This window comes from Streptomyces sp. NPDC050534 (assembly GCF_044457745.1).
Lineage (GTDB): Bacteria > Actinomycetota > Actinomycetes > Streptomycetales > Streptomycetaceae > Streptomyces.
On the sequence record NZ_JBITHF010000003.1, the window covers coordinates 227978 to 285030 of the forward strand.

General features: G+C 71.2%; 49 protein-coding genes and 1 pseudogene (1 of these 50 cut by a window edge). 21 read left to right on the top strand and 29 right to left on the bottom strand.

The features are described from left to right. The first annotated feature begins 67 nt into the window (after positions 1–67). Complete coding sequence (locus ACIBN2_RS12010) at positions 68–421, top strand: STAS domain-containing protein (RefSeq protein WP_399134189.1); 354 nt, start codon at positions 68–70, stop codon at positions 419–421. Continuing rightward, positions 418–1377 carry an anti-sigma factor RsbA family regulatory protein gene (locus tag ACIBN2_RS12015; RefSeq protein WP_399134190.1) on the top strand — a complete coding sequence of 320 codons (960 nt, stop codon included), beginning with the start codon at positions 418–420 and terminating at the stop codon, positions 1375–1377. Before ACIBN2_RS12010 ends, ACIBN2_RS12015 begins: the two co-directional genes overlap by 4 nt. Positions 1378–1414: 37 nt before the next feature. Here ACIBN2_RS12015 and ACIBN2_RS12020 read toward each other — a convergent pair whose 3' ends face one another. Together ACIBN2_RS12020 and ACIBN2_RS12025 are read right to left on the bottom strand one after the other, a co-directional pair. Next, entirely contained in the window at positions 1415–2836 is a 1422-nt protein-coding gene (locus tag ACIBN2_RS12020) for a GAF domain-containing protein (RefSeq protein ID WP_399134191.1), read from the bottom strand. A 19-nt stretch (positions 2837–2855) separates the two neighbouring features. Next, positions 2856–3896, bottom strand: coding sequence for a rod shape-determining protein (locus tag ACIBN2_RS12025; RefSeq protein ID WP_399134192.1), 1041 nt, complete (start codon positions 3894–3896; stop codon positions 2856–2858). Positions 3897–4171: 275 nt separating this feature from the next. On the opposite strand from ACIBN2_RS12025, the pseudogene ACIBN2_RS12030 reads away from it, so the two are divergent. Both ACIBN2_RS12030 and ACIBN2_RS12035 read left to right on the top strand, forming a co-directional pair. Then, positions 4172–4549, top strand: a pseudogene (locus ACIBN2_RS12030) (peptidase S8); the annotation flags it as partial. Further along, entirely contained in the window at positions 4537–4725 is a 189-nt protein-coding gene (locus tag ACIBN2_RS12035) for a hypothetical protein (protein WP_399134645.1), read from the top strand. The pseudogene ACIBN2_RS12030 and the gene ACIBN2_RS12035, both read left to right, overlap by 13 nt. Here ACIBN2_RS12035 and ACIBN2_RS12040 read toward each other — a convergent pair. The 3 genes from ACIBN2_RS12040 to ACIBN2_RS12050 all read right to left on the bottom strand — a co-directional run bounded on the left by ACIBN2_RS12040 (position 4700) and on the right by ACIBN2_RS12050 (position 8623). Next, positions 4700–6070: a carboxyl transferase domain-containing protein gene (locus ACIBN2_RS12040; RefSeq protein WP_399134193.1), complete on the bottom strand. Its 1371-nt coding sequence runs from the start codon at positions 6068–6070 to the stop codon at positions 4700–4702. The two genes, ACIBN2_RS12035 and ACIBN2_RS12040, sit on opposite strands and share 26 nt — an antisense overlap. Continuing rightward, on the bottom strand, positions 6063–7508 hold the full coding sequence (locus ACIBN2_RS12045) for an acyl-CoA synthetase (protein ID WP_399134195.1): 1446 nt from the start codon (positions 7506–7508) through the stop codon (positions 6063–6065). The genes ACIBN2_RS12040 and ACIBN2_RS12045 overlap by 8 nt, the downstream gene beginning before the upstream one ends. 71 nt (positions 7509–7579) lie before the next feature. Beyond that, a complete protein-coding gene (locus tag ACIBN2_RS12050; protein WP_399134631.1) occupies positions 7580–8623 on the bottom strand; it encodes a MerR family transcriptional regulator in 1044 nt (347 codons plus the stop codon). Between the two features lie 167 nt (positions 8624–8790). Here ACIBN2_RS12050 and ACIBN2_RS12055 point away from each other — a divergent pair, with 167 nt between their 5' ends. Next, the gene (locus ACIBN2_RS12055; RefSeq protein WP_399134196.1) at positions 8791–9660 is read left to right on the top strand and encodes a RimK family alpha-L-glutamate ligase; all 870 of its coding nucleotides are present in this window, start codon (positions 8791–8793) and stop codon (positions 9658–9660) included. Positions 9661–9670: 10 nt separating this feature from the next. Here the strand turns inward: ACIBN2_RS12055 and ACIBN2_RS12060 are convergent, their stop codons facing one another. From ACIBN2_RS12060 to ACIBN2_RS12105, 10 genes are all read right to left on the bottom strand, one after another. Beyond that, positions 9671–10270, bottom strand: a complete 600-nt coding sequence (locus tag ACIBN2_RS12060; protein WP_399134197.1) for a hypothetical protein — start codon at positions 10268–10270, stop codon at positions 9671–9673. Next, a complete protein-coding gene (locus ACIBN2_RS12065; RefSeq protein WP_399134198.1) occupies positions 10236–11060 on the bottom strand; it encodes an FkbM family methyltransferase in 825 nt (274 codons plus the stop codon). Before ACIBN2_RS12065 ends, ACIBN2_RS12060 begins: the two co-directional genes overlap by 35 nt. Continuing rightward, complete coding sequence (locus ACIBN2_RS12070) at positions 11060–11284, bottom strand: Trm112 family protein (RefSeq protein ID WP_399134199.1); 225 nt, start codon at positions 11282–11284, stop codon at positions 11060–11062. The genes ACIBN2_RS12065 and ACIBN2_RS12070 overlap by 1 nt, the downstream gene beginning before the upstream one ends. Then, positions 11281–12219 carry a hypothetical protein gene (locus ACIBN2_RS12075; protein ID WP_399134200.1) on the bottom strand — a complete coding sequence of 313 codons (939 nt, stop codon included), beginning with the start codon at positions 12217–12219 and terminating at the stop codon, positions 11281–11283. Before ACIBN2_RS12075 ends, ACIBN2_RS12070 begins: the two co-directional genes overlap by 4 nt. Before the next feature lie 12 nt (positions 12220–12231). Then, positions 12232–12966, bottom strand: coding sequence for a class I SAM-dependent methyltransferase (locus ACIBN2_RS12080; protein WP_399134201.1), 735 nt, complete (start codon positions 12964–12966; stop codon positions 12232–12234). After that, positions 12963–14351 (bottom strand): condensation protein, encoded by a 1389-nt coding sequence (locus ACIBN2_RS12085; RefSeq protein WP_399134202.1) that lies wholly within the window; start codon positions 14349–14351, stop codon positions 12963–12965. The genes ACIBN2_RS12080 and ACIBN2_RS12085 overlap by 4 nt, the downstream gene beginning before the upstream one ends. Beyond that, the gene (locus ACIBN2_RS12090) at positions 14348–18910 is read right to left on the bottom strand and encodes an alpha-(1->3)-arabinofuranosyltransferase family protein (protein WP_399134203.1); all 4563 of its coding nucleotides are present in this window, start codon (positions 18908–18910) and stop codon (positions 14348–14350) included. Before ACIBN2_RS12090 ends, ACIBN2_RS12085 begins: the two co-directional genes overlap by 4 nt. Further along, positions 18907–19710, bottom strand: coding sequence for a class I SAM-dependent methyltransferase (locus ACIBN2_RS12095; protein WP_399134204.1), 804 nt, complete (start codon positions 19708–19710; stop codon positions 18907–18909). Before ACIBN2_RS12095 ends, ACIBN2_RS12090 begins: the two co-directional genes overlap by 4 nt. A gap of 53 nt (positions 19711–19763) precedes the next feature. After that, positions 19764–20915: a glycosyltransferase family 4 protein gene (locus tag ACIBN2_RS12100; protein ID WP_399134205.1), complete on the bottom strand. Its 1152-nt coding sequence runs from the start codon at positions 20913–20915 to the stop codon at positions 19764–19766. A 193-nt stretch (positions 20916–21108) separates the two neighbouring features. Then, on the bottom strand, positions 21109–22095 hold the full coding sequence (locus tag ACIBN2_RS12105) for a DUF3068 domain-containing protein (protein ID WP_399134206.1): 987 nt from the start codon (positions 22093–22095) through the stop codon (positions 21109–21111). 162 nt (positions 22096–22257) lie between these two features. On the opposite strand from ACIBN2_RS12105, the gene ACIBN2_RS12110 reads away from it, so the two are divergent. Together ACIBN2_RS12110 and ACIBN2_RS12115 are read left to right on the top strand one after the other, a co-directional pair. Continuing rightward, positions 22258–22410: a hypothetical protein gene (locus ACIBN2_RS12110; RefSeq protein ID WP_399134207.1), complete on the top strand. Its 153-nt coding sequence runs from the start codon at positions 22258–22260 to the stop codon at positions 22408–22410. A gap of 2 nt (positions 22411–22412) precedes the next feature. After that, positions 22413–23654 (top strand): helix-turn-helix domain-containing protein, encoded by a 1242-nt coding sequence (locus ACIBN2_RS12115; protein WP_399134208.1) that lies wholly within the window; start codon positions 22413–22415, stop codon positions 23652–23654. 19 nt (positions 23655–23673) lie between these two features. Here ACIBN2_RS12115 and ACIBN2_RS12120 read toward each other — a convergent pair whose 3' ends face one another. Continuing rightward, entirely contained in the window at positions 23674–24750 is a 1077-nt protein-coding gene (locus tag ACIBN2_RS12120) for an NAD-dependent epimerase/dehydratase family protein (RefSeq protein ID WP_399134209.1), read from the bottom strand. A gap of 217 nt (positions 24751–24967) precedes the next feature. Here ACIBN2_RS12120 and ACIBN2_RS12125 point away from each other — a divergent pair, with 217 nt between their 5' ends. After that, positions 24968–25132 (top strand): hypothetical protein, encoded by a 165-nt coding sequence (locus ACIBN2_RS12125; protein WP_399134210.1) that lies wholly within the window; start codon positions 24968–24970, stop codon positions 25130–25132. Here ACIBN2_RS12125 and ACIBN2_RS12130 read toward each other — a convergent pair whose 3' ends face one another. Together ACIBN2_RS12130 and ACIBN2_RS12135 are read right to left on the bottom strand one after the other, a co-directional pair. Continuing rightward, complete coding sequence (locus ACIBN2_RS12130) at positions 25133–25813, bottom strand: DUF6082 family protein (RefSeq protein WP_399134211.1); 681 nt, start codon at positions 25811–25813, stop codon at positions 25133–25135. Positions 25814–26106: 293 nt separating this feature from the next. Beyond that, entirely contained in the window at positions 26107–28137 is a 2031-nt protein-coding gene (locus ACIBN2_RS12135; protein WP_399134212.1) for a TerD family protein, read from the bottom strand. Positions 28138–28382: 245 nt separating this feature from the next. Here ACIBN2_RS12135 and ACIBN2_RS12140 point away from each other — a divergent pair, with 245 nt between their 5' ends. Together ACIBN2_RS12140 and ACIBN2_RS12145 are read left to right on the top strand one after the other, a co-directional pair. Then, positions 28383–29156, top strand: a complete 774-nt coding sequence (locus ACIBN2_RS12140) for an IclR family transcriptional regulator (protein ID WP_399134213.1) — start codon at positions 28383–28385, stop codon at positions 29154–29156. Further along, a complete protein-coding gene (locus tag ACIBN2_RS12145; protein ID WP_399134214.1) occupies positions 29153–30001 on the top strand; it encodes an SMP-30/gluconolactonase/LRE family protein in 849 nt (282 codons plus the stop codon). The genes ACIBN2_RS12140 and ACIBN2_RS12145 overlap by 4 nt, the downstream gene beginning before the upstream one ends. A gap of 8 nt (positions 30002–30009) precedes the next feature. On the opposite strand, the gene ACIBN2_RS12150 is transcribed toward ACIBN2_RS12145, so the two are convergent. Then, on the bottom strand, positions 30010–31278 hold the full coding sequence (locus ACIBN2_RS12150; RefSeq protein ID WP_399134632.1) for a DUF6545 domain-containing protein: 1269 nt from the start codon (positions 31276–31278) through the stop codon (positions 30010–30012). Next, positions 31266–31859, bottom strand: a complete 594-nt coding sequence (locus ACIBN2_RS12155) for a toxin-antitoxin system, toxin component family protein (protein ID WP_399134215.1) — start codon at positions 31857–31859, stop codon at positions 31266–31268. Before ACIBN2_RS12155 ends, ACIBN2_RS12150 begins: the two co-directional genes overlap by 13 nt. 264 nt (positions 31860–32123) lie before the next feature. Between ACIBN2_RS12155 and ACIBN2_RS12160 the strand changes: the two genes are divergently transcribed. From ACIBN2_RS12160 to ACIBN2_RS12175, 4 genes are all read left to right on the top strand, one after another. Continuing rightward, on the top strand, positions 32124–33473 hold the full coding sequence (locus tag ACIBN2_RS12160) for an extracellular solute-binding protein (RefSeq protein ID WP_399134216.1): 1350 nt from the start codon (positions 32124–32126) through the stop codon (positions 33471–33473). Beyond that, positions 33470–34408, top strand: coding sequence for a carbohydrate ABC transporter permease (locus ACIBN2_RS12165; RefSeq protein WP_399134217.1), 939 nt, complete (start codon positions 33470–33472; stop codon positions 34406–34408). Before ACIBN2_RS12160 ends, ACIBN2_RS12165 begins: the two co-directional genes overlap by 4 nt. Then, the gene (locus tag ACIBN2_RS12170; protein WP_399134218.1) at positions 34405–35280 is read left to right on the top strand and encodes a carbohydrate ABC transporter permease; all 876 of its coding nucleotides are present in this window, start codon (positions 34405–34407) and stop codon (positions 35278–35280) included. The genes ACIBN2_RS12165 and ACIBN2_RS12170 overlap by 4 nt, the downstream gene beginning before the upstream one ends. A 92-nt stretch (positions 35281–35372) precedes the next feature. After that, on the top strand, positions 35373–36887 hold the full coding sequence (locus ACIBN2_RS12175; protein WP_399134219.1) for an alpha-N-arabinofuranosidase: 1515 nt from the start codon (positions 35373–35375) through the stop codon (positions 36885–36887). Positions 36888–36893: 6 nt separating this feature from the next. Here ACIBN2_RS12175 and ACIBN2_RS12180 read toward each other — a convergent pair whose 3' ends face one another. Next, complete coding sequence (locus tag ACIBN2_RS12180; RefSeq protein ID WP_399134221.1) at positions 36894–39836, bottom strand: beta-galactosidase; 2943 nt, start codon at positions 39834–39836, stop codon at positions 36894–36896. A 75-nt stretch (positions 39837–39911) separates the two neighbouring features. Between ACIBN2_RS12180 and ACIBN2_RS12185 the strand changes: the two genes are divergently transcribed. From ACIBN2_RS12185 to ACIBN2_RS12195, 3 genes are all read left to right on the top strand, one after another. Next, the gene (locus ACIBN2_RS12185; protein ID WP_399134222.1) at positions 39912–40370 is read left to right on the top strand and encodes an RrF2 family transcriptional regulator; all 459 of its coding nucleotides are present in this window, start codon (positions 39912–39914) and stop codon (positions 40368–40370) included. Between the two features lie 154 nt (positions 40371–40524). Then, positions 40525–41433 (top strand): sulfite exporter TauE/SafE family protein, encoded by a 909-nt coding sequence (locus ACIBN2_RS12190; RefSeq protein WP_399134223.1) that lies wholly within the window; start codon positions 40525–40527, stop codon positions 41431–41433. Between the two features lie 201 nt (positions 41434–41634). After that, the gene (locus ACIBN2_RS12195) at positions 41635–42285 is read left to right on the top strand and encodes a DUF4360 domain-containing protein (RefSeq protein ID WP_399134224.1); all 651 of its coding nucleotides are present in this window, start codon (positions 41635–41637) and stop codon (positions 42283–42285) included. 56 nt (positions 42286–42341) lie between these two features. On the opposite strand, the gene ACIBN2_RS12200 is transcribed toward ACIBN2_RS12195, so the two are convergent. Further along, the gene (locus ACIBN2_RS12200) at positions 42342–43115 is read right to left on the bottom strand and encodes an intradiol ring-cleavage dioxygenase (RefSeq protein WP_399134225.1); all 774 of its coding nucleotides are present in this window, start codon (positions 43113–43115) and stop codon (positions 42342–42344) included. 196 nt (positions 43116–43311) lie between these two features. Here ACIBN2_RS12200 and ACIBN2_RS12205 point away from each other — a divergent pair, with 196 nt between their 5' ends. Beyond that, entirely contained in the window at positions 43312–44280 is a 969-nt protein-coding gene (locus ACIBN2_RS12205) for an ArsR/SmtB family transcription factor (protein WP_399134226.1), read from the top strand. Positions 44281–44301: 21 nt separating this feature from the next. Here the strand turns inward: ACIBN2_RS12205 and ACIBN2_RS12210 are convergent, their stop codons facing one another. After that, entirely contained in the window at positions 44302–44916 is a 615-nt protein-coding gene (locus ACIBN2_RS12210; protein WP_399134227.1) for a DUF4328 domain-containing protein, read from the bottom strand. A 164-nt stretch (positions 44917–45080) separates the two neighbouring features. On the opposite strand from ACIBN2_RS12210, the gene ACIBN2_RS12215 reads away from it, so the two are divergent. The 3 genes from ACIBN2_RS12215 to ACIBN2_RS12225 all read left to right on the top strand — a co-directional run bounded on the left by ACIBN2_RS12215 (position 45081) and on the right by ACIBN2_RS12225 (position 49061). Beyond that, positions 45081–46052, top strand: coding sequence for an arabinan endo-1,5-alpha-L-arabinosidase (locus ACIBN2_RS12215; protein WP_399134229.1), 972 nt, complete (start codon positions 45081–45083; stop codon positions 46050–46052). Positions 46053–46163: 111 nt separating this feature from the next. Further along, entirely contained in the window at positions 46164–47339 is a 1176-nt protein-coding gene (locus tag ACIBN2_RS12220; RefSeq protein ID WP_399134230.1) for a 4-hydroxybenzoate 3-monooxygenase, read from the top strand. An 81-nt stretch (positions 47340–47420) separates the two neighbouring features. Then, positions 47421–49061 carry a methyltransferase gene (locus ACIBN2_RS12225; RefSeq protein ID WP_399134231.1) on the top strand — a complete coding sequence of 547 codons (1641 nt, stop codon included), beginning with the start codon at positions 47421–47423 and terminating at the stop codon, positions 49059–49061. A 6-nt stretch (positions 49062–49067) separates the two neighbouring features. Here ACIBN2_RS12225 and ACIBN2_RS12230 read toward each other — a convergent pair whose 3' ends face one another. The 6 genes from ACIBN2_RS12230 to ACIBN2_RS12255 form a co-directional block, all read right to left on the bottom strand. Next, on the bottom strand, positions 49068–50708 hold the full coding sequence (locus tag ACIBN2_RS12230; RefSeq protein ID WP_399134232.1) for a pyridoxal phosphate-dependent aminotransferase: 1641 nt from the start codon (positions 50706–50708) through the stop codon (positions 49068–49070). A 187-nt stretch (positions 50709–50895) separates the two neighbouring features. Further along, positions 50896–52050, bottom strand: a complete 1155-nt coding sequence (locus ACIBN2_RS12235; RefSeq protein WP_399134233.1) for an aldose epimerase family protein — start codon at positions 52048–52050, stop codon at positions 50896–50898. A gap of 60 nt (positions 52051–52110) precedes the next feature. Then, complete coding sequence (gene mmsB, locus ACIBN2_RS12240) at positions 52111–53355, bottom strand: multiple monosaccharide ABC transporter permease (protein WP_399134234.1); 1245 nt, start codon at positions 53353–53355, stop codon at positions 52111–52113. Beyond that, positions 53352–54902 carry a multiple monosaccharide ABC transporter ATP-binding protein gene (gene mmsA / locus ACIBN2_RS12245; protein ID WP_399134235.1) on the bottom strand — a complete coding sequence of 517 codons (1551 nt, stop codon included), beginning with the start codon at positions 54900–54902 and terminating at the stop codon, positions 53352–53354. Before mmsA ends, mmsB begins: the two co-directional genes overlap by 4 nt. A 45-nt stretch (positions 54903–54947) precedes the next feature. Beyond that, entirely contained in the window at positions 54948–56054 is a 1107-nt protein-coding gene (gene chvE, locus ACIBN2_RS12250) for a multiple monosaccharide ABC transporter substrate-binding protein (protein WP_399134236.1), read from the bottom strand. A gap of 121 nt (positions 56055–56175) precedes the next feature. Further along, positions 56176–57053, bottom strand: the 3' portion of a protein-coding gene (locus ACIBN2_RS12255; RefSeq protein ID WP_399134237.1) for a hypothetical protein. 103 nt of this gene lie beyond the right edge of the window; only the last 878 of its 981 coding nucleotides appear in the window; the start codon falls outside the window, past its right edge; its stop codon occupies positions 56176–56178.

The window sequence follows — 57053 nt, forward strand, 5'->3', positions numbered from 1 at the left end:
CGCGCCCCCGGGTACATGGGCCGTACATGGACCGACGTCCGGGAAGCCGGCTGGACAGGGGGACGCCGTGGACATCCGGCACCAGGCAGTGGTCGGCGCCGCCCGGCCGGAGCGCGGGCTGAGCGTGGCCCCGCTGCGCGAACGGACCGGGCTGAAACTGTCCGGGGAAGTGAGCCTCGCGACGCGCGCCGACTGGGAGCGCGCGCTGGAGCGGGCCCTGCGTGAGGGTGGCCGGATGTACCGTCTGGAGCTGTCCGCCGTGACCTTCGTCGACGTGGCGGGCGCGGGAGCGCTGGCGGCGGCGGCCCAGACGCTTCAGGACGGCAGGAGACTCGTGCTGCACGAACCACCGCACACCCTGTGCCGGCTGCTGGACCTGTTCTGGCCGGATCTGCGAACGATCGAGGTGATGACGTCATGAGCGCGACCGAGACCGGCGCCGGGCCGCTCACCGACGTCGACCCGTTCGCGCACCCGGCCCTCTTCTACGCCGACGAGCACGAGTACCTCGCGGGCACGCTCCCTTTCGTAAGGGACGCGCTCGCCGTCGGCGGGCCCGTCGCGGTGGCCGTGCCCACGGAGAACCTCGAACTGATCCGGGACGGCCTGGGCGCGGACGCCGGCGCCGTACGGTTCGTGGACATGCGGGAGGCCGGTCGCAACCCCGGCCGGATCATCCCCGGTGTGCTGCGCGCCTTCGCCGACGCCCAGCCGCCCGGCACCCGCGTCAGCATCGTCGGCGAGCCGATCTGGGCCGGCCGAGGGCCCGCCGAGTACCCCGCCTGCGTCCAGCACGAGGCGCTGATCAACGACGCCTTCCGCGGCCGCACCGCCACCATCCTGTGCCCGTACGACACCCGGCGGCTGGCCCCGCGCGTCATCGCCGACGCGCACGCCACGCACCCCACCGTGGTGCGGGCCGGGTCCGGGCGCGAGGAGGCCAGCGGAGCCTACGCCCCCGAGGACGTCGTGGCCCGCTACAACCAGCCGCTGCCGCCCGCCGCGGACATGCCGGCCTTCTGCTTCGAGGAGGGCTCCCTCAGCGAGGCCCGGCACTTCGCTGTCGGCGAGGGCGGGCGGCTCGGGCTGACGTCCCCCCGGCTGGAGGACCTGGCGCTGGTCGTCGCCGAACTGGCCACCAACAGCGTGGTGCACGGCGGCGGTTCGGGCACGCTCGCGGTGTGGGCCGAGGACGGGCACCTGGTGTGCGAGGTGCGCGACAAGGGCCACCTCGCCGATCCGCTGGCCGGCCGCCGGCCCGCCTCGCGCGAGCAGCGCGGCGGCCGCGGGCTGCTCATGGTCAACCTCGTCGCGGACCTCGTCCGCGTGCACACCGGGCCCGGCGGCACCACGATCCGCTGCTGGTTCGCCCGCTGACTACCCGCGTCCGCCGTTCAGGGCCGTTCACGGCCGGTCACAGCGGGGCCTGCCACGTCACCGTCGTGCCCGTGCCCCCGTCCTCCACGTCTCCGCCCTCCACGTCTCCGTCGTCGCGCGCAGTCAGCCGTACGGCGTCGCGGCCGTCCGGCAGTCCGGCCGTCACGTCCACGGTGACCTCGATACGGGAGACGCCGGAGCGGCGGGAGGCGGTGGCGAGGGCGCGGCGCAGGACGGTGAGGAGGCGGGCCGCGACCTGGTCCGGGACCCGGCTGTCGACGGGGCCGGTGAACCGCGTGGACGGCTGGAAGCCGAGCAGGGCCGCCGCGCCGGCCGTCTCCCGGAGCACCTTGCCGCGGAAGGTGGCCGGCGCGTCGGCGGGCGGCTGCTGAAGGGCGAAGATCGCCGTACGGACCTCCTGGACGGTCGACCGGAGTTCGTCGACGGCCCGGGCGAGGGTCCGCCGGACGTCGCCGCCGGGGCCCTTGCGCTGGGTGGACTCCAGCATCATGCCGGTGGCGAACAGCCGCTGGACGACGAGGTCGTGCAGGTCGCGGGCGATGCGGTCGCGGTCCTCGTAGACGGCGAGACGCTCGCGGCTGTGCTGTGCGTCGGCGAGGACGAGGGCGACGGCGGCCTGGCAGGCGAACTGGCAGGCCAGCAGCCGCTCGACGGCGGAGTACGGCCGGTCGCCGCGGCGGCGGGGCAGGGCGAGGGTGCCGATGAGCCGCCCGTCCGCCTGGAGCGGCAGCATCATGCTGGGCCCGAACCGGTGCCGCACATGCGTGGTCATACGGGGGTCGGTCGCCGAGTCGTCGATGAACACCGGTTCTCCGCCCAGGAGTTGTTCGAGCACCGGGCTGCCGGGCTGGATGGTGGCGCCCACGATGTCGCCGGGGTCCTCGTACGTCGACGCGGTCACGATCTCCATGCCGCCCTCGGCGGTGCGCTGAAGGATCACGCCGGCCGCCGCGTCGGCGAGGATCCGGGCGCGTTCGGCGACGGTCATCAGCGCGTCGGCGGCGCTCTCGCCGGTGAGCAGGGCGGTGGTGACGGCCGCGGCGCCCTCGATCCATCGCTCGCGCTGCCGGGCGGCCTCGTAGAGGCGGGCGTTGCCGATCGCGATGCCGGCCTGGGTGGCGAGGACGTGCAGCAGTTGCTCGTCCTCGGCCGTGAAGGGCGCGGCGTGCCGCTTACCGGCGAGGTGCAGGTCGCCGAAGTGCTCGTCCTGGACGCGGATCGGCACGCGCAGGGTTTCGGGGCAGCGTGGCACGGCCCCAGGGGTGCAGATGCCGGTGAGCCCGTCCCGGCCGGGGTCGACGGTGTCGAGCGCCGCGTGGCGGGCGCCGGTCAGTTCGGCCGCGCTGTCCACGATGTGCTGGAGGGTGGTGCGCAGTTCGAGGTCGGTACCGACGCTGAGGACGGCTTCGAGCAGGGGCGGGAGGCGGGTGCCGGCCATGACGTGCCGCTTCCGGAGCTCACTTGGCGGCGATCGGCTGGAGCGTCAGCGGCTCGATCTTGCCCTCCACCATGTAGCCCAGACCCTGGACGGCACAGATGTCGGGCCGTTCGGCGATGTGCACGGGCAGCTTGGTGGCCTGGCGGAGCATCTGGTCCAGGCCCGGCAGCAGCGCACTGCCGCCCACCATCGTGATCCCGCTGTCGACGAGGTCGGCGACCAGGTCGGGCGGGCAGCCGCGCAGCACCCGGCCGATGCCGTCGAGCACGGCGGTCAGCGGGGTCTCGATCGCGTCGCGCACGGCGGCGGTGTCGACCCGCACACTGCGGGCGAGCCCGGTGGCGACGTCCCGCCCGTGGATCTCGGTGGACTCCGGCCCCTGGCGGGTGAGCCCGTTGCCGGACAGCGCGATCTGCAGCGGCCGTACGGACTGGCTCGGCAGCATCAACTCGTGCTCGTGGCGCAGGTGCTGGACGATCGCGTGGTCGACGGCCTCGCCGCCGACGGGAATGCGCTCGGCGGTCACGATCGAGCCGAGCGAGAGCACGGCGACCTGGGTGGCCGCCGCTCCGCACACCATGATCATGGTGGCCTCGGGCTGCTCCACGGGCAGTCCGCACCCCACCGCGGCCGCGATGAGCGTGTCCACGAGCTCGACGCGGCGCGCGCCGAGCCCGACGAGTGTCTCGACCGCGGCCCGCCGGGCCAGCGGGTCGGCGTCGTGCGGGGTGCAGGCCGCGGCCCGCAGGAAGGGCTTGCGGCGCAGGGTGCGGCGCATCTTGTCGCCGAGCAGCTGCCGCAGCATGCGCTGCGCCATCTCGATGTCGACGACGGTGCCGCCGGAGACCGGGCGGACGACGCGGATGTAGTCCGGGGTGCGGCCCTTCATCTTCTCGGCGAACTCGCCCACGGCGATGAGGGCGCCGGTACGGGTGTTCACGGCGGCGGCGGACGGCTGGTCGACGACGAGGCCGGAACCCTTGACGTAGACGCGGGTCCGGGCCGCCCCCAGGTCGACGGCGAAATGGCAGCGGCGCAGCTGCTCCAGACTGGCGGTCATACGAGGTCCTCCCGAGAGCACAGACCGTGGAGACCGCCGGGCGGCGGGTCTCATAGGCATCGTGCGGCTGCGGGGGTGGGGTGCGCCTTTTATGGGGGGCCGGGCGGGGGTGCCGCTGAATGGGGGTTTTGCGGCTTATGTACCGATGTAAATCCCAGATAAGCCTGCCTGGGCGGCTATAAGGAGCGGGCTGCCTCCAGGAGGGGCGGCGGTGAGCTCCGCGACCGTGGAACCGATCAGCACGCCCGCGGGTGCGGTTCCGTCGGGGAGCCCAGGGCGCGCAGCAGGCAGTCCGAGATCTCGGGCACGGGAAGAAGACGGTGTCCGTCGAACGCCCCCCGGTGCGCGACCGGCGCGGTGCGGACGCAGAGCGTGAACGGCGAGATCACCGTCGTGCCGGACGAGGCACGTCCCGATCTGCGGGCCCACACCGTTGACCAACGGCTGTTCGACGTAGGTGAGTTGATGTGTCAGGGGCTCACCGACAGCAAGACCGGCGAGCTGCCGCTGATCTCGCGGACAAGGGCCGCGGGTTCTGGCGGGCGTTCACGCGGCAGGACGGGGTCAAGGGGCTGTGGCTCGACGGGCGCGTCACCGCCGACATGGCCGAGAGTGACGCGCAGATCGGGACGCAGGCCGCGTGGGACGCCGGACGCTCCAGGTGTCGTACGACGACGGTGCGTCGTGGCGGGCGGTGCCGCTCACCGGCGGCCGCGGCACGCTGACCGTGCCGCGCGACGCCTCGTACATCTCCGTGCGGGCCGCGGCCACCGACGACCGCGGCGGCTCGGTGACGCAGGAGATCATCCGGGCGGTGGGGGTGCGGTAGCCCCCACGACGCCCCGGACGACGCCCAGCTCCACCAAGTCCTGTGGACGGATGCGGAGTTGGTCGGCGGTCGATTCGGCCCGGGTGGGCGGTCGCTTCAGGATGGCGGCCGCCATCTCCGGGGCGATGACGGAGAAGTAACTGTCCGGGGTGGCCCAGGTGCTGCCCTGCGCGGCCAGCGCCAGCGCGCCGCCCGAGCCGCCCTCGCCGATGACGAGCGTGGTGACCGGCGTACGGGCGGCCGCCACCGCGGCGAACGCCTCCGCGATCGCGGCGCCCGCGCCCTGCCGCTCCGCCTCCGCGTCGTTGGCCGCGCCCGGCGTGTCCACCAGGGTCAGCACCGGGATGCCGAGCCGGTCCGCGAGGCGGATCAGCCGGGCGGCGGTGCGGTATCCGGCGGGACGCGTCGCGGCCCCGGTCTGGGCGGCGTAGGCGACGGTACGGCCCTCGTGCGCGCCGAAACCGCAGAGCATGCCGTCCGGGTCGGTGCCGCCGCAGCGGTCGCCGCCGATGGCGGCGCGATGGGTGAAGTAGGCGTCCAGGTACGCCTGCGCGCGCGGGCGTCGGGGAGAGCGGGCGCGCCGGACCGCCTCCCAGCCGCTCCCGGGAAGGTCGCCGGTGCCGAGCGCCGTGGGCACGGGTGCCGCGGGCACGGGTGCCTCGCTCGCCGGTGAGGTCAGCAGGCGCAGCCACATGCCCAGCGTCTCCCGCAGTTCCGCCACGGGGACCACCGCGTCCGCCGACCCCGCCGCTACCTGCGCCTCGGCCGTGTACGCCGCCGGGTCCGCGTCCGGCGGCCGCACCCGGGAGCCCGCGAAGCCGACCTGGGCGCCGGGCAGCGCGAGGACCACGTCGGCGCCCGCGCCCAGGGTGGCCCAGCCGCCGCCGGTCGTCGGGTCCCGCAGCACGGCGATCTGCGCGAGCCCTGCCTCCCTGGTGAGCGCCGACTGCCGCGCCACCCGCTGGAGCTGGGTCAGCGCGAGCATGCCCTCCTGCATCCGGCTGCCGCCCGTGGCGACCAACGGGACGACCGGCAGCCGCTGTTCACGGGCGTGGGTGTACGCCGCCTCCAGCCGGTCGCCGGTGCGTTCGCCGAGCGAGCCGCCGAGGAAGCCGAACTCGAACGCGATGAGCACCGCCCGCGTGCCCGCGACGCTCGCGGTGCCGCATACCACGGACTCCTGCTCGCCGGTGCGTTCGGCGGCGCGGGCGCGCGAGGCGTCGTAGCCCTCCCAGGCGAGCGGCCCGTCGGGTCCGGAGTCCCTTGCCGGGTACGGGAGTTCGGCGAAGGTGGAGTCGTCCGCGACGAGCGCCAGGAACGCCCGGGCGGAGAGGCGCTCAGCCACGGGTCAGCGCCCGCTTCATGATCTTCCCCATGTCGTTGCGGGGCAGCGCCGCCAGGTGATGGACGACGCGCGGGCGCTTGTGCGGGGCGAGACGGCCGGCCACGTGGTCCGCCAGCTCCTCGGCACTCGGCGGGGCCTGGGGATCGGTCGGCACCACCCACGCCACGATCCGCTCACCGAGGTCCGCGTCCGGCTCCCCGGTGACGGCCGCCTCCCGCACCCCCGGATGCTCCAGCAGCGCGTTCTCGATCTCACCCGCCCCGATCTTGTAACCCCCGCTCTTGATCAGGTCGGTGGCCTTGCGGCCGACGATGCGGACGTAGCCGTCGGGATCACGTACCGCCATGTCGCCGGTGCGGAACCAGCCGTCCGCGGTGAAGGCCGCCTTCGTCGCGTCGGGCCGGTTCAGGTACCCGGTGAACAGGTTCGGGCCGCGCACCTGGATCTCGCCCACCGTCTCCGCGTCGTACGAGGTGATCGGCGACCCGTCCTCCTCCACGAGCCGCAGGTCGACGCCCGGCAGCGGTACGCCGACCGTTCCGGCACGAGCCTCGCCGTCCGCGCGCACGCTGGTGTTCATCAGGGTCTCGGTCATGCCGTACCGCTCGACGACCCGCCGTCCCGTCGCGGCTGTGATGCGCTCGTGGTCGTGCACCGGGAGGGCGGCGGAGCCGGAGACGAGCAGTCGGGCCCGGCCGAGCGCCTTGGCCAACTCCGGTTCCTGGGGCAGGGACTGGGCGATCCGGTGGTACATCGTGGGCACCCCGAACAGCATGGTCGCGCCGCCGTTCAGCTCGCGCGTCACGCCCTCGGTGGAGAACCGGCCCAGGTGCCGGACGGAGCCGCCGCGCCGGAGCGGGCCCAGGATGCCCAGCACCAGGCCGTGCACATGGAACAGCGGCAGCCCGTGCACGAGCACGTCGTCACCGGTCCACTGCCAGGCGTCGGCGAGCGCGTCCAGCGTCGTGGCGATCGCCCGGCGGGGGATGACGGCACCCTTGGGCGGGCCGGTGGTGCCGGAGGTGTAGACGATCAGGGCGGGGTCCTCGTCGGCGGCGGACGGGGCGGGGGCGGGGCTCGCGGTGCCGTGCACGTCCACCTCGATGCGCGGCAAGTCCCTTACGCCGTAGGGGAGTTCATCCGTCCCGGAAGCCAGCACCGCGGCCGGCGCGCTGTCGGACAGGATGTGCCCGAGCTCCTTCTCGCCCGACTTCGGGTTGAGGGGAACCGCGGCCACCCCGGCCCGCAGCGCCGCCACCACGGCCACGGCGGTCTCCAGCGTCGGGGTGGCCCAGACGGCGACCCGGCCCCCGAACGGGAGCCGGGCGGCCAGGGCGCCGGTCGCGGCGGCGAGCTCCGCGTACGTCAGGGTCCGGTCGCCGAACGTGAGGGCGACCTCCTCACTCGGGCTCTCCAGGGCGGCAAAGAGAGGGGACACGCGAAGCACTCCATCCATACGGGGCGGCAACGACACCTCCGTTCCTACACCAGCCGCCCCGCCGCCGACGATCAGGCGTCCGCCCGCACCACGTCCGCCACCACGCAGCTCACGTTGTCCGGACCGCCGGCCTCGTTCGCCGCGTCCACCAGAGCCTGTACGGCCACGTCCGGGGTCCCGGCGGCGAGCAGCTGCCGTATGCGGGCGTCGGGGAGCACGGCCGGCAGTCCGTCGGAGCACAGGAGGTAGCGGTCGCCGGGCGAAGCGTCCTGGAGGCGCAGGTCCGGGGCGGCGGTTCCCAGAGCCTTGAGGAGGAGCGAGCGCTGGGGGTGGGCCGTGGCCTCCTCCGGCGTCAGACGGCCCTCGTCGATCAGCGACTGGACCACGGTGTGGTCGTGGGTGATGCGGAACAGGGCCTGGTCGCGGAGCAGATAGACGCGGCTGTCGCCGATGTGGACCAGGGCCAGGCGTGAGCCCGTCCAGAGCAGGGCGGTCAGGGTCGTGCCGTTGTCGTCGGAGCCCTCCGTCGCGTCCCGGACCGCCTCCGTCGCGCCCCGCACGGCGTCCTCCAGGACGTTGAGGACATCGCCCGCGGGCAGCTCCTCCCCGTCCAGGAACCTCAGCGCCTCCACGGCCGCGCTGCTCGCGGGCGCGCCCGCCGGGCCGAACCCGTCGGCGACCGCGAGCAGCCGGGTGCCCGCGTACGCCGTGTCCTGGTTGGCGGGGCGGACCCGGCCCCGGTCCGAGTGGGCGCAATAACGCAGCTGAAGCATGGTGGTGTCCTTCCTCGGTTCGTCCAGCAGGTGATCCACGAGGAACGCGGCGAGGTCCCGCCGTTGCGCCGTCTCCGCCTCGACCCGCGACCAGTAGGCGCGGATCTCCCGCGCCGCGTCCGCCGGGCCGAGGGCGCAGACCTCACGGATACGGGCGAGCGGCATGCCCAGCCGCCGCAGCCAGGCCACCAGCCGGGCCCGCTCCAGCTGCTCCACCGCGTAGTAGCGGTAGCCGGAGTGCGGGTCGACCCGGGCCGGGCGCAGCAGCTCCAGCTCGTCGTACAGGCGCAGCGCCTTCGCCGACAGGCGGCTGGCCCGCGCGAAGGCACCGATCGTGAGCATGTCCGTCCGCACGCCGTGGGTCCTCTCCGTGTTCCTGCCGCCGATGCTGGGGCTTCACCGAGGGGGAAGGTCAATCCGGTTGGTTCGGTTGCGGGTGTGCCGGTTAGCCTGCGAAGCGATCCGCCGCCTCACGACGTACGGGATGACGTACGAGACTGGAGACCGCCGTGCCCCGTGTCGCACTCGCCACCTACGATCCCGGAGAGCGGCCCAGCAAGGACCGTGACCTTCCGGTGCTGGTGCGCGAGCTGCGGGCGGCCGGGGCCGACGCCGTCGGCGTTCCGTGGGACGACACCGGCACCGACTGGGGCGGGTTCGACCTCGTCGTCATCCGCTCGACCTGGGACTACAGCTGGCGGGCGGGCGAGTTCGTGGGGTGGGCGCAGAAGGTCGCCGCGGCCACCCGGCTCGCCAATCCGGCCGAGGTGGTGCGCTGGAACACCGACAAGCGCTATCTCGGGGATCTCGCCTCGGCCGGTGTGCCCGTCGTGCCCACCCGCTACCTCGCGCCCGGCGACGCCCCCGACCTGCCCGGCGACCACGAGTACGTCGTCAAGCCGGCCTCGGGCGCGGGCGCCCGGTACGCCGCGCGCTACACGCCGGCCGGCCACGACACGGCCGTACGGCACCTCGGGCGCATGCACGAGGAGGGGCTGACCGCGATGGTGCAGCCGTATCTGGCCGGCATCGACTTCAGCGGGGAGCGGGCGCTGCAGTTCTTCGGCGGCCGGTTCCTGCACGCCTCCCGCAAGGGCGCCGTGCTCGCGCCGGGCACGGCCTTCGACGCCGACAAGGTGGCCCACCCGGACCTGGTCCCGTGGAGCCCGACCCGGGACGAGCTCGCGGTCGCCGAGCGCGCCCTGGCCGCCGTACCGGAGGCCGCGGAGCTGCTGTACGCGCGCGTGGACATCGTGGACGGGGAGGACGGGCGGGCGATGCTGATGGAGCTGGAGCTCGTCGAGCCGAACCTGTTCCTCGATCTGCATCCCGGTTCGGTGGCCGCGGTCAGGGACGCGATCCTGGCGGCGGCGGGATAGCCGTACGGGGTCAGCCGCCGGTCGCCGTGCGCTGCAGCAGGCCCCACGTGAACTCGGCCACCACCTCCCGCCGCACCCCCGCCGCGTCCGGCGCGGTGAAGGCCAGGCCCCAGCGGGTCGGGGCCGTGCCCTCCAGTGGGCGGGCCGGGGCGAAGGCGCGGGCCGCCTCGTCGACCGTGCAGGACCAGGGGGTGAGGTCTTCGAGGGTCTTCAGGTCCGGGCCCGGGGCGCCGGGCGTGCGGATCAGCCACTCGTTCCAGACGGCGCCGTTCGGCGCGAGGAGGACCTCGAAGCGCAGGTCGGGCCAGAGAGGCACGGGCCAGAGCAGGGCCTCGCAGTCCAGGTCGCCGATCCTGCGGGTGAGCGCGGACTCGGGGGTGCCGAGGATCGAGCGGTACCGGGAGGCGGCCGCGCGCCCGCGGGGCGAGTGCAGCATCGCCTGCCAGCGCTTGTTGGCCTCTCTCATGTCGGCGATGGAGGCGCCCAGTTCGTGCCGGGCGTCCTCCACCAGGTCCGGATTGTGGTCGGCCATGCGGCGCAGCAGGACCAGCTGGAAGTCGAGCGGGGTGAAGGGGCTAGCGGGGCGCTTGGCGGACGGCATGGGAACCATGGTCGCGCACGGTACTGACACCGGGGCGGCGGCCGTCCGGGAGGAAGAGGACGGAGTTGACGTAGCGCTGGTGGCGGCGGAAGGGCAGGACGCGGCCCAGCAGGCCCTGCGAGGCGAGGTGTGCGGTGCTCGCCTGGTGCGCCTCCAGCGGGAACTTCGCCAGCGGCACCCAGGTCGAGCCGGGCAGCACCCAGCCGTCGTAGCGGAGCAGGGAGAGGTAGGTGACGACGGGGGCGATCGGCTGGATACGGGACTCCAGCTCCACGAAGAGGGCCGGGCGGTCGCGGGCCAGCAGTCCGGTCGCCCCGCGCAGCACCGCGAGCTCGCTGCCGTCCACGTCGATCTTGATGAAGTCGACGTCGCGCAGGCCGAGTTCGTCGAGCGTGACGCAGGAGACGTGCAGGGCGTGGGCGTGGATGTCGCGGCGGACCAGGGAGGACACGCCGCGGTCGCCGGCGTCGTCCGGCGGCAGCCAGAGGCGGGCGGTGCCCGGGCGGTCGGAGGCGGCGGCCTGGACGACGCGGACGTTGGCCGGGGCGATGGCGGACAGCAGGCCGGCGAGGTGGGGGACCGGTTCGACGGTCACCACCTGGCGGGCCCGGCCGGCCAGGCGCCGGGTCCACGGGCCGTACCAGCCGCCGACGTCCACGGCGGTGCCGCAGCCGGACGGGCACAGCTCGGCCAGCCGGGCCAGCTCGGGCTCGAAGCGCGGGTAGACCGCCCGGGCGGTGGCGGCCACCAGACGGGTGGGCAGCAGCGGGGCCAGGCGGGCGGCGAGAGTACGGGACATCACCGGGCCATCCGCTCCAGCAGGGCCTCGTGCTCGTCGTCCGACACCTGCTCCCCGGACGACGGCAGCAGCTGCGGGATGCCGTCGACGATCGGGTAACGGCGGTGCAGGCGCGGGTTGTAGAGGGCCTCGTCGCCCGTCGGCCCGTCCGGCACGAGCAGGTGCAGCGGGCCCTTGTCGAGCGGGCACGCCAGGATGCGCAGCAGCGGGTCGTCGGGTTTCATGGAGGGGTCAACTCCTTGGTGGCTACGGGGGGTTGCGATGCCTGGTCGTCGTGCTTGGGCATGGTCAGCAGGACGGAGACGGCGAGGAGGGTGCCCGCCAGGCGCAGCGAGAGCCGCAGCGGGTCGTGCGGGAGCGCCTCGCCGAACGAGAGCGTGCCGAGTACGGCCGTGAACAGACAGGTCACGGTCGTGCACACCGGCACGATCAGCGAGGCCCGGCAGCGCTGGAGCGCGGCCTGCGACATCACCAGGCCGAACGCGCCGGTGAACAGCAGGAGATAGGGGTACGGCGAGCGGAGCACGCCCGCCAGCGCGTGCCCCGGCCCGCCGCTCGTCAGGTACGGCAGGTAGCTCGACACGCCCTTGATGGCGAGCGAGCTGACGCCGTACAGCAGCCCCACGGCCACCCCGTACTCCACGCCGGTGGTCGGCGCTCGGTGCCGTTTGCGGGTGCGGCGCTCGGCGGCGCCGTAGAGCCACACCCCGCAGGCCAGCGACGGCACGCACACCAGCAGGATCAGCGGATACGGCGCACTGCGGCTGACGGTGTCGGCGCCCGCGCCGCCCTCCTTCAGCGACAGCACGACCATGAGCAGCGCGGCGAGGATCGCGCCGAGCGCGTACCGCTCGCGGCCCGTGGTCTCCTCGCCCAGCAGCCGGGCCGAGAGCAGCACGAGCAGGACCAGGCCGGAGACGAAGATGCCCTGGGCGGCGGCGATCGGCAGGGTGCGATAGACGACGAGCTGCGCCCCGAAGCCGGCGGCCAGCGCCAGCGAGCCGCCGATCCACAGCGGGCTGCCGAGCACCAGCCGCAGCAGCCGGGCGGGCTGACGGATCGTCACTTCGGGGAGGGAGGTGAGCGCCCGTTTCTCCAGGACGAAACCGAGGCTGTACAGGGTGTTCGCCATCAGGGCCGCGGCAACTCCCCACCACATGGTGTGCCCCCTCTAGGTCTTGCGCGCGTGCAGGAGAAGGATCGAGGCGAGGGAAGGTCTGGAGCAGGCCAGCCGGTCGAGGGCGCGCAGGGGGCGGGGCACGCCGTGGAAGGGCGCGCCCCGCAACCCGACGACCTCGAAGCCGGACGCGGTGACGAACTCCCTCAGTGCGCGGGCGGTGTAGAGCCGCAGGTGCCCGACCACCTCCCGGCCCGGCCGGCCGTGGATGGCACGCAGGCTGACCTCGGAGAACACGGGCTGCACCCCGGCCAGCAGCAGGACGCGGTTGTACCAGGCGGCCAGGTTCGGGGTGGAGAGCATCAGATGGCCTCCCGGGCGCAGGACCCGGCGGATCTCGTCGAGCGCCGAGTCGGGGTCGACCAGGTGCTCGACGACCTCGCTGAACAGCACGGCGTCGGCGCAGCCGGACCTGAACGGCAGTCCGCCGCCGGTGAGTTCACCGCGGATCGCGTACGTCAGGTGGGTGCGGGCGCGGGAGAGGGCGTCCTGGGACCAGTCGACGCCGACGATGCGGTGGCCGTGCAGCAGGGGGGCCGCGGTGGCGGCCGCGGTGCCGTCCCCGCAGCCGATGTCGAGGACCGTGCACGGTGAGCCCGTGGCCGGGCCGAGGGCAGCGGCCAGCATGCGGGCCTGGCGGAGGCTGCGGGGGGTGCCGGAGGCGACGGGGACGGCGGGATCCTCGTAGAAGTCGCGCAGGTCCGGGTGGTGCACGGGGGCGGTGGTCACTCGGTCACCTCCGTGGAGTGCAGGTGGTGCTCGAACAGGTCCCTGAGGTGGGTGCCGTCGCCGTGGCTGAGCAGGGATCGGGACCAGCGCAGGGCGAGGTGGAGGCGGCCGGCCGTGGAGGCGGTGGTGACGGTGAGCCCGCGGGGCATGCGCGCGGGCGCCGAGAACCAGACCGCGTGCGCGCGGCCCGCCTCCTCGCCGAAGTCCAACGGGTACGGGACGCGGCCGATGTTGCTGAGCAGGGTCGTCGACGTCCAGGGCGCGGCGGCTCTGCGCAGGCCCCGGGTGAGGGCGGCGCGCCAGGCCACGGGGGTGACGGGGGCGGTGAGGAGGGCGGCGCCGTGGCCGAGCTGGGGGCGGGGGAGGGACTTGAGGGCGCGGGTGCGGGTGGCCGTGCGGCGCAGCAGGGCGGCCATGCCGTCGGGGTCGTCGACCGCCAACTCCTCGGGGGAAAAGGGGACTTCGACGAGCCGGGTGCCGTTGCCGATGGGCATCGTGGCGTCCCGCGGGCGGTCGTCCACGGGCATGGTGATGCGCAGGGGGCGCGGGCGGGCGCCGTGTTCGCGGTTCCAGTGCGCGACGGTGCGGGCGGTGGTGACCATGAGCTGGTCGTTCACCGTGTACGGGGAGCCCTTGGGGCGGTGCGGGAGGGGCAGCTCGGTGACGAGCATGCCGTTGCCGGGGGAGGGCTCGGGCGCGCCGGGGGCGACGCGGGCCGGCGGGGACCAGTTGGAGGGGGTGTCGCCGGGGTCCTGGGGAGCGTCCGGAGTGCGTACGGGGGGTGCGGCGGGGGAGTTGTCGCGGCCGCCGTAGATCTCGGCGGCGGTGGCGAGGACGCGGAGGCAGGCGGGGCCGTCGAGGGCGGTGTGGTTGATGGTGAGGAAGAGGACGGTGCCCTTGGGCTGTGACGGCCGCGGCTCGTCGGGCCGGTGGGGCGGCATGCCGACGCCGTCCGTCGCCTCGCTGCCCTCCGCCGGCCCCGCTCCCGCCACCACCTCCAGGCGTATCGGCGGAGAAAGCGACAGCGGAGGCGCCGTCGTCAGGGCGCGGGTCCGCGCGTCCCGGAGGGCGCAGCGGCCCGCGGCGGGGAAGCTCACCACCTCCACGTCCGGGTCGGCGGTCAGTTCCCACTCGTAACGGCGCCGGTACCAGTGGCCGGCGGCCTCCCGCATCAGGATGCGCGGGTGGCGGCGCAGCGCCTCCCCGAACGCGGCGCGCAGCCGGTCGCGGTCCAGCCGTCCCGGCAGGTGCACCTCGATGTGGACGGTCTCCGGCTCCTCCTCCTGCAGGCAGTGCCGGGCCACCTCGTCGACGACCGGGAAGGGGATGCGGCCGGGCGGACGGGCCGGACCGTCCGCGCGGGCGGGGTGGTCGAGTGTGGTCATGTCGCGTCGCCCTTCCTCGGAAAACGCGTGGTCGGCGGGTCGGGATCGGGCTCGGGCTCCCCGCGTCCGCGCGCCGAGACGGTCGGCCCGGCGTCGGGGCGGGGAGGCGGCGGCGCTTCGGTGCCCGTGCCCGTGCCCGTGCCGGTGCCGGATGCCGGGCCGCTTCCGGGTGGCCGCCCGCCTTCGGGTGCCGGGCCGCTTCCGGGCTCCGGGCCGCTTCCGGGCTCCGGTCCGCTCTCGGGCGATCGTCCGCTCTCGGGCCCCGGGCCTCTCCGGGGCGGCCGTCCGCCCTCGGGTCCCCGCCCGCTCTCGGGCACGGGCCCGCTCTCGCCCCGGATCCGCTGTGGCAGCTGACGGGTCGGGGCCTCGGAGCCGGGTACGGGGCCGGTCGCGGGCGTCGGTCCCGCGGTGGGGACGACGGGCAGCACCGCCGTGGAGCCGGGGCCCTCGTCGGGTTCCCGCACACCCGCCACGCCCGCGAACAGCCCGATCAGGGCCAGCAGTTGAGCCGCGTGCCCGAACGCTCCGTGGCCCGCGCCAGCCGGTTCGCCGGCGCCGGTGGCCGCCGCGATTCCCGCCCCCGCGAGGGCCGCGAACGCGATCGGCATGAGGAGGGCGTGCCGCCGGTACGCGAGCAACGCCAGCGCGGGCACCAGCAGCGCGAGCCACCCGGCGATCACGATGCCCACCGCCGTGAGCACCACCGTGCCGAGCCACAGCCCCGGCAGCGGCGGCACCGGCTGCCGCGGGTCGGGGTTCGGCGCCCGCCGCCGCCACACGACCAGGCCCACCAGGACCGCGAGGCCCACCGCGCCGCCGATCAGGCCGCCCTCGTAGGTTGTCGCGGGCTCGTACGACAGCTTGACCGTGCCGCCCGCCCCGGCCGGGATGCGCCAGCCCTGCTGCCAGCCGTCGAGGCGGACCGGGGTCAGCTCCTTGCCGCCCAGGGTGGCCTTCCAGCCGTCGTTGTAGTTCTCGTACGTCGTCAGGTACGTGGCCGCGCCGGAGCCGACGGTCACCTCGCGGCGGTCGCCCAGCCAGTCTCTGATCGTCAGCTGCCGGGCCGCGGCGGTGGGCTCGGTGACCGTGCCGCGGGTCAGCGTCACGTCCGTCAGGACGAGCGGCCCGGCGTCTCCGGCCTCCAGCCGGTGACTGCCGCCGGCCAGCTCCAACCCGGTCTCGTCACGCCCCTGCTGACAGAGCGTCACAGCAATCTGCCGGTGCTCGCGCAGATCCCGTACGGTCCCCTTCACGCTGGTCTGGTACAGCCTGCCGTCCACCGCCACGTCCGGCCCCCGCCCGCACGGCAGCGAGAAGGTCCGGCTGTCGTTCGGCTGCGGGGTGCGGTACTGGTCCAGGGCCGGGATGTAGGCCTCGGTCAGGCCCACGGGCAGTTGCAGGTCCTCGTCGGCGACCGGGTTGTGCAGGGTCAGCGGCGCGGTCTGCGTGATCGTGATGTCCAGGTGGTCGGTGGTGATCGGGTCGAAGCGGACCACGCCGTTCTCGTCGACGCCGGCGATCGTCGCGCCGTCCGGGGAGCTGATGTTCACCTGGGTCGGGCGGGTGGAGAGCCCGCCCGCCGGGGCCAGCACCACCTCACCGATCGGCTGTTTCCCGCTCCAGCTCAGATGGATCGTGGGCCGGTCGCCGGCGATCCACGCCGTCGTCAGATCGCCGTCGGTGAGGTTGCGCGCCGACACGCCAGCGCCGAGCGACGCCGTCGAGTCGGCGGTCGCGACGATGCGGTTCTGCTGGTCGGGGGCGACCTCGTAGAGCAGCTTGTCGAGGTCCTCGCCGGGCACCGGCACCGCACTCGCCTTGATCTCGTACGTTCCCGCCGTGGCCGTGGAGAAGCGCCGGTGCAGGCCCGCTTCCATGCCCGTCGCGGAGATGCCGGTGGGGTCGGCGGCGCGGTGCAGCGAGACCTGCTCGGCGGCCGCGTCGCCGGCCGCGGCGTCCGTCGGCAGGCGCAGCAGCCGGGTCACCTGCACATGCGGCAGGCCGATCTCCGAGAAGCCCGCGCCGGTCAGGCCCGCGTGGCGGGCCACCGAATCGGTGATGGTCAGCTTCATCCAACTCGTCGTGCCCTTGGGCGCCTTGATGCTCTGTGTCTGGCCGTTCGGGCGCAGGAAGCTGGTCGCCGACCCCTTCTCGGTCTCCACCCGCACCTTGGTCGCCGCCGAGCGCACGCTCTCCTGCGGCAGCGGGGTCACCTTGAACGAGGACGGCATGTCGTAGCGGTCCGTGAAGCCGATGCGCAGCCACTGCCCGTCCGCCGAGCTCGGCGAGCCCTCCGCCCAGGCCGTGTCCGGGTTGCCGTCGAAGGCGTTCACCGGGTCGTACTGGGGGAGGTGGAAGAGCCAGTTGCCGCTGGAGGACGCCGTCACCGAGCGGGCGCCGCGCAGCTCGGCCACCGTCTGATGGCCGAGGCCCGTGACGGGCAGGATCTGGTGCGGCTTCCTGCCCGGGTCCTGCACGGCGTCCGGCGCGTTGCGCTCCGAACTCGTATAGGTGTAGGACGTGTTGGCGGTGACCAGCCCGAACCGCGTGTCCGCGCGGCGCAGCCCGTCGCCGGTGATCTGCAGCGGCGGCGAGCCGAGGCCGGGGTGGTTGTCGCCGGTCAGCACGGTCGGCCGGCCGCGCAGCTCGGCGGCGAGGGGCAGCAGCGACTCGGGTCCGCCGGAGACGACGGCCGTGTCGGACACGGGCAGCAGATGCGCCTGGCCCGGTCGCGGGACGCCCGTGCCGGACGGCTGGTAGATCTCGACCGCCCGCTGCCGCGGATACAGCCCCTCCACCGGGAGCGGCGCGTCATGGGCGATGATCCCGCCGGTCATGATCGGGCCGAAGCCCGTCACCCGCTCGTAGCCGGACTGCTCCAGCGTCCGCTTCACGGTCGAGGTCGGAACCGAGTCGGCCTGGGTGGGATCGAGGTCGTTGCGTACGACGACGTAGTGGATACCCGCCCGGCTCAAGTAGTCGGCCAGACCCGGGACATCGCTCCCGGTGGCCAGGGCCTGCTCGACCGCGTCCATCGCGCGCCGGTTGCCCGGGGTGCCGAAGGGGACGAAGTCACGTTGCGCCCAGCGCGACTTGGCGAGGACGTCGAGAGGCTCGTCGATCGGCGCGCCCCAGCTGTAGAGGCCGTGCGCGGTGGCGGGGACGACCAGGGCACGGGAGTCGGGGGAGTACGTGTGCAGCCAACTCGCCGTCGCCTTCCAGTACTTGGGCAGCTCCTGGAAGGAGCCGGGGCCGAGGAGGGAGCCGTTGAGGTACGGCCACATGAGACCGGGCAGGATCAGGACCACCGCGATCAGCGGGGCGAAGCGGCGCCCGCGTACCGGTCGCGCCCCGCGCGGCACGGTCGCCACGCCCACCAGGTGGGCGAGGCCCAGGACGAGCGCCAGCGCGAGGCCCGTCTGGAACTTGTAGATGTTGCGGAAGGGGACCAGCCAGCCGTTCAGCCAGTCCTGCACGGTCCCGTGGAAGGGCGCGCCGAACGCGCCGCCGTACCCGGCGAACAGCACCAGGACGACGGAGATCACGGTCAGTACCAGCCACCGCCGCTCCGGCATGTCGCGCCTGGCGAGGCCGGCGAGTCCCAGCCCGGCCGCAAGGGCCGAGCAGACGATCACGAGCACCGAGGAGACGACGGTCCAGCCGGCTGGCAGCCACGCCTCGCCGAAGTGCAGATACGCGACCCAGTTACCGGCCCCGCGCAGCCCCTCCGTCGCCGACATGGTGGACGTCGTGGTCTGTGAACTCTCCACGTATGGAAGGAAGTTCTCGCCGTAGACGCCGAGCATCAGCAGCGGTATCCACCACCAGGCCGTCGCCACGATCACGCCCGGCACCCACCAGGCGATCAGCTTGCGCTGCCGTGGTCCGGGCGGGCGGGAGAGGAGATACAGGCCGACCGGCAGCAGCGAGGCCAGCGTGGAGGCGCCGTTCACACCGCCCATGAACGGCACGACCAGCGCCGAGCGCAGCGCCGCGACCCGTGCCGAGTACCGCTCGTCGGTCAGCGGGAGCAGCACCCAGGGCAGGAAGGCACCGGGCAGCACGGCGGCCGACGTGGAGCCCACGACGATGGTGAACACCGGCCACAGCGCGTACGCCACCGCGGCGAGCAGCCGGGACCCGCGGCTGCCCACGGTGAGCCGTTCGGCCAGCCGCAGCGCTCCCCAGAAGGCGACGGACACCAGCAGCGACATCCACAGCCGCTCCGCCAGCCACACCGGCAGGTGCAGGGCGTGCGCCAGCCAGTAGAACGGCAGCATCGGCCAGAGATAGCCGGCGTACTGGTCCTGGATCCCGCCGAAGGAGCCCTGGTCGTGCCAGAGCTGCACCAGGTCGGAGAAGAAGGCACCCGGGTCGACCGTGACTCCGAGCTTGGTGTCGAAGGTCTGCCGGCCCGGGTGCACCGCCACGAACAGCAGGAACGCCACGGCCCAGAACCCCAGCAGCCAGCGCCGCGACCGCGGGCCCTCCGGCGGCCCCGAAGTGGCCGCGGAGGTGGGAACGGCTGCCGGGGGAGGAGCCTGGACCGTGGTCGTCATGGGGGACACCGCCGGAGGATGAGGAGGAGGTTCCAGGTGGCCACCTCGCGGATCCCGGGCGCCTTCACGACCGTCTCCGCGAGAAAGGGCCAGTAGCGGGAGCGCGCCGAGACGATGGCGACGTCGTCGCGGGCGCGGACCTGCCGCAGGGTGGCGCCGATGTGCACGGCGAAGAGGTTCTCGCCGAGAGTGTGCTTGGCGGGCCTGCCGGTACGGCGCAGATAGCGGGCGCGGGCCCGCTCGGCGCCGAAGTAGTGCCAGGGGGCCCACTCGTGACCGCCCCACGGGGACAGCCAGTTGGTGAACGAGACGTAGATCAGCCCGCCGGGCCGGGTCACCCGCGCGAGCTCGCTCAGGAAGGTCTGCGGATCGGCCACGTGCTCCAGCACGTTCGACGAGAAGGTCACGTCGGCGGCCCCGTCGGACAGCGGCAGCAGATAGCCGTCCGCGATCACGGTTCCGTCGGGCGGCTTCTCCCCCAACTCCCTTGTATCGGGCTCGAAGAGGTAGGCGTTCGCACCCCGCCGCCGGAACTCCTCGGTGAAGTACCCGCCGCCCCCGCCGACGTCCACGACGGTCCGCCCTTCGACGGCCCCGCCGTAGGCCTCGACCTGATCGGCGGCGTCACGGGCCAGCAGCTCGTAGCAGGCGACGGGGTCATCCTGTTCGTGCCGGAAGGCCCGGAAGAGAGCGAGGGAACGCCGAAGGGAGGGGTCTCTGAAGTCCCGGGTCCTGGGAGCGCCCCGATAGGGGCGCGGGGCTGTGTCTGATGTGCGGCTACCGCCGCGTGGGCGCGACAAGCCACGACGGGCCCGCAGTCGCGAACCGAACACACCGACCCGGCGCTTAGGCGTCACGGCCCCCAGCCCCTCACCGCCTCGGAAGCAACCGCACGGAACTGTCTCACCGTCCGATGCCAGCGATAACGCGCCGCACGATCACGGGCAGCCTTGCCCATGGCTTCGCGCCGCCGCCCGGAGAGGGCCAGCGTGCACCAGGCCGCCGCGAAGGAGGACTCCCCGTGCGCGAGCACGCCCGTCTCCCCGTCGACGACGGAATCCCGCAGCCCGGGCACGTCGAAGGCGATCGTCGGTGTCTCCCGGGCGGCCGCCTCGGTGACGACGAGACCCCACCCCTCCACGGCGGACGGATGCAGCAGCAACCACGCCGCACAGAGCAGCCGGTGCTTCTCCGCCTCGGAGACGTGTCCCGCGAACTCGACGCCCGGCCCGGCCAGCTGCTCCAGCCTCGCCCGTTCGGGCCCGTCGCCCACGATGACCAGCCGGCCGCCGGTGACCGGCCGCACCCGCTCCCAGAGCCGTAGCAGCAGATCGATCCGCTTGTACTCGACGAGTCTGCCGATGGCCACGAACAGCGGCTCCGGTGAACGGTCGGCGCGCGGTCCCGGCTCCTCCACGCCGTTGTGCACGACGCGGATACGGTCCCGCGAGACGCCGATCCCCCGCAGGGCATGCGCCGTCGAGGGGGAGACGGCGACCAGCAGGCTCCGGTGCTGGGCGCCGGTCAGCGCCCACTGCTCGAGTCTTCGGCCGAGCCGTGCGGCGGGCAGCAGGGGCCCGCCGAAGCGCATCTTCCACAGGTCGGAGTGGACGTGGTTGACCAGGCACAGGGTGGGGCCCCGGTGCCAGAGAGGTGCCAGATACGGCATTCCGTTGCAGACCTCGACCAGCAGATCGGTCTCGCCGACCTGACGGGCGAAGGCGGAGCGCGCGCGCAGGTAGTGGCCGAACTCCCCGCCGGCCGACACGACCCGGTAGTCCCGGAATGCCGCGGGACCGCCGCAGATCAGCGTCACCTGGTGACCGAGGGCGGTCAGCCCTTCGGCCAGCCGGTCGACCAGCAGCTCGGAGCCGCCGGCGGCCGGATTGTCCAGATCTCGGTGGGCGAGGAAAACGATTCGGCGCGGTTGTGGGGGGTGCGCCGGACGGTGCTGCGACGCCCAGAGGTGACCGGCGCGCAGAGGGGAAGGCACGTGCTGGGGCATGGGTGCTCCAACTCGTCTCAGGGTGCGGAACTCAGCGGTAGTTTTTGGACTTGCTGTGGGGGGACTGAGCTCTTCATGGGCGGGCCGTGTGGACAGCTTGTGCTCGGGTGGGGTTGGACAGTTTTCGCCCACCCGTTCGCCACGGCTACTCACCGGGATGACAATTTGCGGCTTTATTAGAACTGACGTCATGTCACTTCGTGAGCTGAGCCGGTGAAGTTCCGCTCGTATCGCGCCGATTCCGACTTTCCCGCCCTCGTACCAACAAAACCGCACCTACTACCGCCAGGACGAATCCGGCCACAGCGGCGCCGATGGGCAACGTCTGTCCCACCATGCGCAGCTGCCCGCTCTCCTTCTTGGCCTGCTTCACCTGGTCCTTCTGCGTCGCTGTGGTGAACGCCAGCTTCTGGCTGTCCAGCAGCACGACCGCGTCCTTCCTGGAGCCCGGCGCGCGCAGCGTGCGGCGCGGGCCGACCTGGGCGTAGAGCACCCGGCCGGTGCGCTGGTCGACGACGAGCTGGACGCCGTGGTTGGAGTACCACTCCTCGGCCAGCACCTGCGGCTTGCTCTTCTGCCCGACGATCGTCCCCGGCACCAGCCGCGTGCCGATCTTCGTCGGTGAGACGGAGCCGGTGAAGCGGTAACCCCGGTAGCCCTGGACCTTCCTGGTGCCCGCGTAGTGCAGCACAACCGTGTCGCCGAGGGAGTTGTCCCACCAGGTGTAGGAGCGTTTGTGCACGTCGAAGGGGAACTTCAGATAGGAGTCGCCCTCGAAGTACGGGTTCTCCTTGCAGCAGTGCACCGGCCTGTTGGTGTGCCGGTCGGTCACCCACCGGTTCAGGAAGAACTCCAGCGCGTCGTGCGGATCGGCGGCCGGCAGCGACTTGTCGGTGTCGACCGTCGTCGTCACGTCCCACACCGCCCGCCCGCTCTTCTCGCTGTCCTTGACGTTGCCGCGCACCTGCTGGGTGACCGTGATCCGCTTGTCGTGCAGGGTCTCGATCGCGTCGGTGTCGAAGTAGCTGCCGGTGCCTTGGTAGACGGCCGTGGTGTCGATGTCGATCGGGTTCACGGCGGCCCGAGGCTCGACGTACCAGACCAGCATCGGCGCCAGGACCAGCAGAAACGTGCCGAGTCCCAGAAGGATCAGCGAAAGAGGGGAGGCTGTACGGCGCATCCGGACTCCAGGGGGGTGGATGTCTCCAGTTCGGGCCGCTCCATGTGGCCGGAGACCGTAGGCGCCTCTTGACGTGGTGTCAATGCTTGTCGAAACTGGCTCGACAGGCAGGGTGGGACCGCCGGGTGGGCACGACCTTTCGGACAGAGAGGCTGACCCGCGATGTCCAGACTGCTCGCCGCCGCACTCACCGTGGTGGCCGCCGCGGCCCTCGCCGTGGGCGCGGCCCTCGGTATCGTCGCGCTGCTCCAGGCGACCCCCGACCAGCCCAACACCCCCTTGATCACCTACGAGCATGCCCAGCAGGGGAGTTGACGGTGACGCCCGCCCGCTCCCCGGCCGTCACGACCCGCTCGGCCTGGCACGACGTCCCCCGTCTCCAGGTCCGCCGCTTCGCCGCGATCGCCATGGCGGAGGCACCCTCGCTCGCCGAGGAGATCCTGAGCGAGATCCGCCGCGAGTACCCCCATCTGCCCGTCGTCCTCGACGAGTCGGGCGAGCCGATGGCCCTCGTCGGCATCCGGCGCGCCATCGAGGTCTTCGTCCAGCACCTGGAGCAGTCGGAGGGCCGTCCCTCGGTCCCGCCGGGTGTCTTCCAGGAGTTCGGGCGGGGCGAGGGCCTGCACGGCCGGTCCCTGGACTCGCTCCAGGCGATCTACCGGATGGGCGTCCGCCTGGCCTGGCGCCGTTTCGCCGAGATCGGCCAGCGCGTCGAGATCCCGCCGCCCGCGATGTACGAACTCGTCGACGCGGGTTACGAGTATCTGGACGGCCTGGTCGACCAGTCCGTACGGGGCTACGCCGAGGCGGCCGCCCGGCAGGCCGGCGAGCGGCTGCGGCTGCAGCGCCGGCTGCTGGAACTGCTGCTGGCCGAGCACCACCGGGGCGATCCGGCCGACGCGCTGACCGAGCGGGCCGCGCGGGTCGGCTGGCCGCTGCCGCGCAAGGTCGCGGTCGGTGTGCTGCTGCGTCCGGCCCGGGAGGCGGTCGCGCCCGCCGTCGGACAGGAGGTGCTGCTCGACATGGAGTACGAGCAGCCCCGCATGGTCGTCCCCGAACCGGACGCGGCAGGCCGGCCCGAATTACTGCACCGGGCGCTGACCGGCTGGTCCGGGGCGATCGGACCGCCCGTACCGCTGTCCGACGCGGCGAAGTCGCTGCGCTGGGCCGAGGCGGCCGTAAGCCTGATGCAACGCAAGCTGCTCCCTGCGGGAGACGTCCTGTACTGCACGGAGCACACCGAGGCGCTGGTGCTGCTGCAGCCCGAGGAGCTGATCGACGACCTGGCGCTGCGGTGCCTCGCGCCGCTGACCCACTGCGGGCCGACGCACGGGCGCCGGCTCGCGGAGACGCTGCTGGCGTGGCTGGAGACGCGGGGCGGGGCGCCGGAGGTGGCCGCCCGGCTGGGCGTCCACCCGCAGACGGTCCGCTACCGCCTGCGGCAGATCCGCGAGCTGTGGGGCGACGAGATCGACGACCCCGACCGCCGCTTCGAGCTGGAACTGGTGCTGAGGGCACAGCGGTTGAGGGGGGTGCTGGGGGAGTCGGGGCGCCGGTGACTCCTACGGCGGCGGGTGTTCAGCGACCGGACCGCCGCCGCTGCGCCCGCCAGGCTTCGTAATGGTCCAGCAGGGTTTCCTCCACGGGCCGGTAGCTGATGCCCAGTTCGCGCACGCCGCGGCTGTTGTCCACCGCGAACCTGATGCCGAGGTGCTTGCGGATGTAGTCCTGGGTCAGCCCGAAGGCGGGGCCGAGGACGCGAACGGGCCAGTGTGGAAGGCGGGTTCGCGGCAGCCGCAGATCCCTGGGGTACCGCGCCCTGATGGCGCGTGCCATCTCATGGAAGGAGGTCATCCGTTCCGCGGCGACGATGTACCGCCCCCGCGCGTCCGGCCGCTCGGCCGCGGCGATGTGGGCGTCGGCCAGATCCCGGACGTCGACCGTGGTGAAGCTGAAGTCGGGGGCGCCGTAGAAGAAGTAGCCCTTGAAGAGCTCGTCGAGCAGGAACAGGCTGCCCGACTGTGAGGCGGGCGTGAGGGAGGGCCCGAGCACGAGCCCGGCATTCACGGCGACCATGCGCCACCGCCCCTGCCCCTCCGCGACCTCCCAGGCGGCCCGCTCCGCGACGGTCTTGGCGTAGTGGTACGGGTTGTTGTCGACGGTGCTGGTGGTGTTGAAGTAGCACTCCCGCAACACCTGCCCCTCCATCTCCAGCACGTCGGAGTAGTCGCCGAAGACGGCCCCCACGGTCGAGGTGAACACGAACCTCCGCACACCGGGCGTCCGCTCCACGCTCCCGACCACGTTCCGCGTCCCGAGGAGCGCGGGCTCGACGACATCCCGCTGCCCGTCCTTGATCTTCTCCGGCATGAGAAAGGGCGAGGCCACATGAAAAACGACCTCACACCCCTTCATCGCCTCGTCGAACGCCCCGTCCACCAGAAGATCGGCTTCGAACAGATCGAGCTGCCCGGGAAAGCGGTCCTGCAGCTCCAAGAGGGGCTTCAACTTCACGCCGTCGCCGCTGCCACGAACGGTGGCCCTCACCCGCCACCCCCGCTCCAGCAGCCGCAGCACAAGATGACTCCCTACGAAGCCACTGCCTCCGGTCACCAGGACGGGTGCGTCGCTTTGGGTCTCGCTGATGTCGCCCACGCGTACAGGGTGTTGCATGCTCTGGGCGAAAGGGAAGCCATATGGTGCAACACGGAGCGCGACCGACCCAAGTGAATATGGAGCATCTCCGGATGGGGTAGTCTCGCCGCGCTCACCCATCTCAAATTTCCCGGAGTGCCCCCAATTGCAGGTAAATCGCCGTCTCGGCAAGGCGCCCCAGGCGCGTGGCTGCCTCTCAGATTCGAATTGTCCCGATGTGTTCGAACTTAGTGATGGGCGTTTCGCGGTCATCGGCCTGGAGATGACGGAGGAGATCCGCGGCCTGTTGCCGAGCGATGCGGGGGTCGGCCCCGGCGAGCGTGTGGTCGTCCTGCCCCGCGAGGTACTCGTCGATGCCCGGTCGGACATTCCCGAATCGTGACTATCCGTTTCTGCGGAGAGGTATGGCAGTGACTGCCGCGGCGTAGGCTCGTTCGGCTATGCGCGAGAACTCCCCTTCAACGGTGCCCGGAGGTATGTTCTGTGCGCGGTCGAGACGTCGTTTCTCCCAGAATTCGCACCACAGCGGGTTGGTGAAGAGATTCCGCAGCGTCGCCTCGATATGACGCTCTTCGTACCCCATCTCGAAAGCCAGCAGTTGAAGCCCCAGCACCTGATTCATGTACAGGCGCTGGCGGTTGCTCGAGGTCGACTCGTCCTGTTCGAAGGATGGCCATGTAGCGGCGAGCTCAGGGTCGTCCATGGCCATCTTCAATATGGACATGTGGAGTCCACGGATCAGGGCCTCCGAGGTGCGGTGGAGTTCGCTTCGGGAGAGTCCCGCGACATCACACTGCTCTTCCAGCGCCTCCAACTGCGACTGCAGTGCCAGACGTTGCAGTTCCGATTCCTTCTTCTGCATCCGCATCGTGCGCGCCATGTAAAACAGTGCTGCTGTGGTGCTCGCCGCGGATGCCGCGCCGAAAGCTTGTCCGGCATTGCTGCTGCTGTCACTCTGCAGCGCGGGTATCTGAACGAGTAACACGCTGACGAACGCGCATCCCAGACAAGCCGCCAGGATCGCGCCCGTCGTAGCGATGAACTGCCTGAATCGCTCCATCATTACGGCAGCCCCCCTTTGACGCCCCCTGTCGGGCGTGAGGTGAATGCCCGTGACGGTGATCAGGGAAACGGTGCATTTCGGGACGCGTGTATTCCGCCTTCGTTACACGAGGGCCGCAGACGAACTGCTTGAAACCCTGATGAACATGAGACCAGCCGGCAACGGCTTCAAGCGTTTTCAAACGCCACGGGTGTGGTGGCCGATGCATGGCGTGCATCGGCCGATGCCCCAGTGCGCCGCAAGTGCGCCCGTATATTGACGGAGAGCCGTAAGACCGCACGCGGACGTTTTTCTCATCCCGTGACGGTGCGCTCCTTCGCCGAAGTCCGCCGGGACGCCGCCCCGTCGAGGTGGATCACCACCGACTCGTAGAAGCGCTGCACCGCGCCGTCGACGCTGCGGATGAAGCCGGTTTCGGCGTTGCCGCGGCCATTGCCCATTCCCTTGAAAAGGGAGAGGCGGAAACCGGTGATCCGGGTGGCGGTGTCTTTCGGGAGCAGGTCGGCCGGCTCCGGGCGGAGGCGTTCCAGGGTGCCGCGAGGACCACCCGTCTCACCCTCGACAAGGGTTTCCACATGGAGGTCGGCAGGTGCTTCGTCCAGCCGACGGATCAGGCGCTTGGCCCAGGTCAGGGGATAGCCCTGATCCGGCGCCGGGATCTCGAAGGACGTACGCAGCTTGCCCGTCCGAAGGTCGGCGGTGACGGCGAGCAGACCCGGCGTGCCCTCGATGCGGAGTTCCGCATGCAGCCTGCCGTCGGTGCAGAGCGAGTCGGCCAGCCGGGCCCGTCGTTCCCCGGGATCCGTTCCGCGCTTGGTCCGTTGGACGGGCAGCACCTTCTGCCCGAGTTCTCCGCCCAGTCCGAGACACACCTGGCGGATCAAACGCTCCCAGCTCTGGACCACTTCGAGAGCACGCGAGTCACCCTGGCACAGGGTCTCGTCGTCGATGCCGTTGCGTACGGGCACCCAGGCCGCGCCCATGTTCTGGAAGCCGTGGCAACCGGAGTTCTCGTGCTGCAGATAGTGCAGCAACTCGTGCAGCAGCCAGGCGTGCGCCGCGTTTCCGACACCCTCGTGCCGGATCAACATCTGTGCCTGATAAACGACTTCGGCCCAGGACAGGTGCCGGAGCGCGACCTTGTGCTTGCGCCGGCCGTCGATCTTGACCTCGACGAGCGGGCTGCCCTCCAGGGCCACGTCGTTCGACAGGGTGATGACGGCCTCGTAGCCGCGGCGTGCGGCGATGTCCATGTAGGCCTGTACCTGGTCCGGCTTGAGGGCGTTGCCGTTGGTCTTCGTCTCGACCAGCGCCGTCCACAGCTTGCCGGCGCGCTCGACGCGGATGACTCCGTCGGGGCGGCGAGGCGTGTCGCCGTGCGGCAGGGAGACTTCGGTGAAGGTCTCCATACGGCCCGCCGGTGCTCCGAACGCCGCCGTGAGCCGCCTGCCGAACTCCGGCACCTGCGCCATCACCGACAGCAGCACCGAGGTGGCGCGCATCTCGCGGTCGTGATCGTTTTTGAGGACCGAGACCGGGAACAGCCTGGCCTGACGCCAGGACTCGTTCTCCGCCAGCGACTTCCTGGCAGCCTTGGGCAGGGTGACCTTCTTCTTGGCCGTGCGAGGCCGCGCGGGCGGCTTCTTCAGCCCTGCCTCGGCGTCGTCCTCGGGCTGTCGTGGAGCGGGGATCGCCTCGAGCGCTTCCTGCGGACCGGGTTGCGGAACCGGTGCGACCGGGGCCGCCTCTTCGTCGCCCGACAGCGCCTGCGTCTGCGCATCGGTCGCGTCGTCGTCGATGTCGACGCCGAAGTCCGAGGCAAGACCGGCCAGTCCGGAGTCGTAACCCTGACCCACGGCGCGGAACTTCCACTCGTGCGCGCGCCGGTACAGCTCGCCGAAGATGATCGCGCTCACCGAACCGGCGTCGTCGATCGAGAAGCGCAGCAGGTGTTCACCGGCCGCGTCGGCCAGCGTCACGTTCAGGCCCTCCAGCTCACCGAACCGGGCTCCCTCGTAGCGGCTGGCCGCCACGACGATCCGGTCGACGTCGTCAGGAACCGCCGTCAGGTCGAAGCCGATCCGGTCCTCGTTGCCGTCCTCCGTGGGCGTCTTGCCCAGCAGCTGTACGCTTCCGTCGGCGGCCACGGGGTTGTTGTAGAAGTAGAAGTCCGTGTCGCTGCGTACCTTGCCGCTCGCGTCCAGCAGTAAAACGGACACATCCGCATCGCCCTCGCCGCTCTGGCTCACCCAGCCAAGGCCGACGACCACAGAACCCGCGTTCTCGCTCAGGGCCGCCAGAGATACGTTCGAGCCCTTGATCATTTCATGCAATGGAACCCCCCAATCACAAACCCGGGACGCCTGCGACCCCTCCCGCCGCGGCTGTCCCGTGCACGACATCATGTGACGTGTCGCACATGGGGGACAGTAGTACCACAGGGGGTGAGGCGGTCTGCGCAGAACCATTGCCGGGGCAAACGCTCTATGACTAGCCTGTGTTCGTCATGCCGATCGTCTGTTGAAATATCGAACACAGACGCCTCAGACAACAAGAGAGGGGACCGGTCGTGGGACGCCTCGTACCTGCCGTGACCCGGGCTCTCGACATTCTCGAGCTCTTCCTCGACGGGGACGGGACGCTCTCCGCCCCCGACATAGTGCGCAAGCTGCAGCTGCCGCGCACCACCGTGCACGAGCTGGTGACCACGCTCGCCGCCCGGTCGTACATCGTGCAGGTGCCCGGGCAGCCGGGACGCTACCGGCTCGGGGTGCGGCCCTACCAGCTCGGCAGCCGGTACGCCGAGCAGCTGGACCTGGCCGCCGAGGGCCAGCAGGTCGCCCGGTCCGTCGCCGAGACCTGCGACGAGACCGTGCACGTGGCCATCCTGGAGGGCACCGACGTCATCTACATCGCCAAGGTGGACTCCACCCATGCGGTGCGTATGGTGTCGGCCGCGGGGCGCCGGCTCCCGGCGCACTGCACCTCCGTCGGCAAGATGCTGCTGGCCTCCCTTCCGGAGCCGGAGCTCACCTCGCGCATCCCGGACGACGCCGAACTCGTCGCGATGACACCCAACAGCATCACCGAACCGTCCGCCCTGCGCGAGGCCCTCAACGAGATCCGGCAGCGCGGGATCGCGGTCGAGAGCCGCGAGTCCAACCCGGACGTCAGCTGCGTGGCCGCGCCGGTGCGGGACCGTACCGGTCAGGTCGTCGCCGCCCTCTCCATCTCCGTCCCCATGATCCGCTGGAGCGACGAGCGCCGGTCCGAGCTGGAGCAACTCGCCGCGAAGGGTGCCGTCGAGCTGTCGGAGCGACTCGGTCACCGGAGCGTGGCATGACATACCGGTACGAGGTCGCGGTACAGGCCGAGGCGACGCTGGGGGAGGGACCCACCTGGGACGCCGCCCGCGAACGGCTGATCTGGGTGGACATCCTCGGCTCGCGCGTGCACACCTACGAGCCCGGTTCCGGGCGCCGCGGCGTCCGCACCACCGAGCAGCACGTCGGCGCCGCCAAGCCGCGGGCCGGCGGCGGGCTCGTGCTGAACCTGCGGGACGGGGTCGGGCTCGTCGACCCCGACGGCACCTTCCGCTGGCTGCACCACGATCCCGTCCCCGGCCGCCGCGGCAACGACGCCGCCGTCGCCCCCGACGGCTCCCTCTGGGCCGGCACCATGCGCTACGACGAGGCGCCGGGCGGCGGCACACTGTCCCGGATCACCGGCGACGGCTCCACCGTGACCGTCCTCGACGACGTCGCCGTGAGCAACGGCACCGGCTGGAGCCCCGACGGCCGGCTGATGTACTACATCGACTCGCCGACCCGCGAGGTCGACGTCTTCCATCACGAGGACGGCCGCGTCGTGGACCGGCGCCGGTTCGCCGAGATCGAGGAGGGCGCCGGCTTCCCCGACGGGCTGACGGTCGACGCCGACGGCTGCGTGTGGGTCGCCCTGTGGGACGGCGGTGCGGTACGGCGCTACACCCCCGACGGCGAACTCGACCGCGTGATCGAACTGCCGACACGTCTCGTCACGGCCTGCGCCTTCGGCGGCAAGGACCTGACGGACCTGTACATCACGACGGCCCGCGTGGGTCTCGACCGGCCCCACCCGACGGCCGGTTCCCTGCTGGTCGTCCCCGGCGCCGGAAAGGGCCTGCCCCAGCCGGCGTTCGCGGGCTGAACCCCGGCTCAGGGAAGGGCGGGAGCGTCCCCGTGCTCCCGCCCCACCTCGCCGTCCGCCGCCAACCGCCCCCGCACCAGCGCCAGTTCCTCCACCCGCCGCAACGCGCGGGACACCGTGGTGATGTCGCGGAGCAGATCCGTCGTGTCCGGGTCGTGGCCGGGCTCGGTCTGCGGTGAACGGCGCCGGGTCTCCACGGCGTCCTGGATCGCGGCGGCGGACGCGAGCGCCTTGGCGTGGTCCGGGGCGTGGCCGAGGGCGAGCGCGGTCTCGTACGTCCGGCGGCGACGGTCCTCGTCGATGTGCCGGGCCAGCGGGAGCAGGACGTCGCGGATGAACGTCTCCCGGCGGATGAGCCGCAGCTCCGGGGTGGCGCGCAGGACGAAGGAGACGCCGCCGCCGTCGACGGTGCGCATGAGGACGTAGAGCGGGCGCAGCCTGTGGTGGGCCAGGCGGACGCGCCAGCGTTCGTGCAGGTACTGGCCGGCGTGCGGCAGGATGAAGCCGATCGCGATCAGGATGGCGGAGAGGCAGGCGAGGGGCGGCGCCACGCCCGTGCTCAGCCAGTCCAGGTCCCGGCCGAACCAACGGGCCACCACCGCGGGGAGTTTGGCCGCGTAGAAGGAGAGCTGCGCGGCGTAGCCGACGCCGAGGAACTTGAGGCCCCAGCGCAGCCACGCGTCGAGCCCGTCGGTGCGGACCCAGTTCCAGATCAGGCCCGAGGTGATCACGGTCGCCACGGTCTGCGCGAGCAGGTAGAGCAGGATCATCTCGCGCATGTACGGCGTGTTGGCGTAGTACGTGTCCAGATCGCGCAGCCGTTCCACCGGCGCGTCCGCGAGCGCGAACAGCGCCCACAGCGCGACGATCACCCCGAGGGACCCCGCGACCACCCAGCGCACGGCGCGCACGGCCGACGCGGAACGGTCGCCCAGGCCGTTGCGCCAGGCGATGATCAGCAGCAGGCAGGAGCCGCAGAACGCGGTCAGCAGCGAGTACACCCAGGGCGCCGAGATGTTCGGCACGCCCGTGACCCGGTTGACCCGGGCGATCGTCGAGGGCGCCACGGACACGAACACCGCGCAGGCGAGCAGCAGGACGCCGCCCACGGCGCGCAGCAGCGGGTCGCTCCACAGCCGGACGATGGTGGGCAGTTTGATGGCCAGGGCGGCGGTCAGGACGACGGCAGGGATCCACCAGAACGACGGGTAGATCTCGTTGACGAACCCCGCGGGGGACCAGGCGAGCTGTGCCGGGCCCGTCGTCACCGCACCGATCCCCTGCGCCCTCGGTAGCCCAGGGACCGCTGGAAGGGGTCGAGCGGCGCGTCCGCGTCCCGCCCGGCCAGCAGTGGCCGGAACGCGGCGGCCAGCCGGTGCCCGAAGTCGTCGGCCTCCGCCTCGTCGGCCACGCGGGAGCCGTCGCGCGCCGCCACGGACAGTGCCACGTCGGTCCACGCGCGCCGGCCGGCCAGCGCCGCCCCGGCCACGTGATGGTGGCTGTGCCCGGCGTGCAGATGCCACAACTCGTGGCCCAGGATGACCAGTTGCTGGACCGCCTCGGCCCGCTCCTCGACGATGACCAGGTCGAAGTCCTGGAACTCCACCCAGAGACCGGTGACTTCGATCTCGTCGGGGAAGCGCTCGAAGCGCAGCTCTACGGGCCGTCCGCCGCGCAGCGCGCTCATCTCCTTGCACAGCACTCGGCACAACTCGTGTGTGCCGGACGGCAGTTGAGGCCTCGCCCGGACGGCGGCGCGCAGTCCGTCGGTCAGTTCCCGCATCCCGGAGACTCTCCGCGAGCGCCGCAGTCCTGCAGCGATCCGGGCCGCCTTCCTTCGTGCGCCCGCGATGTCCACCGTTCCCCCTTCCGACGCCTCTCGCCGCTCAGCAGGCGGTCCGAGACTACGCGGCCGGTCCGGTGCACGTCAGGTGGTCCTGCGCCGGAAATTGAAGCCGGAACGATCTCCCTGGCCGGAAAGTCATGTCCAAAGCATTGACTGGCAAGCGCTTACTCCTTACGGTCCCGTTCGAAGTTACGAGCGCAATTCGATATGCCGAACGTCATCGAGTCATCGTCGAATCCCGGACGGGCACGGGATCTCGAACAGATAGGGCAGGCAATGGGACGACCTGACCTGAGTCGCAGGCACCTACTGGCGGCCGTCGGCGGACTCACCGTCGCCGGCAGCTTCGGTTTCGCCGCACTCGGCACCGGCGCCGACGCGCTCGCGTCTGGAGCCGACACCCGGGTGCGGTACTGGAACCTCTTCAGCGGCGGCGACGGCTCCAACATGATCGCGATGCTGGACGCCTTCCGAAAGGCCAACCCCGGCATCGACGTGAGCGACGCGACCCTCCAGTGGGGCAGTCCGTACTACACCAAGCTCGCGATGGCGGCCGCCGGCAACCGGGCCCCCGACCTGGGCGTCATGCACCTGGGCCGGGTCACGGGCTTCTCGCCGGGACGGCTGCTGGACCCGTGGGACATGGACCTGCTCGCCAAGTACGGCGTGCGCGAGGAGGACTGGAACACCGAGCTGTGGCAACGCGGCGTCATCGACGGCACGCTGTACGCCCTGCCGCTCGACATCCACGTCCAGCTCTGCTTCTACCGCAGGGACGTGCTGAAGAAGGCGGGCCTGCTCGGCGACGACGGCCTGATGATCCCCGTCACCTCCACCGCCGAGTGGTTCGACGTCCTGAAGAAGGCCAGGAAGGTCCAGAAGGCGGGCCTGCAGACCATCGGCCTGTGGACCAACGACCAGAACTTCCAGTGGTGGTTCTTCGTCGCCTTCTACACCCAGCTCGGCGGCAAGTGGTTCAACGACGCCAACACCGAGGTGCTGTTCGACGTCGACAAGGCCACCGAGGTCCTGGAGTTCTTCCGCAAGCACGTCACCGACGGCTACGTCGTCCCCGGCGCGCCGACCGGCGAGCAGTTCATCAACGGCGCCCCCTTCACCTGGGAGGGCAACTGGTCGGTGCCGGTCTTCTCCGGCGCCAAGGTCGACTACGGCGCCACCCCGCTGCCGCCGGTCTTCGGCAGGCAGGCCACCCACGCCGAGTCGCACTCGTTCGTCCTGCCGCACCAGGCGGGCCGCGGCGGCGCCGCCAACGAGGGCGCGCACGAACTCGCGGCGTACGTCGTCAAGCACGCCCTCCAGTGGGCGGCCGGCGGCCACATCCCCGCCTACACGCCGACGCTGTCCACGGCCGCGTACAAGAAGCTCACCCCGCAGCACGAGTACGTGTCCGCCATGGACCACCAGGCCACCGAGCCGAAGGTGTGGTTCGCCGGCTCGACCGGCATCCTCGCCCAGGACCTCGGCCCGATCGTCGTCTCCTCGACGATGGGCTCGGCCAAGCCCGCCGCGGCCGCGGAGCGGATGAAGAAGCAGCTCGGCAAGCTCCTCGCCACGAAGAACCCGATGGACGGCAGGACCGCCGCGCAGGGAGGTGCGACCGCATGACGACCAGTGCCGAGACCGTCGTCGTACCGGCGCGGACGAAGACCGCCGCAGCCGTTGCGACCGTCCGCCGCAAGCAGGGCTTCCAGCACGGGGGCTGGTTCGTCGCCCCGTTCCTGGCCCTGTTCACCCTGTTCGTGATCTGGCCGCTGCTGCGCGGCGTGTACCTCAGCCTCACCGACGCCAACATCTCCGGCGACGACACCCACTTCGTCGGACTCGGCAACTACCGCGAGGCGCTGGGCGATTCGGCGATGTGGGACGCGCTCGGCCACAGCGCGTACTTCACGCTGCTCGTGGTGCCGTGCATCACCGTGCTCGCCTTCCTGCTCGCGATGCTCGCGCACAACATCGAACGCGGCAGATGGCTGTGGCGGCTGTGCTTCTTCGCGCCGTTCCTGCTGCCGTCGACCGTCGCGGCCAACCTCTTCCAGTGGCTGTTCACCCAGGGCATCGGCATGTTCAACCATGTCCTCGGGACCGACACGCCCTGGCTGACCGACAAGTCGTACGCGATGCTCGCCATCGTCATCGAGACCCTGTGGTGGACGGTCGGCTTCTCCTTCCTGCTCTACCTCGCCGCGCTCCAGGGCATCCCCGACCACCTCTACGAGGCCGCGAAGCTGGACGGCGCGAACGCCTGGCACCGCATGGTCCACATCACGCTGCCGCTGCTGCGCCACATCACCGGTCTGGTGCTCGCGCTCCAGGTCCTCGCCTCGCTGCAGCTCTTCGACCAGGCCGTAGTGATGATGGACTTCGGCCCCGGACCGGAGCTCAGCACCCGGGCCTTCGTGCAGTACACCCTCGAACAGGGCTTCACCAGCTACCGCGTGGGCTACGCCTCCGCCATGTCCGTCATCTTCTTCGTACTCATCGCAGTCGTCGCCCTCGGGCGGATGTGGCTGCTGCGCAACCGTGAGGAGGGCGGACGATGACCACCGCCGAGGCGACGACCCGTCCGACCGTACGCACCAAGTCCCGCAAGCCCTGGACGCCCGGCCAGATCGTCCTCACGTTCATCGGGCTCGCCGTCTCCGCCGTGTTCGTGGCGCCCATCGCCGCGGCGCTGTTCACCTCGCTGAAGTCCGAGACCGAGGCGGCCGAGATACCGCCGCACTGGCTGCCGAAGGTGTGGACCGGCCAGGCATGGAAGGCCTTGTTCGAGACCGGCAACATCACCAACTGGCTCGTCAACTCCCTTGTCGTGTCGGTGTGCGTGACTTCCGTGGTGGTGCTGGTCGGCGCCCTCGCCGGCTACGGCTTCGCCCGCACCGAGTTCCGCGGCAAGTCGGTGCTCATGGGCGTCGTCATGGCGGGCCTGATGATCTCCCCGGCGGTGCTCGGCGTGCCCCTGTTCACCACCGTCCAGCAGATGGGGATGGTCGACACGTACTGGGGCATGATCCTGCCGCAGTGCGCGCCCGCCGCGATGGTCTACATCCTCTACAAGTTCTTCCAGGGCGTCCCGCGCGAGCTGGAGGAGGCCGCCTTCATCGACGGCGCGGGCCGCTGGCGGGTCTTCTTCACGATCATCCTGCCGCTGTCGCGCCCCTCGCTCGCCGCGGTCGGCATCTTCACCTTCATCAGCTCGTGGAACAACTTCCTCTGGCCGTACATGGTGACCAACAACCCCGACCTGATGACCATGCCGAACGGCATCGCGACCGTGATGAACTCCTACGGCATCCAATGGGCCCAGCTCATGGCGGGCGGCCTCATGGCGGGCCTGCCCCTGATCATCGTCTTCGTCTTCTTCCAGCGCCAGATAGTGGCAGGCGTGGCCCACACGGGCCTGGCCGGCCAGTAGGCGCCTCCACAGGGGCGCGAGGAACCGCGCGACCAGCCCACGACGACCCGCAGCCGCAACCGAACAAGAACCAGCCACCCCGAAAGGCGACCATGCACAGCGCCCGCTTCACCCTCGACCCCGCGTTCACCGTCGGCGAGGTCAACCCCCGTCTCTTCGGATCCTTCGTCGAACACCTCGGCCGCTGCGTCTACACCGGCATCTTCGAACCGGACCACCCCACCGCCGACGAGGCCGGCCTGCGCCAGGACGTGCTGGACCTCGTCCGCGAACTGGGCGTCACCGCGGTCCGCTACCCCGGCGGCAACTTCGTCTCGGGCTACAAGTGGGAGGACTCCGTGGGCCCCGCGGAGGACCGCCCCCGCCGCCTCGACCTCGCCTGGCACTCGACGGAGACCAACCGCTTCGGCCTCTCCGAGTACATCGCCTTCCTGCGCAGGATCGGCCCCCAGGCCGAGCCCATGATGGCGGTCAACCTGGGCACGCGCGGCGTCGCGGAGGCCCTGGAACTCCAGGAGTACGCCAACCACCCCGAGGGCACGGCCCTTTCGGACCTCCGCGTCTCCCACGGCGACAAGGACCCCTTCGGCATCAGGCTGTGGTGCCTGGGCAACGAGATGGACGGCCCCTGGCAGACCGGCCACAAGACGGCCGAGGAGTACGGCCGCGTCGCCGCCGAGACCGCCCGCGCGATGCGCCAGGCCGACCCGGGCGTGGAACTGGTCGCGTGCGGCTCCTCCAGCCAGGCCATGCCGACCTTCGCCGAGTGGGAGGCGACGGTCCTCAAGGAGACGTACGACCTCGTCGACTACGTCTCCCTGCACGCCTACTACTGGCCCGAGGACGGCGACATCGACTCCTTCCTCGCCTCGGCCGTCGACATGGAGTCCTTCATCGAGAACGTCGTCGCGACCGCCGACCACGTGGGCGCGCGGCTGAAGTCGAAGAAGCGGATCAACCTCTCCTTCGACGAGTGGAACGTCTGGTACCTGCCCGAGTGGGAGGCGCGCGCCAAGACGTTCGAGCAGCACGACTGGCCCGAGGCGCCGCGCCTGCTGGAGGACAACTACAGCGTCACCGACGCCGTCGTCTTCGGCTCGCTGCTCATCGCCCTGCTCCGGCACGCGGACCGCGTCACCGTCGCCTGTCTCGCCCAGCTCGTCAACGTCATCGCCCCGATCATGACCGAGCCCGGCGGCCCGGCCTGGCGCCAGACGACCTTCTTCCCCTTCGCCCAGGCCGCACGGCACGGCCTGGGCCAGGTCCTGGACGTGCGGGTCGACTCCCCGACGTACGAGACGAAGAAGTACGGCGAGACCGACCTGCTGCACGCCACCGCCGTGCGCGCGGCGGACGGCACCGTCACCGTGTTCGCCGTCAACCGCGGCCGCACGGAGCCGCTCCCGCTCGAAGTCGCCCTGTCCGGCCTGGACCTGACGTCGGTCGTCGAGCACAGCGTCCTCGCGGACACCGACCCGGACGCCCGCAACACCCTCGAGGACCCCGACCGCGTCAAGCCCCGCACGGCCGGGGGCACCACCCTCACGGACGGCACCCTCACCACCACGCTCGAACCGCTGTCGTGGAACGTGATCCGGCTGGCGTAGCGGCGGTCACACGGGCGTCACCGGCACCCCTCCCGCAGCCGCCCCCAGCAGCACGAGCCGTACCTCCGACGGCCCGGCGGGTGTGGTGCCGTCGGACAGGACCGCCAGGGCCAGGGTGTTCAGGTCGCGGGCGCGGAGGATGCCGTTGGGGAGGGCGAAGGTGTGCTGGGGGCCCACGTCGTTGATGTACTGGCCCATGTTCCAGCCGTTGAGGAAGATCTGGACGCGGTAGGCGCGCGTCGGGTCGTCGTCGAGGGTGAGGCCGATCGAGGCGTCGGTGGCAGCGTCGACGGCGAGGCGGAAGCTCGTGCGGTACCAGGTGACGCCCTGCCGCCGGTCCGCGCGCGGCAGCCGGACCGTCTGCCAGTCGCCGTCGGCGTGCCCCGGCAGATGCCAGCCCTGCCGCTCGCCGTACAGACCGCCGTTGTTCTGCGGCCCGCGAACGGGATCGGGGGCCGCCTCTCCCTGCAGCCGCCAGCTCACCTTCGGGGCGGCCCCCTCGAAGGTGACCCCCGTCAGCCCGCGGGCCACCTTGTGCGTGTCCTGCGCCTTGCCGTCCTGGTCGTGCTGCATCCGGCGGACGAGGACGGACAGTACGTGCGCGCCGTCCGTACGCAGCGCCTCCGGTACGTCGAACACCGCCGTGTCGGCCCAACTACCCTGCCGCACAGTCTTGTTGTCCGGCACCGGCATCCGGTGCGTGCCCAGCGGCCGGCCGTCCAGCCACGCCATCAGCAGACCCTGCGTACCGGTGCTGTAGGCGAGTGACACGGACCGCGCGCCGCTCGCACCGGCGAAGTGCCCGCGGTACCAGACGTCGCCGTAGTGGAAGCCGTAGTCGTCGGCGAAGAGGAGGGGCTGCCCGTCCGGGACGGGTGTGGTGCTGTACGACGTGGTGGCGTCGGCGGCCTTCCACGCCGAGTCGTCGAAGTCGGGCGCGGACTCCGGGTTCTCCGTCCTCCGGCGCCAGCCGCCGTGCAGGGCGGGCAGCGCGACCGCGTCGGCACCGGCCAGCGGGTGCGTGCTGCGCAGACTGCCCGAGGTGGTGGTGCCCGCGGTCAACTGCCGCCCGTTCCAGGTGACTTGAATGACGCCACGCGGTCCCCACACCTCCAGCCCGGTGGCCTGGACGGTGTCCCCGGTCAGGTGGATCGCCGCCCCGTCGACCGCCGCGGTCCGCAGCAGTGCCGGTCCGTACGCCAGCACAGGGCCGGACGGGGTGTCGCGGGGCCACAGCCGTACGGAGGTCTCGTCGTCGGCGAGGAGCAGCAGGAGAGGGGTGGGGGTACCCCCACCGGACACCAGAACCCTTGTCAGGCCGCCGAGTTCGGCCTCGACGCGCAACAGGCCGTCCGCGTACGAGCACTCGGCCGCGCCCTCCAGCACCGTGACCGACGGCCTGCTCGCGCACTCCAGCGCGGTCACCGTCGCCTCGCCCGGGCGCCCGGTGAGCACGGCGAGGTCCTGCCGGCCGGCGGTGAGGGCCAGCATGGGCTGGGCGCTGGAGTACCTGAGCGTGCGCCGCCCCAGCCGGAGCCCGGCGGCGAGCAGCCGCGCGTCCTGCGGCGGTACGGCGACGGGGAGGCCGGCCCCCGGGACCGGGAGGGTGGTGGTGACCGGCGCCGTACCGTCGTTGCGCACGACATAGACATGGGCGCCGGTGTCGGCGTTGGTCAGGTGGTACACCTTCAGCCCGTCCGCCGTGACATCCGCGGCACGGTCCAGCTTGGCGAAGTCGGGTACGTACCGCAGCAGTTGGCCGATCTGGTGCATGGGGATCAGCTTGGACGTGGGCTGCCGGCCCTCGTCGATGGCCGCGCCGTAGTCGTACGACGTGTAGACGACCGGCGCGGGCAGCCAGCCCCAGGAGGTGCCGCCGAAGGTCATGTAGACGCTGTGCAGCGTGATGCCGTTGGCGAGATTGGTGAGGTAGAAGCGGCGCTCGTACGCCGCGTCGCGCTGCCGCCGGGACTCCGCATACCCCTTCTTGCCGAACCAGACCCCGCCCCACGGGTCGAACCAGCCTCCCCCGAACTCCGGGATCAGGCCCGGGGTGCGCGGGCTGGCCGTCGCGCCGCCCTTGAGGCCGCCGATGCCGAAGTGCCCCCAGTCGGGCGGGGTCAGCGAGGGCGAGGGGTAGCCGTCGAAACCGTAGAGCCAACCGCCGTCGTCCCCGCCGGTGTCGAACGAACCGGGGATCCAGTAGCCGTTCCTGCCCTTGTCGTTGTGGAAGAGGGGCACGTCGATGCCGTCGGCGCGCACCTTCTTGTACAGGTGCGACATGTAGTCGCGGCCGGCCGGCTCGGTGACGTGGGAGTCGTACTCGTTCTCGATCTGGTAGAGCAGGACCGTGCCTCCGCCGTCGGTGAGGAGGTGCCGGGCGACGATCCTGTTCACCTGGGAGAGCCACTCGTCGACGTGCGACAGGTAGGTGGGGTCGGCGGTGCGGGCGATGCCCTCGGTGGCGGTCAGCCAGCCCGGGAAGCCGCCGCCGTCGATCTCGGCGTTGCAGTAGGGGCCGGGACGCAGGATGACGTAGAGACCGGTCTCGGCGGCCATGCGCAGGAACAGGTCCAGGTCGCGGACGCCCGTGAAGTCGTAGTGGCCGGGGGCGGGGGAGTGGTAGTTCCACGGCACGTAGATGCTGACCGTGTTGTAGCCGTGGGCGCGCATCTTCTGCAGGACGTCCCGCCACAGGGACGGGCTCGGCAGCCGGCAGGGGTGCAGTTCGCCCGACCAGACGACCAGGCGCCTGCCGTCGACGAGGAGCGAGTAGCGGTCGTAACCGATGGTGTGCCGCCTGCCGTCCGCGCCGGGCGGGGCGGGAGCGGGCCCGGTCGGGACGGTGTGTGCGGCGTAGGCGCAACTCGCCGCGGCGCTGCCGCCGAGCGCGAGTCCGAGCGCCGTGGTGCCGGCGAGCGCGCTGAAGGTACGTCTGCTGAGCCCCATGGGAGCCTCCCGTCGTGCCGGTCGGTCGGCGCGTGCGAGGTCATTGTGTACGGCACCAGCCAGCACAATGGTCGTATGAGGATCTCGGCACGGGCGGATTACGCGGTACGGGCGGTTCTTGAACTCGCCGTTCGGCAGGACGGCGGACCGGTGAAGGCGGAGGCGATCGCCGCCGCTCAGGACATTCCGCACAAGTTCCTCGAGGGCATCCTCGGTGACCTGCGGCGGGCCGGCGTCGTCGACAGCCGGCGCGGCGGCAACGGCGGCTACCGGCTGGCGCGCGACGCCTCCGAGATCACGGTCGCGGACGTCATCCGCGCCGTCGACGGCCCGATCGTCTCCGTCCGCGGCGAGCGCCCCACGGGCCTGGAGTACACCGGCTCCGCCCAGCCGCTGCTCCCCCTGTGGATCGCCCTGCGGGCCAATGTGCGCCGCATCCTGGAGGGCGTCACGGTCGCCGACATCGCGGCGGACGCCCTCCCGGACCCGGTACGGCAGCTGGCGGCGGAGCCGGCGGCCTGGGAGAACCCGTAGGCAGCTGTGTGCGCCGTCCCGGCGTCTTGGGCGTCTCCGCCGTCTCACAGAGTGTCCTCAGCTTGACGTCCTGGCATCGGGCCGCGTTGATTCCTACTAGGCCGATGGGAAAACCAGGGAATCAACGGGACGACGGAAGACGACGGGACCTCCTATGCAGACGCTGATCCTGCTCGCCCTCGCGGGGCTGGGCGCCCAGCTCGTGGACGGCAGCCTCGGCATGGCGCACGGGGTGATCTCGACCGTGCTGCTGCTGGGCCTGGGCGCGAGCCCGGCCGCCGCCTCGGCCGTCGTCCACTTCGCGCAGATAGGCACGGGGCTGGTGTCCGGCGTCTCGCACGCGCGGTTCGGGAACGTCGACTGGAAGGTCGTGGCGCGGATCGGGGTGCCGGGGGCGGCGGGGGCGTTCGTGGGGGCGACCCTGCTGGCGGGGATGTCGACGGCGGTGGCGGAGCCGGTGATGGCGGTGATCCTGCTCGCGCTCGGCCTGTATGTGACATACCACTTCACCGTGCACGGAGTTCCGCGCGGCAAGCTCGGCCGCCCCCTCCGCAAACGATTCCTCGTCCCGGTCGGCCTCGCCGCCGGCTTCCTCGGCGCGACCGGCGGGGGCGGCTGGGGCCTGATCGGCACCCCGGCCCTGCTGGTCAGCGGGCGTCTCGAACCGCGCAAGGTGATCGGCTCCGTCGACGCAAGCAAGGCGCTGGTGGCCGTCGCCGCGAGTCTGGGCTTCCTGTTCTCCCTCGGCTCGCACGGGGTGAACTGGGCGTGGGTGCTCGCGTTCCTCCTCGGCGGCATGGTCATCGCCCCGGTCGCCGCCTGGCTGGCCCGCTTCGTCGCCCCGCGCATCCTCGGCTCGACGGTCGGCGGCCTCATCGTGCTGCTCAACGCCCGCACTCTGCTGGACGCCTCGGGCGCCGCGTCGGGCGCGCCGAGCGTATGCGTGTACGTCGTCCTCTACGCCCTGTGGGCCGCCGCCCTGACCCACTCGGTCCGCGCCCACCGCCGGGAGAAGACACACGCGCCCGAATCCGCCGAGGAGCGGCAGCCCGTCGGCGCCTAGGTATCAACTGCGCCTCTTTTCAACAGAGTTCGCACACACGGGCACCCTGTGAAATCCACGACTGTGAATGGCCTGAGTTCGCCCTGACCACCGGTTGCGCGCTTCCCTACGATGCGTTCGCCTCCGGTCTTCACAGGAACCTCACCGGTTCTCCATGGGCCGCGGGCGAGCCACCCCCCACTCACAGAAGCCGGAGAGACCATGGCTGGTGGACTCCTTCTGAGCGGAGCGGTAGCCGCTCTGCTCACCACCGCGATACCCGCGCACAACCCCTCGGGCGGGTTCGACGACCCGCCCCCGGACAAGATCATCATCAAGGTCGCCACGGTGAACGGCTCGGGCTGCCCGCAGGGCACGACCGCGGTCGCCGTCTCCGAGGACAACACGGCCTTCACGGTCACCTACAGCGACTACCTCGCCCAGGCGGGCGGCGGCTCCGATCCCACGGCGTTCCGCAGAAACTGCCAGCTCAACCTGGTCGTGCACGTCCCACAGGGCTTCACCTACGCGATCGCCAGCGCCGACTACCGGGGCTTCGCCTCGCTCCAGTCCGGCGCGAGCGGCACGCAGAAGGCCTCGTACTACTTCCAGGGCTCACCGAACACCGCGCAGAAGACCCATCCCTTCAACGGCCCCTACGACGACAACTGGCAGGCCACCGACTCCACCGACTGGGCCCAACTGGTCTGGGCGCCCTGTGGAGTTCAGCGCAACTTCAACATCAACACGGAGCTGCGGGTGACGGCCGGCTCCACCTCCGCCGACAAGGTCAGCTTCATGACCATGGACTCGACGGACGGTGACATCAGCACGGTGTACCACATGGCGTGGAAGGAGTGTCCGAGTTCCTGACGCACGGCGAAGGGGTGGCCCGCGCGCACCGCGGGCCACCCCGGTCCTGTGCCGGCTCAGGACCGGTCGACGCCCAGGGTCAGAGCGGCGCGGTAGCCGGCGGCGGGGGAGCTGCCCAGCGCGGTCAGGGTGAGCAGGCCGGAGGAGGCGCCTGCATCGTCGTAGATCCCGTCCTGGGCGAGGGTCGTGCGGGGGACCGTGTTGGTCGAGTACGGCGAGACCTTGGCGACCTGGGTCGTGATCGTCTCGTCGAAGAAGAGCTGTCCGGTGTGGAGCTCCTGGCCGCCCTCGAACGAGCCGTCGGAGGTCGGCGTGACACCGGTGTGCACCTTGACGTGGATGTGGACGCACCGGCCGCGGTACCAGCCCGGGTAGATCGTGGTGAGACCGGCGGCCCCGGCGGAGTCGGTGAGCACGCCGCCGCGCAGGAAGGTGCCGTCGTCCGGCTCGCTGTGGCCGTTGTTGCCGACGTAGCCGGAGTACTCGCCGAGGGCGTCGCAGTGCCAGATCTCGACCAGCGCGTCTCCGATGGCGGCGCAGGTGCCGTCGTCGACGACGGTCAGGGCGAGCTGGAGGGGGATGCCCGCCTTGCCTTCGGTGACGTCGGGGCGGACGAGCGCTCCGTCGAGGTAGTAGGGGCCTTCGGTCATCTCCTTCGTGAGGGTGCAGACGGCCGCCGCCGCGGCGGCGGGCTCGGCGTGGGCCGCGTCGGTCGCGGCGGCCGCGGGGGCTTCCGGTGCGGCGGCGGAGACGGCGAGCGTCGCGGCCGTGGCGCCCGTGGCGATCAGTACGGTTCTGCGCCCGATCCCGGGCTCTGTGGTTTCTGTCATGAACACGGCACCGTAGGGAGCGAGGCTGTAGGCGAGCTGTCAGTTGGGCAAAGTGACGCGCCGTCAAGTTCCCTGCCGGTCATCCGGCCGGACCGCCCGCCTCTTCGCTCCTGCCGACCCCCTGACATCTGAGGGTGGCAGGCGGCACGTTCTCGCCGATCATGTGAGTGACACTGCCGAACGGGGATGGCACAACATGGCGGTACGCATTCACTTCACCGACGACGACCTCGCCCAGACCAGGCTCGCGCAGGCGCCCGATCCCATGTGGGAGGCGCTGCTGAGCATGCACATGCTCCAGACGGACACCGCGTCCTTCGTCTTCGGCGGCTGGCGGCAGGCGGTGCGCCGCCGCCTGACCGCCCCCTTGAGCGCGCTGCTCCGGCTCGCTCCGCCCGCCGGCTACTCGGCGGACTTCCTCACCCCGGCGGCCGGCGCGGGCGGCCTGGACGCCGGGGTCGGCGCCCTGCTGTCCACGCCGCGGCAGCGGCTCGCGCACGATCTCGTCGAACTGACCCGCGGCGGGCGGCGGCTGCCGTCGTGGGCCGGGCTCCTGGCCGGCGGCGACGCGGACGCCGTCAGGCATCTCGGGCGCCTGCACCGGCACTACTTCGCGACCGCGCTGGCCCCCTGGTGGAGCCGGATCCGCAGCCGCTTCGACACCGAACGCGCCCTGCACGGCCGCTACTTGGCCGAAGGTGACCTGGGGGGACTGCTCAACACCCTGCACTCCGGGCTGGTCTGGCGCCGGCCGGTCCTGGAACTCACGGGCCTGGGCGTCGACCGCGACGTGCATCTCGACGGGCGCGGACTCCTGGTGCTTCCCTCGTACTTCTGCTGGCGCCGGCCCACGCTGCTCAAGGACCCCGCGCTGCCGTGCGTCGTCGTCTACCCCATGCCGCACGAGACGGCCCTGAGCACCACGTCCGGCCTGCGCTCCCTGAACGCCCTCCTCGGCCGCACCCGCGCCGAGATCCTGGAAACGGTGGCCGGCCGGGGCGTGACGACGACCGAACTCGCCCACGACACGGGCGTCGCCCCGGCCACCGCCAGCCACCACGTCGGCATCCTCCGCAAGGCGGGCCTGCTCAGCACCTGCCGGGCGGGCAGGGTCGTCCTGCACACGGCGACACCCCTGGGGCTGGCGCTGCTGGACGGCAGGTGACGTGGTCGACCTGACGGTCAATCAAGCCTCTTGCAGAACAGCCCGTTCGGCGCCGAGCGCACTGCTCTGCAGAGAGGTGATCCGCTGGACCACGCAGACGGCGAGGACCGCGGCGGTGATGTTCAGTACCTGCGTCACCGCCAGGAGGGGCAGCGAGGCCGAGGACCGGCCGATCGTGGCGATCACCACGTGCGCCGCCCACGCCAGCCACCAGGCGTTCACCAGGGCGTCGTCACGGCCCTTGTCCATCCTCCGGGCGCCGCTCGCCCGTTGGGTGCCGAGGAGCAGTCCACGCGGCACCCATAGATTGACCAGCGGTACGAGCCATGCGACGACGGCCCAGAGGTCGGAGCCCAGGTCCGCGCCGGGCGAGATGAGCCGGGCATTGCTCCGGCAGCGGTGGAACCACATCAGGAACAGGATCGCCGCCAGCGTGACGGCGTAGGCGGACGCCATCGACACGAGCCCCGACCGGCTCACCGGGGTCTCCTCGGGGTCCAGCCGATGGGCTCTCAATGTCACGGCCCGGAACACCTCCGCGACGGCCGCCATGGCGATCGCGGCCTGCGCGAGACGGGCAAGCAGGCGAGGTGCCTTGGGAGCGGCGGGACTGAAGGGTCTGTCGGGTTCGGTCATGGCGCGGAGCATATTCGCTCACAGGTTCGCCTGAGTTCGAGTGGGCCGTCGATGTTTGGGCCATTGACGCGCAAGGGGTTCGATTCTACGGTCCCGTCCGAAGCTCTGATCGCCGATCGACATATCGAACGGATCGAGTTCCCCCCACCTCAAGGAGCGTCAGCGTGAGTCGTACCTCCCGCACCAGGACCGCTCTACTCGCCGTCCCCGCCGCCGTCCTGCTCGCCCTGGTTCCGGGCGCGGCGTCGGCGTACCCGAATCCCGGCGCGGTGACCGGTGATGTCGTCGTCCACGACCCGACGATGATCCGGACCTCCGGCGGCCGCTATCTGCTGTACTCCACGGGCGGCGGCCTGGGCTACAGGACGTCCACCGACCGGATCGCCTTCGCCGCCGGCAGCGACGCGTTCCCGGCCGAGCCGGGCTGGTGGTCGTCGTACGCCACCGAGGCGTGGGCGCCGGACATCTCGTACCACAGCGGCAAGTACCTGATGTACTACGCCGTTTCGACGTTCGGCTCCAACAAGTCCGCCATAGGGATGGCGGGTTCGCCGACCGGGCTGCCGGGCTCGTGGACGGACTACGGCGTCGTCTACACCTCCACCACCTCCAGCGACTACAACGCCATCGACCCGAACCTCTTCGTCGACGACAACGGCAAGTGGTGGCTGTCCTTCGGGAGTTGGTGGACCGGGATCAAGATGATCCAGATCGACCCGGCCACCGGAAAGCAGCTCGCCTCCAACACCACCCGGTACTCCATCGCCTCCCGCCCGACCGGGACGAAGGCCGTCGAGGCGCCGTACGTGGTGAAGCGGAACGGCTACTACTACCTCTTCGCCTCGTACGACACCTGCTGCGCCGGCACCAGTTCGACGTACAAGGTGAAGGTGGGGCGGGCCACCGGTGTCACCGGGCCGTACTACGACAAGAGCGGCGTGGCGATGACGAACAACGGCGGCACACCCGTGCTGGAGTCGCACGGCAGCGTCATCGGCCCCGGCGGACAGTCGATCATGAACGACTCCGACGGCGACCTGATCGTCTACCACTACTACGACGGCAACGACAACGGCACGCCCAAGCTCGGCATCAACCTGCTGAACTGGAGCAGCGGTTGGCCCGTGGCGTACTAGACGGCACCCGGCCTCCACCCGTACGGGCTAATCGACCGTTTTTGTGTGCGTTCGGTAAAGAACCGGGTGATATGAAACCCCTTGGCCGAAAGCACAACTTCAGAGGCGGGCATGGGGAATCGGTTCGACACGGGGGCTCAGTTCGGTGTGGTGATCGTCGGGGCCGGTCCCGCGGGGCTGGTCCTGGGGAATCTGCTGCTGGACCGGGGCGTCGACTGCGTGATCCTCGAGCGCCGGGGCCGCGAGGCCGTGGAGGGCCGGGCCAGGGCCGGGTTCCTGGCGGCCCACTCCGTGCGCGTGCTCGCGGAGAACGGCCTCGGCGCCGGAGTGCGGGCCCGGGGACAGGAGCACGGAACCTGTCTGTTCCGCAGCGGGCAGGGGGAGTTCACCCTCGACTACGGGCGGCTGGGGCGCGGCGAGGTGCACACCGTCTACCCCCAGCAGGAACTGGTGCGGGACCTGGTGGCCGAGTACCTGCGGCGCGGCGGTGAACTCCGGTTCGGGGCCGAGGCCGAGGAGATCTCGGAGGGCCGGGTGCGGGTGCGCGGCGGCGCCGACGTGACCGGACGGTACGTCGCCGGCTGCGACGGGCACCGGGGCGTCGCCCGCCGGGCCCTCACCGCGCAGGGGGTGCCGACGGCCCGCTGGGACCACGGCGTGTCCTGGCTGGCCGTGCTGGCCGCGGCCCCGCCGAGCCTCGCGGCCGTCGGATACGCCCTGCACGAGCGGGGGTTCGCGGGACACATGGCGCGTACGCAGACCGTCACCCGCTACTACCTCCAGTGCCCGCGCGGAACTGATCCCGACGAATGGGACGAGGACCGGATCTGGTCGGAGCTCGCGACGCGGATGCGGACCGCCGAGTTCGGTCCGCTCAGGGCCGGCCGCGTCCTGGAGAGAGCCGTCGTCGACCTGCGCTCGGACGTGCTGCAGAGGCCGGGCGCCGGGCGGCTGTGGCTGGCCGGGGACGCCGCCGGGCTGATCAGCCCCTCGGCCGCCAAGGGCGCCAACCTCGCCGTGCTCCAGGCCGAGCGGCTGGCCCGGGCGTTCGGGGAGGCGCTGGCCGACGGCGACGAGGGCGGTCTGGGCCGGTACGCCGCGGACTGCCTGCCCCGCGTCTGGCGGGCCCATGAGTTCTCGCACTGGATGAGCGGCCTGCTGCACGGCCCGGCCGGCGACGACGCCGAGTCCCGCTACGGGCGGGCCCTGCAGTACGCCCGCCTGGAGAGTCTGCGCACCTCCCGCGCCCACCAGGACCACTTCGCCGAGAACTACACCGGCATCTGACCCGCGCAGCGCGCACCGCCGTACCCGCACCGCCGTACCCGCACCGCGATTCACGCACCCCCACGATCACCGGGAACCTCATTGAACCTCCCCGTCGTACAAGCACGCCTGGCCGAGGCCGACCTGGAGCGGATCCGGCGCGCGGCCGACTACGTCCTCGCCCACGACACGGACCAGGTCCTGGGCGAACTGCTGCCCGACCTGACCGCGCGGGACCGGGCCGACGTCGCGCGCCACCTCGTCTTCGACCACACCGCCGTGCTCGTCTTCCCCGGCTCCCTGGACGGGCTGTGCGAGGAACTGCGCGCACGCGGCCTGGAGCCGGGGCCCGTGACACCGAGCGTGGTGGTCCGCGAGCGGCTGGCACGGCGCTACGGCGCCGTGGTCGGCGAGAGCCCGGTCGGCATCGTGCACGTGGCTGTCGGCGGGCGCAGCGTGGAGATCTTCGCGCTGCCCGTACCACCGGACTCCCCGCTGGAGGCCGTCGCCGCCGACGAGCGTGCCGCCGGACACGAGGCGCACCACGCCTTCGCGCTGACCTCGCCGGGAGCGGTGGTGCCGGCCGGGCTGCGCACCCTGCTCCAGGAGCGGGGCGGCGCGGTGCCCGACGGCGGCGGCTACAACGGCCACGAGGACGTGACCGTCCTGTACTTCCGCAGCAGGCGCCATCAGCGCTTCGAGGTGCGCCTGCCCGGCCGGCACGAGCCGCTGCCGGACCCGGCGGTCTCCCTGCTCGGCGTGCTGACCGGCGCCTGGGCCACCCAGGCCGTCGCCACCATGGCCGCACTGCGGATCGCCGACCATCTCGCCCACCGGCCGGGCCTCGGCGCCGACGCCCTGGCCGGCCTCACCGGCACCGACCCGGACGCGCTGCGACGGCTGCTGCGCTATCTGGGCTCGCTGGGCCTGCTGACGTCGGCCGACAGCACCTACCACCTCACCGCCCTCGGCCAACTCCTGCGCACCGACGCCGAGTTCTCCCTGCACCCGCTGGCGCTGCTGTACGGCGGCCTGTTCTACGACTCCTTCGCCGGCCTGACGCACTCCGTACGCACCGGCGAGGAGGCCTTCGCCCACCGCTACGGGCAGCACCACTTCCCCTACCTCGCCGAACGCCCCGAGCTGGGCGCGCTGTTCCACCGTGCCATGGCCGCGAGCGCGGAGATGTTCACCCCCGTGCCGGCGCTGGTGGACTTCTCCGGCGTACGGCGCGTGGTCGACGTCGGCGGCGGCAACGGCGCGCTGCTCTCCCGTGTGCTGCGGGCGCACCGCCACGTGGAAGGCGTGCTGCTGGAACGCCCGCAGGCGCTGGAGGCGGCGCGGACGGAACTGGCCGCGCTGGGCCTGGACCGGCGCTGCTCCTTCGTGCCCGGCGACTTCACGGAGGAGGTGCCGTCCGGCGGCGACGTCTACCTTCTCTCCCGGGTGCTGCACGACTGGGACGACGACCGGTGCCTGGCCATCCTGCGCCGGTGCGCGCAGGCGATGCGTCCGGGTGCGCAACTCCTGCTGGTGGAGCGCCTGTTGCCGGGGCGCGAGGGCATCCCGTCCCCGGCGGTGGCGTGGGACGTCCACATGCTGTGCAACGTCGGCGGCCGGGAACGGGACGAGCGCCACTACCGGCGCCTGCTGGCCGCGACGGGCTTCGAGCTCACGGCCTGCCACGACCTGCCTCTGGGGGCGTCCTTGCTGCACGCGGTGCGCGGCGACGCGCTCCACTAGGGCGCGTCAGCCGGTCTGCCCCATCCCGGCCGCGTTCGGCCAGCTCTGGGCGTTGGGCCAGCCGGTCGCCGGGGCGGGGGAGAGATCCTGCGGGGGACCGGTGGTGCCCCGGACCTGGGCGGCCGTGAGGCCGCCGCGGGCCGGGACGCCGGGCGGGGTGGGGCCGGTCGGCATCGCGGGGGTCATGGGCGGGGGCACCGGTGCCGGGGCGGGTGCCTGCGGCATCGGGGCGGGTGCGGGCATCGCCGCGGGCGGCATCGCCGCGGGCGCCTGCGCCGGCATGCCGACCACGGGCTGGGGCCCGGTCTGGGTCATCTGGGCCACCATCGGCATGGGCATCCCCGGGTCGACCGGCGGGTACTGCGCCGCCGCCGGCATCGGCATGCCGACCTCGGCGGGCGGACCACCGGCGGCCATCGCCGCGAGACCGTGCATGCCGGCTCCGTTGGTGGCGCTGACCAGCCGGTCCACGGCCGCCGTGCCCGAGCTGTAGCTGGTCCCTGTGCCCAGCTCCGGCACGGCGGCTCCCCTCCTGGTCCCGTAGAGCACCTGTTCCAGGCCGGACACCAGGCGACGCACATCCACCTGGGGGCGCACCACGAGTCTCAGGAAGCGGCTGGACGAACCGATCTTGTTGCCGCACTCACGGACCAGGATGCGGTGCTCGGTGAGCATCCGGTCCCGGACCACGGTGCCTTCGGCGCCCACGGGGAGGCGCACGAAGAGGAAGTTTCCCTGGGAGGGGTAGACGGTCAGGCCGGGCAGGGCGGAGAGCTGGCTCGCCATGTCCAGGCGGTCGCGGCGGATCTGCTGGAGGCTCTGGGCGTACTCGGCGCCGTGCTCCTTCAGCATGAACACCACGTGTTCGGCGAAGGAGTTGAGGTTCCACTTGGGGAGCATCGAGCGGACCCGGCCCGCGAGGGCGGGGTTGGCGACCAGATAGCCGAAGCGTATGCCGTGCAGGCCGAAGTTCTTGCCGAGGCTGCGCAGCACGACGACGTTGGGGCGGATCATCGCGTCCTGGACGACGGACGGTTCGGCCTCGGCGTCCGCGAACTCCAGGAACGACTCGTCGACGACGATCAGGTCCAGGTCGGCCATGGCGTCCATGAACTGCACCAGCGCGTGCCGCTGCAGATAGCCGCCGTCGGGATTGTTCGGGTTGCAGACCACCGCGACCCGGGTGCCGCGCTTGCGGATGAACTCGGCGTACTGGGCGAGGTCCAGGGCGAAGCCGCTGGACTCCTGGAGCGGGAACATGTCGACCCGCTTGCCGGTCTCCATCGGCTGGTCGGTCCAGCGGCCGAAGGTGGGGACGGGGATGGCGAGGGACTCGCGGACCATCAGGTGGTCGATCCAGGTGATCAGTTCCGTCGAGCCGTTGCCCATCGCCACGCACTGCGGCGGCAGCTGGAGCAGGTTGCACAGCTCGGCGGTGATCGTGTCGGCGCTGCTCGGGTAGTACGTGACGATGTCGCGGAGACGGGCCGCCATGTCCTCGAACATCGCCGGGGTGGGGAAATAGGGATTGCAGGGAATGCAGAAGTCGACCGGACCGGTCCCGTCGCCGCCCTCCCGTGTCAACGCCGCCATCGAAGGGCTGTGTGCCGCATTGCTGCGGAACAGCGAGGTGACGTTGTCGGCCATGGAACCTCCGTATGAGGCGGGCCCGGTGGTCGCAATCCGGGCCCGTCGTGTGCGGGTGGCCCGCGCGGGGGAGCGCGGGCCGCCCTTTCATACGAAGTGGTGCGTGGCGCTGTTCAACGAATGTGAAACTACGGTGACTTCGGGAACCGGAATGCCTTGCTCACCGTCCCCGCGCGGGTGCCCGGTGTCACACGCCGAACGAGTGCACCGTCGTCGTCCGGTACGTCTGCCCCGGCCGCAGCACGGTCGAGGGCCACGACGGCTCGTTCGGGGAGTCCGGGAAGTGCTGCGTCTCCAGGCACAGTCCGTCGCCCTGCCGGTAGGTGCGGCCGGAGGTGCCGACGAGGGTGCCGTCGAGGAAGTTCCCGGAGTAGAACTGCAGGCCGGGCTGGTCGGTGGCGATCTTCAGGGTGCGGCCGGAGCGCGGGTCGCGCAGGGTGGCGATGTGCTCGGGCTTCGCGGTGACGCCCTTGTCCAGGACCCAGTTGTGGTCGAAGCCCTTGGCCTGCACCTGCTGGGGGTGGCCCGCGCGGATGTCCCGGCCGACCGGCTTGCCCTTGCGGAAGTCGAAGGGGGTGCCGGAGACCTTCGCCAGCTCACCCGTGGGGATCAGACCCGTGTCGGTGGGCGTGTAGCGGGACGCGGCGATCGTGAGCTCGTGGTCCTCGATCGTGCCGCTGCCCTCACCGGCGAGGTTCCAGTAGGTGTGGTTGGTGAGGTTGACCACGGTCGGCTTGTCGGTGGTGGCCTCGTAGTCGATGCGCCACTCGCCGTGCCGGTTCAGGGTGAAGGTGACCTTGGTCTTCAGCGTGCCGGGGTAGCCCATCTCGCCGTCGACGCTCGTGTAGTACAGGTGCAGGCCGACGTCGGAGCCGGAGGTGAAGCCCTCCACGTCCCACACCTTGGTGTTGAAGCCCTTGGCGCCGCCGTGCAGGCTGTTCACCCCGTCGTTGACGCTGAGCTGGTATTTCTTGCCGTCCAGGGTGAACTGGCCCTTGGCGATGCGGTTGCCGTAGCGGCCGATCGTCGCGCCGAAGAAGGTGGTGCCGGCGACGTAGGCCGCGAGGTTGTCGTAACCGAGCGAGACGTTGACGTGACGGCCGTGCCGGTCGGGGATCTCCAGGGACTGGATGATGCCGCCGTAGGACAGGACCTTCAGCCGGGTGCCGCCGTTCTCCAGGGACCAGCGGTAGACCTTGGTGCCGTCGGCCAGCTTGCCGAAGAGCTCCTTGACCGGCCTGCCGCGCCCCGAGGAGGCTTCGGCGGTGCCGGTGCCGAGCGTGGTCGCGGCGATGCCCGCCGCGGCTGCGCCTGCGATGACTGTGCGTCTGTTCAGTTCCATGTGTGCGGCTCCCGTGAAGGGGTGGGGCCCCGCCACGGTGGCGGGGCCCGAGCTGACTACTTACGAACCGGACTTGCGCTTGTTCCACACGTCGAAGCCGACCGCGGCCAGCAGGGCGAGGCCCTTGATGACCTGCTGCCAGTCGGTGCCGACGCTGAGGAGGTTCATGCCGTTGTTCAGCACGCCGAGGACGAGACCACCGATGATCGCGCCGAGGACGGTTCCCACACCGCCGCTCATGGACGCGCCACCGATGAACGACGAGGCGATGGCCTCGAGTTCGAAGTTCAGGCCCGCCTTCGGAGAGGCCGCGTTCAGGCGGGCGGCGACCACCAGACCCGCCAGGGCCGCGAGCACGCCCATGTTCAGGAAGACAAGGAAGGTGACCTTCTTGTCCTTGACGCCGGACAGCTTGGCCGCCGGCAGGTTGCCGCCGATCGCGTAGATGTGCCGGCCGAAGACCGCGTTGCGCATGACGTAGCCGTAGCCGACCACCAGCACGCCGAGGACGATCAGGATGATGGGCGCGCCCTGGTAGCTGGCGAGCAGCATCGTGACCGCCAGGATCGCGGCGGCGATGGCGACGAGCTTGAGCAGGAAGGCGTTGCGCGGCAGCACGTCCAGCGAGAACTCCTGCTCGCGCTTGCGGTCGCGGACCTCCTGGTAGATCACGAAGGCCAGCAGCACGAACCCGAGCAGCAGCGTGAGGTTGTGGTAGTTGGTCTTCGGGCCGACCTCCGGCAGGAAGCCGTTGCCGAGCTTCTGCAGACCGTCCGGGAACGGGCCGAGGGTCTGGCCCTGGAGGAAGATCTCCGTCAGACCGCGGAAGAGCAGCATGCCCGCCAGGGTCACGATGAAGGACGGTATGCCGAGATACGCGATCAGATAGCCCTGCACCGAGCCGGCGACCGCGCCCACCAGCAGGGACAGCACGAGGGCGACCGGCCACGCCACGTGGTGCTGCACCGTCAGCACGGCCGCGAACGCGCCCACGAACGCCGTCAGCGAGCCGACCGACAGGTCGATGTGGCCCGCGATGATCACGAGCATCATGCCGATCGCGAGGATCAGGATGTAGCTGTTCTGCAGCACCAGGTTGGAGACGTTGCGCGGCAGCAGCAGGTCGCCGCCGGTCCACACCTGGAACAGGACCACGATCAGGCCGAGCGCGATGAGCATGCCGTACTGCCGCATGTTGCGCTTGAGGCCGCCCAGCATCAGCTGCAGCAGTCCCTCGGAGCCCGAACCCCCGCTCCTGCCGGGCGGCGCCGAGGCCGGGACCTTGTCCGTCACATCCGTGCTCATCGGGTTACCTCTTTGTCCTTCGTCATCTGGCGCATCAGCACTTCCTGCGTGGCCTCGGCCCGCGGAACCTCACCCGTGAGCCGCCCGGCGGCCATGGTGTAGATGCGGTCGCACATGCCGAGCAGTTCGGGCAGCTCGGAGGAGATGAAGACGACCGCCTTGCCCTCGGCGGCCAGCTGGTCGATGACCGTGTAGATCTCGTACTTGGCGCCCACGTCGATGCCCCGGGTGGGCTCGTCCAGGATCAGCACCTCGGGACCCGCGAAGATCCACTTGCTGAGGACGACCTTCTGCTGGTTGCCGCCGGAGAGCTTGCCCGCCGGCTCGAAGACGGTCGGCGCCTTGATGTTCATCGACTTGCGGAAGCGCTCGGCGACCTGCCGCTCCTCGTGCTCGTCGACCACGCCCCGCTTCGCGACCTTGTCCAGCGCGGTCAGCGAGATGTTGCGGTTGATGGTGTCGATGAGGTTGAGGCCGTAGTGCTTGCGGTCCTCGGTGACGTACGCGATGCCGTGCCCGACCGCCTCCGCGACGGTCTTGGTGCGGATCTCCGTGCCGTCCTTGAGGACCGTGCCGCTCGCGTGCCGGCCGTAGCTGCGCCCGAAGACGCTCATTGCGAGCTCGGTGCGGCCGGCGCCCATCAGGCCCGCGATGCCGACGATCTCCCCGCGCCGCACATGGACCGACACGTCGTCGACGACCTTGCGCTGCTGGTCGATCGGATGGTGCACGGTCCAGTTGCGGACCTCCAGCGCCGGGGCCGCGTCCACCTCTCCCTCGTACGGCGTGCGGTGGGGGAAGCGGTGGTCGAGGTCGCGGCCGACCATACCCGAGATGATCCGGTCCTCGGTGGTCTCCGGCGCCTTCACGTCGAGCGTCTCGATCGACCGGCCGTCACGGATGATCGTCACCGAGTCGGCGACCTTGCGGATCTCGTTCAGCTTGTGGGAGATGATGATCGAGGTGATGCCCTGCTTCTTCAACTCCAGGATCAGATCGAGGAGTTTGCCGCTGTCCTCGTCGTTCAGAGCCGCGGTCGGCTCGTCGAGGATGAGCAGCTTCACCTTCTTCGACAGCGCCTTGGCGATCTCCACCAGCTGCTGCTTGCCCACGCCGATGTCGGCGATCCGGGTCTCCGGGTGGTCGGACAGACCGACCCGGCGCAGCACCTCGGTGGCGTGCTTCAGCGTCTCCCGCCAGTTGATCAGCCCGCGCGAGGCGTGCTCGTTGCCGAGGAAGATGTTCTCCGCGATCGACAGGAAGGGCACCAGCGCCAGTTCCTGATGGATGATCACGATTCCGCGCTGCTCGCTCGCCCGGATGTCCTTGAACTCGCAGACCTCTCCCTCGAAGAGGATCTCGCCCTCGTACGTGCCGTGCGGATGGACGCCGGAGAGCACCTTCATCAAGGTGGACTTTCCGGCGCCGTTCTCACCGCAGATGGCATGGACCTCGCCCTGACGGACCGTCAGCGTGACGTCCGACAGTGCTTTGACGCCGGGAAAGGTCTTGACGATCGAGCGCATTTCCAGGACGGGTCCCGCCATGGTCGTGCCCTTTCAATTCGTAGATGTGACCGACATGGCAAGGGGCTACTGAAGCTCGCTCGCCTTGTAGTAGCCGGTGTCGACCAGTTCCTTCTGGTAGTTGGTCTTGTCGACGCTCACCGGCTGGAGCAGCATCGCCGGGACGACCTTGGTGCCGTTGTCGTAGGTCTTGGTGTCGTTGGTCTGCGGCTTCTTGCCGTTGAGCGCGTCGTCGACCATGCCCGCGGCGACGTCGGCGAGCTTGCGGGTGTCCTTGTAGACGGTCTGCGTCTGCTGGCCGGCGATGATCGACTTCACCGAGGCGAGCTCTGCGTCCTGGCCGGTGATGACCGGCAGCGGCTTGCTCGAGGAGCCGTAACCGTCGGACTTCAGCGCGGAGATGATGCCGATGGAGATGCCGTCGTACGGCGAGAGCACGGCGTCGACCCGGCCGCTCTTGTACGACGAGGTGAGGATGTCCTCCATGCGGTGCTGGGCGGTGGTGCCGTCCCAGCGCAGCGTGGTGACCTTGGTGAGCGCGGTCTGGCCGGACTTGACGACGAGCTTCTTCTTGTCGATGTACGGCTGGAGCACGCTCATCGCGCCGTTGAAGAAGTACTTGGTGTTGTTGTCGTCGTTGGAGCCGGCGAACAGCTCGATGTTGAACGGGCCCTTGCCGCTCTTCAGGCCCAGCTTGTCGACGATGTAGTTGGCCTGCAGCTCGCCGACCTTGGTGTTGTCGAACGACGCGTAGTAGTCGACGTTCTTGGTGCCGAGGATCAGGCGGTCGTAGGAGATCACCGGGATCTTGGCGTCGGCGGCCTGCTGCAGCACGTTGTTCAGGGACTTGTTGTCGATGGCCGCGATGATCAGGCCCTTGACGCCCTGCGTGATGAGGTTCTCGATCTGCGAGACCTGCTGGTCGGGGTCGTCCTCGCCGTAGACCAGCTTGGTCTTGTAGCCCTTGGCCTTGAGGTCCTTGACGACGTTGTTGCCGTCCGCGATCCAGCGCTCGGAGGACTTGGTCGGCATCGCGATGCCGATGGTGCCGCCCTTGGCGCTGCCCGTGTCCTCCTTGCTGCCGCCCTCGCTGTTCTGACCGCAGGCGGTCAGCGTGAGAGCGAGGGAAGCGGCTCCGGCTATGAGGGTGAGGGCGCTTCTACGAGTACGCATGGTGATCGTCCCTGTTCTTCTCTTCGTTGAGATGTCTGAAAGCGAGGTCGGTGACAAGCGCCCCCGCAAGGGGCGCGGGGAACTGCGCGACCAGCCACAACGGCCCCGCAGCCCCCAACGGTCATCCAGCGGCACCGTCGACGGGGAAGCGGTTCAGGCGCCCCGGCAACCGGGATCCGAGCGGAGCCATGTGACCGTCGGCCCCGTGCCGGGCAAGCAGATCGAGGGCGAGCCGGCCGCGCCGAACCCGCTCCCGCGCGGTGTCCAGGGTCACGTCCCGCAGGTGGGTGCCCCACGGGTAGATGCCGGGAGCCTTGGACAGACCGAACTTCAGGTAGAGCGGTGCGCCGCGCCGGATCAGCTCGGCGACCTCGTACATCCGGACGTAGCCGCCGAGGTCGTCGGGGGCCTCGATGTACATGTCCATGGGGGCGGCGGAGACCCGCCGTATCTCGGTGAGGTGATCGAGCGTCAGGTCGCTCGGCACGTTGACCGAGTCGGCGCCCAGGTGCTCGAAGACCGCGTAACTGGCCGGGTTGACCGGCCCGACGAGCGCGGACACCTTCAGCGTGGTGTCGGCCGGGATGATCCCGGCCGTGCGCGCCCGGTGCAGCGTCCACAGCACGCCCTCGTCGGCGACGAGCAGGCACTTGACGCCCAACTCCGTTGCGCGGACGGCGTCTTCGACACAGCCGGCGACGGCGTCGTGACCGCGTGCGCGCAGTCCGGCCCCCCGCGAGTCGGAGCGCACGGAGCCACCGGTGTCCCAGGTGCCGCGCGGGCCCGTGAACAGGCAGAGCTCGATGTCACGTTCGGCCGTGGACTCGACCATCTCGGTGATCTCGGCGTCGGTCAGCATCCATACGCCGCTGCCCTGGCTGATCCGGTGGATCGGCACGTCCAGGCGCGAGGACTCCTTGAGTACGACGGCCAGCGCTTCGGGACCCTCGCACGAGGGGATCTCGGTGCGCCAGCGGCCGCCGCCGGGGAAGGTGTGCG

Coding starts and splice junctions, on each gene's coding strand:
- ACIBN2_RS12015 (WP_399134190.1), top strand. CDS start 418: ATGAGCGCGACCGAGACCGGCGCCGGGCCGCTCACCGACGTCGACCCG.
- ACIBN2_RS12020 (WP_399134191.1), bottom strand. CDS start 2,836: ATGGCCGGCACCCGCCTCCCGCCCCTGCTCGAAGCCGTCCTCAGCGTC.
- ACIBN2_RS12025 (WP_399134192.1), bottom strand. CDS start 3,896: ATGACCGCCAGTCTGGAGCAGCTGCGCCGCTGCCATTTCGCCGTCGAC.
- ACIBN2_RS12050 (WP_399134631.1), bottom strand. CDS start 8,623: ATGCTCACGATCGGTGCCTTCGCGCGGGCCAGCCGCCTGTCGGCGAAG.
- ACIBN2_RS12060 (WP_399134197.1), bottom strand. CDS start 10,270: ATGGTTCCCATGCCGTCCGCCAAGCGCCCCGCTAGCCCCTTCACCCCG.
- ACIBN2_RS12065 (WP_399134198.1), bottom strand. CDS start 11,060: ATGTCCCGTACTCTCGCCGCCCGCCTGGCCCCGCTGCTGCCCACCCGT.
- ACIBN2_RS12070 (WP_399134199.1), bottom strand. CDS start 11,284: ATGAAACCCGACGACCCGCTGCTGCGCATCCTGGCGTGCCCGCTCGAC.
- ACIBN2_RS12075 (WP_399134200.1), bottom strand. CDS start 12,219: ATGTGGTGGGGAGTTGCCGCGGCCCTGATGGCGAACACCCTGTACAGC.
- ACIBN2_RS12085 (WP_399134202.1), bottom strand. CDS start 14,351: ATGACCACACTCGACCACCCCGCCCGCGCGGACGGTCCGGCCCGTCCG.
- ACIBN2_RS12090 (WP_399134203.1), bottom strand. CDS start 18,910: ATGACGACCACGGTCCAGGCTCCTCCCCCGGCAGCCGTTCCCACCTCC.
- ACIBN2_RS12100 (WP_399134205.1), bottom strand. CDS start 20,915: ATGCCCCAGCACGTGCCTTCCCCTCTGCGCGCCGGTCACCTCTGGGCG.
- ACIBN2_RS12105 (WP_399134206.1), bottom strand. CDS start 22,095: ATGCGCCGTACAGCCTCCCCTCTTTCGCTGATCCTTCTGGGACTCGGC.
- ACIBN2_RS12110 (WP_399134207.1), top strand. CDS start 22,258: ATGTCCAGACTGCTCGCCGCCGCACTCACCGTGGTGGCCGCCGCGGCC.
- ACIBN2_RS12130 (WP_399134211.1), bottom strand. CDS start 25,813: ATGATGGAGCGATTCAGGCAGTTCATCGCTACGACGGGCGCGATCCTG.
- ACIBN2_RS12135 (WP_399134212.1), bottom strand. CDS start 28,137: ATGATCAAGGGCTCGAACGTATCTCTGGCGGCCCTGAGCGAGAACGCG.
- ACIBN2_RS12145 (WP_399134214.1), top strand. CDS start 29,153: ATGACATACCGGTACGAGGTCGCGGTACAGGCCGAGGCGACGCTGGGG.
- ACIBN2_RS12160 (WP_399134216.1), top strand. CDS start 32,124: ATGGGACGACCTGACCTGAGTCGCAGGCACCTACTGGCGGCCGTCGGC.
- ACIBN2_RS12165 (WP_399134217.1), top strand. CDS start 33,470: ATGACGACCAGTGCCGAGACCGTCGTCGTACCGGCGCGGACGAAGACC.
- ACIBN2_RS12170 (WP_399134218.1), top strand. CDS start 34,405: ATGACCACCGCCGAGGCGACGACCCGTCCGACCGTACGCACCAAGTCC.
- ACIBN2_RS12175 (WP_399134219.1), top strand. CDS start 35,373: ATGCACAGCGCCCGCTTCACCCTCGACCCCGCGTTCACCGTCGGCGAG.
- ACIBN2_RS12180 (WP_399134221.1), bottom strand. CDS start 39,836: ATGGGGCTCAGCAGACGTACCTTCAGCGCGCTCGCCGGCACCACGGCG.
- ACIBN2_RS12185 (WP_399134222.1), top strand. CDS start 39,912: ATGAGGATCTCGGCACGGGCGGATTACGCGGTACGGGCGGTTCTTGAA.
- ACIBN2_RS12190 (WP_399134223.1), top strand. CDS start 40,525: ATGCAGACGCTGATCCTGCTCGCCCTCGCGGGGCTGGGCGCCCAGCTC.
- ACIBN2_RS12195 (WP_399134224.1), top strand. CDS start 41,635: ATGGCTGGTGGACTCCTTCTGAGCGGAGCGGTAGCCGCTCTGCTCACC.
- ACIBN2_RS12200 (WP_399134225.1), bottom strand. CDS start 43,115: ATGACAGAAACCACAGAGCCCGGGATCGGGCGCAGAACCGTACTGATC.
- ACIBN2_RS12205 (WP_399134226.1), top strand. CDS start 43,312: ATGGCGGTACGCATTCACTTCACCGACGACGACCTCGCCCAGACCAGG.
- ACIBN2_RS12210 (WP_399134227.1), bottom strand. CDS start 44,916: ATGACCGAACCCGACAGACCCTTCAGTCCCGCCGCTCCCAAGGCACCT.
- ACIBN2_RS12220 (WP_399134230.1), top strand. CDS start 46,164: ATGGGGAATCGGTTCGACACGGGGGCTCAGTTCGGTGTGGTGATCGTC.
- ACIBN2_RS12230 (WP_399134232.1), bottom strand. CDS start 50,708: ATGGCCGACAACGTCACCTCGCTGTTCCGCAGCAATGCGGCACACAGC.
- ACIBN2_RS12235 (WP_399134233.1), bottom strand. CDS start 52,050: ATGGAACTGAACAGACGCACAGTCATCGCAGGCGCAGCCGCGGCGGGC.
- mmsB (WP_399134234.1), bottom strand. CDS start 53,355: ATGAGCACGGATGTGACGGACAAGGTCCCGGCCTCGGCGCCGCCCGGC.
- mmsA (WP_399134235.1), bottom strand. CDS start 54,902: ATGGCGGGACCCGTCCTGGAAATGCGCTCGATCGTCAAGACCTTTCCC.
- chvE (WP_399134236.1), bottom strand. CDS start 56,054: ATGCGTACTCGTAGAAGCGCCCTCACCCTCATAGCCGGAGCCGCTTCC.